Annotated in this window: 52 protein-coding genes and 1 riboswitch; of the genes, 35 read left to right on the top strand and 17 right to left on the bottom strand. The window is 71.2% G+C overall.

Annotated elements, in window-relative coordinates; all coding sequences use genetic code 11:
* Nucleotides 1-1,433, top strand: a 1,433-nt coding sequence (gene kdpB / locus TR46_RS44170) for a potassium-transporting ATPase subunit KdpB (RefSeq protein ID WP_042398355.1), incomplete at its 5' end; no start/stop codon positions are given.
* 20 nt (nt 1,434-1,453) lie between these two features.
* Nucleotides 1,454-2,083: a potassium-transporting ATPase subunit KdpC gene (kdpC, locus tag TR46_RS12095; protein ID WP_042398357.1), complete on the top strand. Its 630-nt coding sequence runs from the start codon at nt 1,454-1,456 to the stop codon at nt 2,081-2,083.
* Here the strand turns inward: kdpC and TR46_RS12100 are convergent, their stop codons facing one another.
* Together TR46_RS12100 and pdxR are read right to left on the bottom strand one after the other, a co-directional pair.
* Complete coding sequence (locus TR46_RS12100; protein WP_042398360.1) at nt 2,084-2,419, bottom strand: nuclear transport factor 2-like protein; 336 nt, start codon at nt 2,417-2,419, stop codon at nt 2,084-2,086.
* A 103-nt stretch (nt 2,420-2,522) separates the two neighbouring features.
* On the bottom strand, nt 2,523-4,007 hold the full coding sequence (gene pdxR / locus TR46_RS12105; RefSeq protein ID WP_084718351.1) for a MocR-like pyridoxine biosynthesis transcription factor PdxR: 1,485 nt from the start codon (nt 4,005-4,007) through the stop codon (nt 2,523-2,525).
* Nucleotides 4,008-4,084: 77 nt separating this feature from the next.
* Between pdxR and TR46_RS12110 the strand changes: the two genes are divergently transcribed.
* The gene (locus tag TR46_RS12110; RefSeq protein WP_052432733.1) at nt 4,085-4,534 is read left to right on the top strand and encodes a carboxymuconolactone decarboxylase family protein; all 450 of its coding nucleotides are present in this window, start codon (nt 4,085-4,087) and stop codon (nt 4,532-4,534) included.
* A gap of 13 nt (nt 4,535-4,547) precedes the next feature.
* Here TR46_RS12110 and TR46_RS12115 read toward each other — a convergent pair whose 3' ends face one another.
* The 3 genes from TR46_RS12115 to TR46_RS12125 form a co-directional block, all read right to left on the bottom strand.
* Nucleotides 4,548-5,579 carry an EamA family transporter gene (locus TR46_RS12115; RefSeq protein ID WP_042398364.1) on the bottom strand — a complete coding sequence of 344 codons (1,032 nt, stop codon included), beginning with the start codon at nt 5,577-5,579 and terminating at the stop codon, nt 4,548-4,550.
* A gap of 103 nt (nt 5,580-5,682) precedes the next feature.
* Nucleotides 5,683-6,960, bottom strand: a complete 1,278-nt coding sequence (kynU, locus tag TR46_RS12120; RefSeq protein ID WP_236655309.1) for a kynureninase — start codon at nt 6,958-6,960, stop codon at nt 5,683-5,685.
* Nucleotides 6,950-7,729, bottom strand: coding sequence for a tryptophan 2,3-dioxygenase (locus TR46_RS12125; protein ID WP_042398369.1), 780 nt, complete (start codon nt 7,727-7,729; stop codon nt 6,950-6,952). The genes kynU and TR46_RS12125 overlap by 11 nt, the downstream gene beginning before the upstream one ends.
* Before the next feature lie 165 nt (nt 7,730-7,894).
* Between TR46_RS12125 and TR46_RS12130 the strand changes: the two genes are divergently transcribed.
* The 8 genes from TR46_RS12130 to TR46_RS12165 all read left to right on the top strand — a co-directional run bounded on the left by TR46_RS12130 (nt 7,895) and on the right by TR46_RS12165 (nt 14,850).
* Entirely contained in the window at nt 7,895-8,329 is a 435-nt protein-coding gene (locus TR46_RS12130; protein WP_042398372.1) for an Lrp/AsnC family transcriptional regulator, read from the top strand.
* Nucleotides 8,330-8,353: 24 nt separating this feature from the next.
* Nucleotides 8,354-9,151 carry an alpha/beta hydrolase gene (locus TR46_RS12135; RefSeq protein ID WP_042398374.1) on the top strand — a complete coding sequence of 266 codons (798 nt, stop codon included), beginning with the start codon at nt 8,354-8,356 and terminating at the stop codon, nt 9,149-9,151.
* A 177-nt stretch (nt 9,152-9,328) separates the two neighbouring features.
* On the top strand, nt 9,329-10,711 hold the full coding sequence (locus tag TR46_RS12140; protein WP_201776396.1) for a family 2B encapsulin nanocompartment shell protein: 1,383 nt from the start codon (nt 9,329-9,331) through the stop codon (nt 10,709-10,711).
* A gap of 66 nt (nt 10,712-10,777) precedes the next feature.
* On the top strand, nt 10,778-11,536 hold the full coding sequence (locus TR46_RS12145; RefSeq protein WP_042398378.1) for a bestrophin-like domain: 759 nt from the start codon (nt 10,778-10,780) through the stop codon (nt 11,534-11,536).
* A gap of 121 nt (nt 11,537-11,657) precedes the next feature.
* Nucleotides 11,658-12,155: a DinB family protein gene (locus TR46_RS12150; RefSeq protein WP_042398381.1), complete on the top strand. Its 498-nt coding sequence runs from the start codon at nt 11,658-11,660 to the stop codon at nt 12,153-12,155.
* Between the two features lie 154 nt (nt 12,156-12,309).
* Complete coding sequence (locus TR46_RS12155) at nt 12,310-12,834, top strand: SigE family RNA polymerase sigma factor (protein ID WP_042398383.1); 525 nt, start codon at nt 12,310-12,312, stop codon at nt 12,832-12,834.
* An 85-nt stretch (nt 12,835-12,919) separates the two neighbouring features.
* The gene (locus TR46_RS12160; protein ID WP_042398385.1) at nt 12,920-14,194 is read left to right on the top strand and encodes a hypothetical protein; all 1,275 of its coding nucleotides are present in this window, start codon (nt 12,920-12,922) and stop codon (nt 14,192-14,194) included.
* A 53-nt stretch (nt 14,195-14,247) separates the two neighbouring features.
* Nucleotides 14,248-14,850, top strand: coding sequence for a GNAT family N-acetyltransferase (locus TR46_RS12165; RefSeq protein WP_042398387.1), 603 nt, complete (start codon nt 14,248-14,250; stop codon nt 14,848-14,850).
* A gap of 161 nt (nt 14,851-15,011) precedes the next feature.
* Here TR46_RS12165 and TR46_RS12170 read toward each other — a convergent pair whose 3' ends face one another.
* Nucleotides 15,012-15,587 (bottom strand): TerD family protein, encoded by a 576-nt coding sequence (locus TR46_RS12170; protein ID WP_042398389.1) that lies wholly within the window; start codon nt 15,585-15,587, stop codon nt 15,012-15,014.
* A gap of 140 nt (nt 15,588-15,727) precedes the next feature.
* Nucleotides 15,728-16,219, bottom strand: a complete 492-nt coding sequence (locus TR46_RS12175) for a hypothetical protein (protein ID WP_042398391.1) — start codon at nt 16,217-16,219, stop codon at nt 15,728-15,730.
* 119 nt (nt 16,220-16,338) lie between these two features.
* Between TR46_RS12175 and arfB the strand changes: the two genes are divergently transcribed.
* A complete protein-coding gene (arfB, locus tag TR46_RS12180) occupies nt 16,339-16,767 on the top strand; it encodes an alternative ribosome rescue aminoacyl-tRNA hydrolase ArfB (protein ID WP_042398393.1) in 429 nt (142 codons plus the stop codon).
* A 37-nt stretch (nt 16,768-16,804) separates the two neighbouring features.
* Here the strand turns inward: arfB and TR46_RS12185 are convergent, their stop codons facing one another.
* Nucleotides 16,805-17,326: a flavin reductase family protein gene (locus TR46_RS12185; RefSeq protein ID WP_084718373.1), complete on the bottom strand. Its 522-nt coding sequence runs from the start codon at nt 17,324-17,326 to the stop codon at nt 16,805-16,807.
* Between the two features lie 521 nt (nt 17,327-17,847).
* On the opposite strand from TR46_RS12185, the gene TR46_RS12190 reads away from it, so the two are divergent.
* Together TR46_RS12190 and TR46_RS12195 are read left to right on the top strand one after the other, a co-directional pair.
* Nucleotides 17,848-19,545 carry a diguanylate cyclase domain-containing protein gene (locus TR46_RS12190; protein ID WP_042398399.1) on the top strand — a complete coding sequence of 566 codons (1,698 nt, stop codon included), beginning with the start codon at nt 17,848-17,850 and terminating at the stop codon, nt 19,543-19,545.
* Nucleotides 19,546-19,749: 204 nt separating this feature from the next.
* A complete protein-coding gene (locus TR46_RS12195; protein WP_042398403.1) occupies nt 19,750-20,778 on the top strand; it encodes a CBM35 domain-containing protein in 1,029 nt (342 codons plus the stop codon).
* Between the two features lie 88 nt (nt 20,779-20,866).
* Here the strand turns inward: TR46_RS12195 and nagA are convergent, their stop codons facing one another.
* Together nagA and TR46_RS12205 are read right to left on the bottom strand one after the other, a co-directional pair.
* Nucleotides 20,867-22,156 carry an N-acetylglucosamine-6-phosphate deacetylase gene (nagA, locus tag TR46_RS12200; protein WP_042398406.1) on the bottom strand — a complete coding sequence of 430 codons (1,290 nt, stop codon included), beginning with the start codon at nt 22,154-22,156 and terminating at the stop codon, nt 20,867-20,869.
* Entirely contained in the window at nt 22,099-23,091 is a 993-nt protein-coding gene (locus TR46_RS12205) for an ROK family protein (protein ID WP_042398409.1), read from the bottom strand. Before TR46_RS12205 ends, nagA begins: the two co-directional genes overlap by 58 nt.
* A 525-nt stretch (nt 23,092-23,616) precedes the next feature.
* Here TR46_RS12205 and TR46_RS12210 point away from each other — a divergent pair.
* The 3 genes from TR46_RS12210 (at nt 23,617) to TR46_RS12220 (ending at nt 26,808) form a co-directional block, all read left to right on the top strand.
* Nucleotides 23,617-24,870 (top strand): extracellular solute-binding protein, encoded by a 1,254-nt coding sequence (locus TR46_RS12210; RefSeq protein ID WP_201776397.1) that lies wholly within the window; start codon nt 23,617-23,619, stop codon nt 24,868-24,870.
* 98 nt (nt 24,871-24,968) lie between these two features.
* The gene (locus TR46_RS12215; RefSeq protein ID WP_152626426.1) at nt 24,969-25,931 is read left to right on the top strand and encodes a carbohydrate ABC transporter permease; all 963 of its coding nucleotides are present in this window, start codon (nt 24,969-24,971) and stop codon (nt 25,929-25,931) included.
* Between the two features lies 1 nt (nt 25,932).
* On the top strand, nt 25,933-26,808 hold the full coding sequence (locus tag TR46_RS12220) for a carbohydrate ABC transporter permease (RefSeq protein WP_042398416.1): 876 nt from the start codon (nt 25,933-25,935) through the stop codon (nt 26,806-26,808).
* 69 nt (nt 26,809-26,877) lie between these two features.
* Here TR46_RS12220 and TR46_RS12225 read toward each other — a convergent pair whose 3' ends face one another.
* The gene (locus tag TR46_RS12225; RefSeq protein WP_042398419.1) at nt 26,878-27,231 is read right to left on the bottom strand and encodes a cupin domain-containing protein; all 354 of its coding nucleotides are present in this window, start codon (nt 27,229-27,231) and stop codon (nt 26,878-26,880) included.
* A gap of 112 nt (nt 27,232-27,343) precedes the next feature.
* Here TR46_RS12225 and TR46_RS12230 point away from each other — a divergent pair, with 112 nt between their 5' ends.
* The 4 genes from TR46_RS12230 to TR46_RS37835 all read left to right on the top strand — a co-directional run bounded on the left by TR46_RS12230 (nt 27,344) and on the right by TR46_RS37835 (nt 31,205).
* Nucleotides 27,344-27,571: a DUF3263 domain-containing protein gene (locus TR46_RS12230; protein WP_042398421.1), complete on the top strand. Its 228-nt coding sequence runs from the start codon at nt 27,344-27,346 to the stop codon at nt 27,569-27,571.
* 134 nt (nt 27,572-27,705) lie between these two features.
* Nucleotides 27,706-28,542: a trehalose-phosphatase gene (gene otsB / locus TR46_RS12235; protein WP_042398423.1), complete on the top strand. Its 837-nt coding sequence runs from the start codon at nt 27,706-27,708 to the stop codon at nt 28,540-28,542.
* Nucleotides 28,543-28,673: 131 nt separating this feature from the next.
* On the top strand, nt 28,674-30,440 hold the full coding sequence (locus TR46_RS12240; protein WP_084718359.1) for a serine/threonine-protein kinase: 1,767 nt from the start codon (nt 28,674-28,676) through the stop codon (nt 30,438-30,440).
* 60 nt (nt 30,441-30,500) lie between these two features.
* Nucleotides 30,501-31,205, top strand: a complete 705-nt coding sequence (locus TR46_RS37835) for a hypothetical protein (RefSeq protein ID WP_052432735.1) — start codon at nt 30,501-30,503, stop codon at nt 31,203-31,205.
* A 25-nt stretch (nt 31,206-31,230) separates the two neighbouring features.
* Here TR46_RS37835 and TR46_RS12250 read toward each other — a convergent pair whose 3' ends face one another.
* Together TR46_RS12250 and TR46_RS12255 are read right to left on the bottom strand one after the other, a co-directional pair.
* Nucleotides 31,231-32,694, bottom strand: coding sequence for an alpha,alpha-trehalose-phosphate synthase (UDP-forming) (locus TR46_RS12250; RefSeq protein ID WP_042398424.1), 1,464 nt, complete (start codon nt 32,692-32,694; stop codon nt 31,231-31,233).
* Nucleotides 32,695-32,724: 30 nt separating this feature from the next.
* A complete protein-coding gene (locus tag TR46_RS12255) occupies nt 32,725-33,744 on the bottom strand; it encodes a glucosyl-3-phosphoglycerate synthase (protein ID WP_042398426.1) in 1,020 nt (339 codons plus the stop codon).
* A gap of 175 nt (nt 33,745-33,919) precedes the next feature.
* Nucleotides 33,920-34,070, top strand: a riboswitch (SAM riboswitch).
* A 17-nt stretch (nt 34,071-34,087) separates the two neighbouring features.
* Between TR46_RS12255 and thrC the strand changes: the two genes are divergently transcribed.
* The 6 genes from thrC to TR46_RS12285 all read left to right on the top strand — a co-directional run bounded on the left by thrC (nt 34,088) and on the right by TR46_RS12285 (nt 39,012).
* Nucleotides 34,088-35,389 carry a threonine synthase gene (gene thrC, locus TR46_RS12260; protein WP_042398428.1) on the top strand — a complete coding sequence of 434 codons (1,302 nt, stop codon included), beginning with the start codon at nt 34,088-34,090 and terminating at the stop codon, nt 35,387-35,389.
* On the top strand, nt 35,386-35,661 hold the full coding sequence (locus TR46_RS12265; RefSeq protein ID WP_042398430.1) for a MoaD/ThiS family protein: 276 nt from the start codon (nt 35,386-35,388) through the stop codon (nt 35,659-35,661). Before thrC ends, TR46_RS12265 begins: the two co-directional genes overlap by 4 nt.
* 418 nt (nt 35,662-36,079) lie before the next feature.
* Nucleotides 36,080-36,280, top strand: a complete 201-nt coding sequence (locus TR46_RS12270) for a cold-shock protein (RefSeq protein WP_030255564.1) — start codon at nt 36,080-36,082, stop codon at nt 36,278-36,280.
* A gap of 393 nt (nt 36,281-36,673) precedes the next feature.
* A complete protein-coding gene (gene groL, locus TR46_RS12275) occupies nt 36,674-38,296 on the top strand; it encodes a chaperonin GroEL (RefSeq protein WP_042398440.1) in 1,623 nt (540 codons plus the stop codon).
* 99 nt (nt 38,297-38,395) lie between these two features.
* Nucleotides 38,396-38,758 carry a DUF8819 family protein gene (locus TR46_RS12280; protein WP_042398607.1) on the top strand — a complete coding sequence of 121 codons (363 nt, stop codon included), beginning with the start codon at nt 38,396-38,398 and terminating at the stop codon, nt 38,756-38,758.
* Nucleotides 38,755-39,012, top strand: coding sequence for a DUF4031 domain-containing protein (locus tag TR46_RS12285; protein ID WP_042398444.1), 258 nt, complete (start codon nt 38,755-38,757; stop codon nt 39,010-39,012). Before TR46_RS12280 ends, TR46_RS12285 begins: the two co-directional genes overlap by 4 nt.
* 77 nt (nt 39,013-39,089) lie before the next feature.
* Here the strand turns inward: TR46_RS12285 and TR46_RS12290 are convergent, their stop codons facing one another.
* A complete protein-coding gene (locus TR46_RS12290; RefSeq protein ID WP_042398447.1) occupies nt 39,090-39,755 on the bottom strand; it encodes an HD domain-containing protein in 666 nt (221 codons plus the stop codon).
* Between the two features lie 95 nt (nt 39,756-39,850).
* Here TR46_RS12290 and TR46_RS12295 point away from each other — a divergent pair, with 95 nt between their 5' ends.
* On the top strand, nt 39,851-40,555 hold the full coding sequence (locus tag TR46_RS12295) for a copper homeostasis protein CutC (RefSeq protein ID WP_042398450.1): 705 nt from the start codon (nt 39,851-39,853) through the stop codon (nt 40,553-40,555).
* A gap of 139 nt (nt 40,556-40,694) precedes the next feature.
* On the opposite strand, the gene TR46_RS12300 is transcribed toward TR46_RS12295, so the two are convergent.
* Nucleotides 40,695-42,932, bottom strand: coding sequence for a HelD family protein (locus TR46_RS12300; protein ID WP_042398609.1), 2,238 nt, complete (start codon nt 42,930-42,932; stop codon nt 40,695-40,697).
* A 317-nt stretch (nt 42,933-43,249) separates the two neighbouring features.
* Between TR46_RS12300 and TR46_RS12305 the strand changes: the two genes are divergently transcribed.
* Together TR46_RS12305 and TR46_RS12310 are read left to right on the top strand one after the other, a co-directional pair.
* Nucleotides 43,250-43,438: a hypothetical protein gene (locus TR46_RS12305; protein WP_042398453.1), complete on the top strand. Its 189-nt coding sequence runs from the start codon at nt 43,250-43,252 to the stop codon at nt 43,436-43,438.
* A 131-nt stretch (nt 43,439-43,569) separates the two neighbouring features.
* A complete protein-coding gene (locus TR46_RS12310) occupies nt 43,570-44,322 on the top strand; it encodes a DUF4232 domain-containing protein (protein ID WP_084718361.1) in 753 nt (250 codons plus the stop codon).
* A 35-nt stretch (nt 44,323-44,357) separates the two neighbouring features.
* On the opposite strand, the gene TR46_RS12315 is transcribed toward TR46_RS12310, so the two are convergent.
* Entirely contained in the window at nt 44,358-46,010 is a 1,653-nt protein-coding gene (locus tag TR46_RS12315; RefSeq protein ID WP_042398456.1) for a DNA repair helicase XPB, read from the bottom strand.
* Nucleotides 46,011-46,205: 195 nt separating this feature from the next.
* Between TR46_RS12315 and TR46_RS12320 the strand changes: the two genes are divergently transcribed.
* Together TR46_RS12320 and TR46_RS44175 are read left to right on the top strand one after the other, a co-directional pair.
* A complete protein-coding gene (locus tag TR46_RS12320; protein WP_236655310.1) occupies nt 46,206-46,541 on the top strand; it encodes a MarR family winged helix-turn-helix transcriptional regulator in 336 nt (111 codons plus the stop codon).
* On the top strand, nt 46,532-46,690 hold the full coding sequence (locus TR46_RS44175) for a winged helix DNA-binding protein (protein ID WP_236655311.1): 159 nt from the start codon (nt 46,532-46,534) through the stop codon (nt 46,688-46,690). Before TR46_RS12320 ends, TR46_RS44175 begins: the two co-directional genes overlap by 10 nt.
* Before the next feature lie 103 nt (nt 46,691-46,793).
* Here TR46_RS44175 and TR46_RS12325 read toward each other — a convergent pair whose 3' ends face one another.
* Complete coding sequence (locus tag TR46_RS12325; protein ID WP_042398458.1) at nt 46,794-47,240, bottom strand: anthrone oxygenase family protein; 447 nt, start codon at nt 47,238-47,240, stop codon at nt 46,794-46,796.
* A gap of 91 nt (nt 47,241-47,331) precedes the next feature.
* Here TR46_RS12325 and TR46_RS12330 point away from each other — a divergent pair, with 91 nt between their 5' ends.
* The 3 genes from TR46_RS12330 to TR46_RS12340 form a co-directional block, all read left to right on the top strand.
* Nucleotides 47,332-47,910 (top strand): TetR/AcrR family transcriptional regulator, encoded by a 579-nt coding sequence (locus tag TR46_RS12330; protein ID WP_042398461.1) that lies wholly within the window; start codon nt 47,332-47,334, stop codon nt 47,908-47,910.
* 164 nt (nt 47,911-48,074) lie between these two features.
* Nucleotides 48,075-48,743, top strand: coding sequence for a nitroreductase (locus TR46_RS12335; protein WP_042398465.1), 669 nt, complete (start codon nt 48,075-48,077; stop codon nt 48,741-48,743).
* A 73-nt stretch (nt 48,744-48,816) separates the two neighbouring features.
* The coding region (locus TR46_RS12340; RefSeq protein WP_063770576.1) for an SDR family oxidoreductase at nt 48,817-49,432 on the top strand (616 nt) is incomplete at its 3' end.

Below are 49,432 nucleotides of genomic sequence, written 5' to 3' on the forward strand. Positions count from 1 at the left end.
ACGAGATCGCGCTGAACATCCTGCTGGCGTCGCTGACGATCGTGTTCCTGCTGGCGGTGGTGACGCTGCAGCCGATGGCGAAGTACGCGGGGGCCGAGCAGACCATCATCGTGCTGGTGGCGCTGCTGGTGGCGCTGATCCCGACGACGATCGGGGCGCTGCTGTCGGCGATCGGCATCGCCGGGATGGACCGACTGGTGCAGCGCAATGTGCTGGCCATGTCCGGACGCGCGGTCGAGGCCGCCGGGGACGTGTCCACGCTGTTGCTGGACAAGACCGGCACCATCACCTTCGGCAACCGCCAGGCCGCCGAATTCCTGCCGATCGACGATGTGACCGACCGCCGGATCGCGGACGCCGCCCAGCTCTCCTCCCTCGCGGACGAGACGCCCGAAGGCCGCTCCATCGTGATCCTGGCCAAGGAGAAGTACGGCCTGCGCGAACGAACCCAGGGCGAGCTGACGCACGCCACCTGGATCGAGTTCACGGCGCAGACCCGGATATCGGGTGTGGACCTGGACGACCCGTCAGGGGTGCACGCGGTACGCAAGGGCGCTGCCGGATCGGTCGCCGCCTGGGTGCGGGAGAACGGCGGCAGCACCGGCCAGGAGCTGGAGATCGCCGTCGAGCGCATCTCCAACCGGGGCGGAACCCCGCTGGTGGTGGCCGAGAAGCGCGGCAGCGGGCCTGCCCGCGCCCTGGGCGTGATCTACCTCAAGGACGTGGTCAAGCCCGGCATCAAGCAGCGGTTCGAGGACCTGCGGGCGATGGGCATCCGCACAGTCATGATCACCGGTGACAACCCGTTGACGGCCGCGGCGATCGCGGAGGAGGCGGGCGTGGACGACTTCCTCGCCGAGGCCACTCCCGAGGACAAGATGGCCCTGATCAAGAAGGAGCAGGCCGGCGGCAAGCTGGTCGCCATGACCGGCGACGGCACCAACGACGCCCCGGCCCTGGCCCAGGCCGATGTGGGCGTGGCCATGAACACCGGCACCTCGGCCGCCAAGGAGGCCGGGAACATGGTGGACCTGGACTCCAACCCCACCAAGCTGATCGAGATCGTCGAGATCGGCAAGCAGCTCCTGATCACCCGCGGCGCCCTGACCACGTTCTCCATCGCCAACGACGTGGCCAAGTACTTCGCGATCATCCCCGCGATGTTCGCCTCGGTGTACCCGGGGCTGCGCCACCTGAACATCATGGCCCTGGACAGCCCCAAGTCGGCGATCACCTCGGCGATCATCTTCAACGCCCTGATCATCATCGGACTGATCCCGCTGGCCCTGCGCGGAGTGCGCTACAAGCCCTCCTCCGCACAGTCGCTGCTGCGACGCAACCTGGGCGTCTACGGCATCGGCGGCCTGATCCTCCCCTTCGTCGGGATCAAGGCGATCGACCTGATCGTCCAGTTCATCCCCGGTCTGCACTGAGAGAAGTGGTGTGACACATCATGGCTAAACCCCTTCCCACCCCGGTGCGCAACCACCTGACCGGCTTGCGGATCCTGCTGCTGTTCACCGTGCTCTGCGGCCTGCTCTACCCGCTGGCGATCACCGGGATCTCCCAGGTCGCCTTCTCCAGCCAGGCAAACGGCTCACTGGTCAAGGACGGCAGCGGAAAGGTCGTCGGCTCTTCGCTGCTCGGACAGAACTTCACCGTGGTCTCCGCGGACGGCAGGACCGTCAGCCCGGACCCCGAGCTGTTCCAGTCCCGGCCCTCCGCGGCAGGCGCGAAAGGCTACGACCCCACGGCCTCCGGCGGCACCAACAAGGGCACCGACGACCCCGACCTGGCCGGCACCTACACCCAGCTCAAGGCGGCCGTCGCCGAGTTCAACGGCGTCGCGCAGAGCCAGGTGCCGCCGGACGCGATCACCAAGTCCGGCTCCGGCCTGGACCCGGACATCAGCCCGGCCTACGCCGCCATCCAGGTCGGCCGGGTCGCCCGGGCCCGCGGCCTGACCGACGCCCGGGTCCAGGCCCTGGTCACGAAGTACACCCGGAGCCGCACCCTCGGCTTCCTCGGCGAGCCCCGGGTCGACGTGCTCGACCTCAACATCGCCCTCACCGAGCTGGGGTGATCAGTCGGCCATCACCATCCGGTCGATGTGCTCGCCATCCGGCGAGAGCGTGAAGGCGAGGGTGGACGGGCCGTTGTAGCCGCCGTCGGTGCTGATCGTCACGGTCAGCACCGGCGGCTGCCGCTTGCCCTGATGCACTGTCAGTCTGCCGTTCAGGCCGAGGAATTCTCGGTCGCTCCAACCGCGGACCTGGTCCCGACCGGTGAACACCCGGCCCCAGTCGTCCACCGCTCCCTCGGCGCCGAAGAGTTCGGCGAAGGCAGCGGAGTCTCCGCGGCGGACGGCGTCCAGCAGGCGGTGGACCGGGACCGGCATGGTGCAGTCAGCTGTCTTCATACCCCAGAGCCTGGCCGATCGTCCGGCTGCCGGCACCGGCCCCAGGACCGGTGCCGGCACCGGACTTTCGTCCTCGGTCGCCGGTCGTAGTTGCCGGCTCCTCTCAGGCCACCGACGTCAGCACCTGGCACAGGGTGTCCAGCGCCCCGGCGAAGGCGTGCTCGGCCGGGGTGCCGTAGCCGACGACCAGGCCGTCCGCCGCTTCGGAGCGGGGAACCGCGGGGTGGCGGAAGGAGTCCAGCCCCTGGACGGCCAGCCCCAGCCAGTCGGCGCTGCGCAGCACCTCCTGCTCCGTCCCCGGCGGCAGCCGCAGCACCGCGTGCAGTCCGGCGGCGATCCCGCCGACCCGGACCGCCGGCACCCGCTCGGCGAGCGCGGCGACCAGCCGGTCGCGGCGGCGGCGGTAGCGCAGCCGCATCGCCCGCAGATGCCGGTCGTAGCCGCCGGAGGCGATGAACTCGGCGAGCGTCAGCTGGTCCAGCACGCTCGGGTGGCGTTCCCCGGCGTGCTTGGCGGTCACCACCCGGTCCACCAGGTGCTCGGGCAGCGCCATCCAGCCCAGCCGGAGCGCGGGGGCCAGACTCTTGCTCGCCGTCCCGAGGTACACCACCCGCTCGGGGTCCAGGCCCTGCAGCGCGCCCACGGGCTGGCGGTCGTAGCGGAACTCGCCGTCGTAGTCGTCCTCCAGCACCAGTCCGCCGGTGGCGGCGGCCCAGTCGACCGCGGCCGCGCGCCGGTCCGGGTGCAGCGGGACGCCGGTGGGGAACTGGTGGGCGGGAGTGAGCAGTACCGCACCACTGTGTCGATGTGTCGTCAATTGTGCTGTGGCGGCGCCATGCTGATCAACCGTCAGAGGAGTGGTGGCCAGCCCGCTCGCGGTGACCAGTTCGCGGTGGACGTGCAGCCCGTAGGACTCCATGGCCAGGGTGCGCACCCCGTCGGCGCGCAGGACGCGGCTGAGCAGGGACAGGCCCTGGGTGAACCCCGAGCAGACGACCAGCCGCTCCGGGTCGGTGCGCACGCCCCGGGCCCGGGCCAGGTACTCTGCCAGCGCCTCGCGCAGCGGCAGGCAGCCGCGCGGATCGCCGTAGCCGAACGCCGCGTTGGGCGCCGTGGCCAGGGCCCGGCGGGCGGCGGCGAGCCAGGCCGCGCGGGGGAAGGCGGAGAGGTCGGGGCAGCCGGCGTAGAAGCCGTTGGAGGTGTGGAAGGGGGCGAACGGCTCCGGGCGGGCGGGGCGCCGGACCGGCTTGGCGGCGCGCTTCGTCCGCCGTCCGCCGTCGTTCCGGGCCACCCGCTGGGCGACCCGGGTCCCGGACCCCTGGCGGGCCGACAGCCAGCCCTCGGCGACCAGCTCCCCGTAGGCGTCGGCGACGGTGTTGCGGGCCACCCCGAGGTCGGCGGCCAGGGAGCGCGACGGGGGCAGCCGGGTGCCCGGGGTCAGCCGTCCACTGCGGACGGCCTCGCGCAGGGCGTCGGTGAGGGAGGCGCGGACGCCGCCGGGCCCGTCGAGGTCCAGGTCGAGGTGGAGGTCGACGGTGCCCGGTGCGCTACCGGCCGCGCTGCTGGAATTGGCCCGCTGTTCTGCCATGGAAATGGACCATACTCCTGTGCTACTTGCGCCATAGGTTTGTGCTCGTGACCACGAACCGCACGCAAGGAGTCGACATGACCGGCCAGCGCATGAACCTCGCCAAGCTCGCCCCCGAGGTCTACCAGGCGATGGTCGCCCTCGACCGCGCCGCCACCAAGGGCGTCGACCCGGTCCTGGCCGAGCTGGTCAAGATCCGGTCCTCGCAGCTCAACCACTGCGCCTTCTGCCTCGACATGCACAGCCGCGACGCCCGGAAGGGCGGCGAGACCGAGGAGCGGATCTACCTGCTCAGCGCCTGGGAGGAGGCCGGCCCGGTCTTCACCGAGAAGGAGCAGGCCGCGCTCGCGCTGACCGAGGCCGTCACCGTCATCACCGACGGCTTCGTCCCGGACGAGGTCTACGAGCGCGCCGCCAAGCACTTCGAGGAGGCGGAGCTGGCCCAGATCATCGCGCTGATCTTCACCATCAACTCCTGGAACCGCATCGCGGTGACCACCCGGATGCAGCCCACGCTGGGGCGTTGACGGTCAGTGGGGTTCAGTGGAGTGCGGGGGTCTCGACGGCGGGGAGCGGTTCCACGCCGATCTCCGTGAGCACCGGGCCCTCGGACGGGGTCGAGGGTCCGGCCGACGTCTGGGCGATGCCCGCGCCGAGCAGGACCAGCAGGCCGCCGACCACCTGCGGCAGTGCCAGGTGCTCCCCGAGCAGGACCCAGGCCAGCACGGTGCCCACCACCGCCTCCAGGCAGGCGACGACCCCGGCGACCTGCGCGGACAGATGGCTGACCGCGGCGACCCCGGTCACATAGGCCACCACGGTCGCGACCACGATCACCCAGCCGAGCAGCAGCAGCGCCGGCACCTGCCGCCCGCCCATGGCGACGTCATGGCCGAAGACCGACCAGTCGATGTCCCACGGGCGGGAGGCGGCGGTGAAGACGATCGAGCCGACCAGCAGTCCGTAGGCGCTCAGCGCGATGGCGTCCACCGGCTTCTCGTCGGTGCGACTCGCTCCGCGCTTCTTCCGGGAGCCGGAGCCGACGTCCTCCGCCAGCACGAAGTAGGCGACCTGGCAGAACGCCGCGCCCAGCCCCAGGGCCACGCCCCAGGGGTTGAGGCCGCCGAGTCCGCTCCAGATCTGCACCACGCAGCACAGCCCGATCACGGCCAGCAGCGCCCCGAGCGCGGCCCTGCGCCCGACCTTGCGGCGCTGGACCAGCCGGATGTAGCCGAGCAGCAGCGGCGGCCCCAGGTACTCGATCAGCAGCGCCACGCCGACCGGGATCAGCGCCAGCGAGGCGAAGGAGAGGCCCTGGCAGCCGGCCACGGCGAACAGTCCGAAGCCGAGGACCAGCCCGGGGCGGCGCCGCGGCAGGTCGCGGTGCTTGATCAGCACAGGCAGCAGGATCAGCACCGCTCCGGTCGCCCGCAGCCAGACCACGTCCAGGGGCGTGAGCCCGGCCTCGATCAGCGGTTTGGCCGCAGTCCCCGATCCGCCGAAGGCGCAGGCGGAGACGACGATGAGGACCAGGCCGGTGAGCCGGTTCGGGGTGCGGGCGGTGCGGGGCATTGCGCCATTCTGGCAGGGCCCGACCGGCCTCCGACAGGGGTTTGGAGGCAGGACGGTGCTGTACATGTTGTACGGGCTGTACAGCGGGTTCGGGTCGTACCGGTCAGGTCACTGCTCCGGCCGAGGCCGCGAACCGCTCCTCGCCCCAGACGCCCGACTCCAGCACCTCACGCAGCGCGGTCGCCGCGTCCTGGACGTCCCGGTGGCTGAGGTAGAGCGGGGTGAAGCCGAAGCGCAGCACGTCCGGGGCCCGGAAGTCGCCGATGACGCCGCGTTCGATCAGCGCCTGCATCACGGCGTAGGCGTGCGGGTGCCGCAGTGAGACCTGGCTGCCGCGGCGGGACGGCTCGGCGGGGGTGAGCGAGGGCAGGCCCAGGGGCGCGGTGAGCTGCAGGAAGAACGAGCTCAGGCTGAGGCTCTTGGCGCGCAGCGCGGAGAGGTCGACCTCGTCCCAGAGGTCGAGTGCAGCTTGCAGGCCGGCCATGCTGAGCAGCGGCGGGGTGCCGGTGAGGAAGCGTCCGATCCCGGGGGCCGGGCGGTAGCCGGGCTCGAAGGCGAAGGGGTCGGCATGGCCGAACCAGCCGGTGAGCGGCTGCTCGGCGGCGTCGTGGTGGCGGGCGGCGGCGTAGAGGAAGGCGGGGGAGCCGGGGCCGCCGTTGAGGTACTTGTACGTGCAGCCGACCGCGAAGTCCACGTCGGCGGCGTCCAGTTCGACCGGCAGGGCCCCGACCGAGTGGCACAGGTCCCAGACCACCAGCGCGCCGTGCCGGTGGGCGAGCGCGGTGATGTCCGCCATGTCGCGCAACTCGCCGGTGCGGTAGTCCACATGGGACAGCAGCAGGACGGCGGTGTCGTCGCCGAGCAGCTCGGCCAGGGAGTCGGCGGTCCAGCCGTCGCGCGGCAGCAGCCGGCGGTCGCGCGGGTGCACGCCGACGCCCTCGGTGAGGTAGAGGTCGGTGGGGAAGCTGCCCAGCTCGGCGACCAGGGCCCGCCGTTGCGGGCGCAGCCGCCGGGCCGCGGTGAGCACCTTGAACAGGTTCACCGAGGTCGAGTCGCAGACCACGGTCTGCCCGGGCGCGGCGCCGACCAGCGGGGCGATCCGGTCGCCCAGTCCGCGCGGCAGGTCGTACCAGCCGGCCTCGTTCCAGCTGCGGATCAGGCCCTCGCCCCACTCCTGCCGCACCAGCCGGGCGATCCGCTCGGGGGTGTGCACCGGGAGCGCGCCGAGGGAGTTGCCGTCCAGGTAGAGCACACCCTCGGGGAGGGTGAACCGGGAGCGGAAGCCGCGCAGCGGGTCGGCGGCGTCGAGGGCGGCGGCGTCGGGCGGCGTGGCGTCGAGGGCGGCTGCGTCCATGGGGGCGGACAAGGCGTCAGAGGGCATTGCGGGCACTCCACAGGTCGGGGAAGACGTCCTGGTCGGCAGCCTTCTGCAGCCAGCTGAGGCCGCTGGAGCCGCCGGTACCGGGCTTGGCCCCCATGGTCCGCTTCACCGAGGTGTAGTGCCGCCTGCGCCACTCGCTGACCCGTTCGGCGACGTCCAGCAGCAGTTCGCCGAAGAGGGCGAACTCCCGCTGCGGCGGGTCGCTGCTGCGGTAGATCCCGGTCCAGCCCTCGGCGTCGGCGCTCAGCCCGTGCCGCGCCAGCAGGGCGGCCACGTCGTCGTAGAGGGAGGGGCCGTTCAGGGTCTCGGTGAGTTCGGCGTGCACCCGGGGATGTCCCGCGTAGAGGTCGAGCAGCGGCGCGTGCTTGTTGCCGAGCAGGAACTCCAGGTGCAGGTAGGCGTACGACTGGAAGCCGCTGGCCTCGCCCAGGTACGGGCGGAACGCGCTGAACTCCACCGGGGTCATCGTCGCCAGCAGGTCCCAGGAGCCGACCAGGACGTCCTGGACGCCGAGCCCGCGGCGCAGCGCTGCGGTGGCCCCGGCCAGGTCGTCGGCGCGCAGCGCGTGCTGGGCGGAGGTCCACTCCTGGCGCAGCTGGGCGAAGAGCAGCTCCATCACCTGGGTGGCGACGATGAAGGTGCGCTCGGCGGGCTCCTTGCTGCGCGGGTGCTGGAGCGAGTGGAGTTCGTCGATCCCGGCGTAGGCGGTGTACGGGGTGGTGGGCTCGCCGAAGTCGAGCCGGGGTGAGGTGGGAGTTCGGGATGCCATCGGTCTCTCCGTCGTCGCTTGCTGCCTGGCGCGCTCGCCTCCGTTATTCTGCGCGGCGGAAGGCCCTGGCTGAATGGCCGGTGGATCCCGGTTGGGCCGTTCTGCCTACTATGGGAAAGGTAGATGCCCCCATCGGGTTGCCGATCGACAGGCGGGTGGATCTGAGTGGACACCGTGGACCGCCGGCTGCTCGCCGAGCTGCAGCAGGACGCCAGACTGTCGTTCAACGAGCTCTCGCGCCGGGTCAACCTGTCCTCGCCGGCCGTCGCCGAACGGGTGCGCAGGCTGGAGGCGTCCGGGGTGCTGACGGGGTACCACGCGCAGGTCGACCTGGTCCGGGCCGGACGGCCGGTCAGCGCGCTGGTCCAGGTCCAGTGCTACGGGCCGCGGTGTGTACTGCGCGACCCGGCCGTCGCCGACTGGTCGGAAGTACTGCAATTGCACCGGGTCACCGGAGGCGCCTGCTGCGTGCTCATGGTGGCGGTAGCGTCGATGGCGGACTTCGAATCCCTCATCGACCGCTTGGCCGAGTACGGGCAGCCGTCCAGCACCATGATCCTCTCCAGTCCGGTGCAGTGGCGGCCCGTCGAACCGGCCTGACCGCAGGCTTGAAGGAGTTACGGCATGAGTGAGGTGCTGAACCGCCCCGCCCCGCCGCCCGACCACACCGCGCGCTACGGCTCGCATCCGGAGCAGGTCGTCGACCTGAGGATGCCCAAGGACGGCCCGGCCAACGGCACCCTGGTGGTGCTCATCCACGGCGGCTTCTGGCGGGCCGCGTACGACCGCGCCCACACCGGGCCGCTGGCCGACGCGCTGGCCGCGGCCGGGTACACCGTCGCCGTCCCCGAGTACCGGCGGGTGGGCTCCTTCGGCGGGGGGTGGCCGGGGACCTTCGACGACCTGTCGGTGTTCCTGGAGACCCTGCCCGTCATCACCACCGCCCACGGCATCAGGACCAAGCGCACGGTGCTGGTCGGCCACTCGGCCGGCGGCCATCTCGCGCTCTGGGCCGCGGCCCGGCACCGGCTGCCGGCCGGCTCCAACTGGCGCAGCCAGTGGCGACCGGACGCCGTGGTCGCGTTGGCCGGCTGCGCCTCGCTGGCGCTGGCCGACCTCTGGGAACTGAGCTCGGGCGCGGCCGCCGAGCTGCTCGGCGGCGGCGTGGACGAGGTGCCTGAGCGCTATGCGCTGGCCGATCCGGGCGCGCTGCTGCCGCTGGGCGTCCCGGTGACGCTGCTGCACGGGACCATGGACGACGACGTACCCGTCGACATGAGCCGCGAGTTCGCGGGGCTGTCGGAGCGGTCGGGCGAGCCGGTGCGGCTGGTGGAGCTCCCGGGGATGGACCACTTCGCGCTGATCGACCCGCTGTCGCCGGCCTGGCCGCACCTGCTGGAGGCCGTCGCCGACGGCGGGTGAACGGCTGCCGGCGGCAGGCTGACGGTCCGGCATATCGCTTGCTGCATATGCGAACAGCGGCCGGGGCTACCCCGAATGGGTGTCGAACATGTGCACTCGATCAGGGAATGGAACCTTGTGGTCCCAGCCCCCACCCTGGAAACGCGGTTCACACGTTCTCCGGGGAGGCAGCAGCAGATGACGGACGAGCAGACGGCTCTCGGCACAGCAGCAGCGAAGAACCTTGCGACCACCACCAAGACGGCCCCGCAGATGCAGGGCATCACCTCGCGGTGGCTGTTGAAGATGCTGCCGTGGGTGGAGGTGTCCGGCGGTACCTACCGGGTCAACCGGCGGCTCACCTACACCACCGGACGGGGGCGGATCAGCTTCTCGCAGACCGGCGCGGAGGTGCGGGTCGTGCCGCCGACGCTGGCGGAACTGCCGGTCCTGCGCGGCTTCGAGGACCAGGCGCTGCTCACCGAGCTGGCCGGGCGCTTCGAGCAGCGCGAGTTCGAGCCCGGCGAGGTGGTCGCCGGGCTCGGCGCCCCCGTCGACCATGTCCTGGTCGTCGCCCACGGCAAGATCCGCAAGCTGGGGGACGGCAAGTTCGGCGACCACGACGCGGTCCTGGGCACCCTGGCCGACGGCGACCACTTCGGCGACGAGGCGCTGACCGAGGACGCGGCCACCTGGCCCTGGACCGCCAAGGCCGCCACCGCGGGCACGCTGCTGGTGCTGCCCCGGGAGGCCTTCGCCGACCTGCTGGCCCGTTCCGGCGCGCTGCAGGCCCAGGTCGACGGGTACATCGCCGAGGCCTCCTGGGCGCAGGACAGGCACGGCCAGGCGGCCATCGACCTCGCCTCCGGCCACGAGGGCGAGGAGGAGCTCCCGGGCACCTTCGTGGACTACGAACTCGCGCCGCGCGAGTACGAGTTGAGCGTCGCGCAGACGGTGCTGCAGGTGCACAGCAGGGTGGCCGACCTCTACAACCAGCCGATGAACCAGATCGAGCACCAGCTCAAGCTCACCGTGGAGGCGCTGCGCGAGCGGCAGGAGCACGAGATGGTCAACAACCCGGACTTCGGGCTGCTGCACAACGCCGACCACGAGCAGCGCATCCACACCCACAGCGGCCCGCCCACCCCGGACGACATGGACGAGCTGCTGTCCCGCCGGCGCGGTTCGAAGTTCTTCCTGGCCCACCCGCGTGCCATCGCCGCGTTCGGACGCGAGTGCAGCAAGCGCGGGCTCTACCCGGACGCGGTGGACGTCGGCGGCCACCGGATCCCGTCCTGGCGCGGGGTGCCGATCTACCCGTGCAACAAGATCCCGGTGAACGGCGGGCACACCACCTCGATCATGGTGATGCGTACCGGGGAGGACAACCAGGGCGTGGTCGGCCTGCACCAGACCGGCATCCCGGACGAGTACGAACCCGGGCTGTCGGTGCGGTTCATGGGGATCAACGAGAAGGCGATCATCCAGTACCTGGTCAGCACCTACTACTCGGCGGCGGTGCTGGTCCCGGACGCGCTCGGGGTGCTGGAGAACGTCGAGGTGGCCCATCCGCGCGACTGACGGCACGGCCGTGACCGCGACCGTGACCGGACATCCCTCGGGCCCCGACCATCTGGAGCGTGGCGATTGAGCTGGACGGACGTGGCGATCCTGGTCGGATCGCTGGCGCTGGCCGCACTGGTGCTGTGGCTGCTGGAGCGCCATGTCCCGCACCCCCGCCGGGAGTTGCACAACGATGTGGCCGGCTTCATCTTCGCCGGCATCGGGGTGATCTACGCGGTCCTGCTGGCCTTCGTGGTGATCTCGGTCTGGGAGAACGTCGACTCGGCCCGGCAGACCACCTTCAAGGAGGCGGACGCGCTGGCGGGCGTGTACTGGATCTCCCGTGAACTGCCGCTGCCCGTCGGCGCCACGATCGAGCACGACACCCTGGACTACGCCCACACGGTCCAGGACACCGAGTGGCCCCTGATGGGGTCGCACAAGAGCAGCCCCCAGGCCACCCAGGAGGTCTATGCCATCCGCAACGCGGTGAACTCCTTCCAGCCGGCCGACCCGCAGCAGGAGGTGCTGTACGAGCACGCGGTGTCCCATGTCGAGGACCTGGCCACGGAGCGGAGGGCGAGGCTGACGGAAGTGGAGGACTCGGTCCCGCCCATCCTCTGGGGCGCGCTGATCCTGGGCGCGGTGGTGACCATCGGTTTCACCTACCTCTTCGGCCTGTCCAACACGCTGGTCCACTCGCTGATGGTGCTGTCGCTGACAGCGCTGGTGGTGGGCTCGCTGATCCTGGTGAAGGAGATGAACTACCCCTTCCTCGGCGTCACCAAGGTCGAGCCGACGGCCTTCCAGGTCTTCCTGGACCGGCTGCCGACGCCCCGATGAACGACCTGACGACGCGGGTGAACTAGGACAGAAACTGACCTGGTTGCTCCGTAGCGTGGGGGCTACCGACTTCGCAGCAGGGAAGCAGCGGCGAAGATGCAGAGAGAAAGTGGTGGCCCCCATGCCCGTACTCGTTTCCGCCGAGACCGATGAGCGTGCCGAGCTGCTCCAGTTCGTGGAGGCCCAGCGCGGTGCGCTCCGCCGCGCCGTCGGCGGCCTGACCGAGGAGCAGGCCTCCTCGCGCTCCACGGCGAGCGAACTGTCGGTGGTGGGGCTGGTGAAGCACTGCGCCGAGATGGAGAGCAACTGGATCCGGGTGATCCTGGCCGGCCGGCCTGGACTGGTCCAGCGGGACCAGTCCAACTGGGGCGACAGCTTCCGACTGGTCGACGGTGAGACCGTCGACTCGGTTCTCGCCTTCTACGACACCGTCGCCGCCGAGACCGCCGAGATCGTCGGCGCCCTGCCGGAGGCGCCGTGGTTCCCCCCGAACTCGGTCCGCTCGGCCCGCTGGATCCTGCTCCACCTCATCGAGGAGGTCGCCCGCCACGCCGGCCACGCCGACATCCTCCGCGAGTCGGTCGACGGCGCGACGGCGTTCGCGCTGCTGGGCTGGTAGCGCCGGAGGAACGAACGGAGAGCCGCCCCACCGGGACCGGGTGGGGCGGCTCTCCGTTGTAACGTCCGCACGGTCCCTCCGCGTCATAGGTGCAGAAGCAGAGAACGGAACAGCGACCACACCATTCGCAGTCGACTGCACACCCGGGGGCCCAGTGAAGCAGGCACAGGTCGATGAGTACCTGGAATTCGCGACCGCGCGCAGCGGGCACCTCTACCGGACGGCCTGCCTGCTGGCCGGCGGCGACAGCCATCTGGCCGAGGACCTGGTGCAGGAGACCCTGGGGCGGCTGTATGTGCACTGGCGCCGGGTCTCCGTCGCCGACAACCCGGCGGCGTACGCGCACACCGTGCTGGTGCGGGTGTTCATCAGCCACCGGCGCCGGCGCAGCAGCGGTGAGCGTCCCACCGGGTTCGTGCCCGACGGGGCCGACGGTTCGTCAGCAGGCCTGGGGCAGGGGGATGCCGCGCTCCGGCTGACCCTGTTGACGGCGCTCAGCCAGCTGTCGGTCCGGGACCGCGCCGTCGTGGTGCTCCGCTACTGGGAGGACCGCAGCGTCGAGGAGACCGCGACGGCGCTGCGGCTCAGCGCCGGCGTCGTCCGCGTGCAGAGCTCCCGCGCGCTCAAGCGGCTCCGCCAGATCCTCGGCAGCAGCCTCGGCGACCTCGCGCACAACTAGCGACAGACCCTGGCCGTTCCGGCTCCACAGCAACGTCTGCGCACCAACTCCTGCTCCCCCATTCGACCGTGAGGACGGCACTGCCATGCCATTCGAAGACGAACTCACCGACGCACTCAACGACACCGGCAACAGCTTCCGGCCCGATCTCACCCGCCTGGTCAACTCCGGCGTCGAGGACGGCCGCCGCCGCAACCGCCGCCGCCGGGCGGTCGGGGTGCTCGGCACCGTCACCGCACTCGCGGTGGTCGGCGTCGGCGGGACCTACGCCGCAGGTGCGCTGTCCAGCGACCAGAGCACCGGCAGGTCCGCCGCCCCCAAGCCCTCCACGAGGGTGAGCGGGACGCCGACCACACCCGCCACCGTGCAGGTGTCCGGGACCGGGGTGGCCCGGCCCGGACTCAGCCAGGCCCAGTTGGACGCCGTCACCAAGAAGGTGATGTCCGCCTTCGGCACCGTGACGATCTCCAGGAGCAACACCCCGAGCGGCGGCGCCAACGGCTCCAGCGGGGTGCTGGACGACCACCAGGGCAAGGCCGCGTTCGACGTCTCGCTGCAGTGGGCGGACGGCGGCGACGCCTCGGCCGGGAAGGCCTGTCCCGACCCCACCCTGGTGCCCACCGAGGGCTGCTCGGTCACCCGGCTCCCGGACGGCAGCCATGTGCTGGTGAGCCGGGGCTGGGAGTACTCCAGCAAGAAGGGCGGGATGAAGGACTGGTACGCCATCCTCACCCGGTCCGACGGGCGCCAGCTGATGATCAACGAGTACAACTCGGCCGAGGAGAAGGGCGGCGTCACCCGGACCGACCCGCCGCTGACGGCCGCTCAGCTCAAGACCGCGGTGACCGCCGCGGCCTGGGGCCCCGCCATCGCCTCGCTGTCCAAGCCGGTCGCCGCCCGGGGCGCCGGGCCGGCCGCATCCGCCGACCTGGCGGGCGGCGCGCTCGCCAAGGTGCTCGGCGGCCTGCTGCCGCAGGGGCTCACCCGCTCCCAGGAGCACACCGAGTCCGGCTTCGTCGACCTGCGGCTGAACGACGGGAAGGGCGCGGGCCTGTTCCAGATCAATGTGCAGGACTGGAGCGCGGCCCTGGCGAAGAACGACCCGTCGTTGGCCGCCCTCTACGGCGGCGCGACCGTGCTCCCGGACGGCTCCAAGCTGGTGACCCGGCAGACCGGGGCCGAGAAGGGCGGCAGCGGCGCGGTGCAGTGGACCGCGGACCTGCTGCGGCCGGACGGTCTGCGGATCGTGGCCATGGAGTTCAACTCGCCGGCCCAGGGCAGCGCGGCGGACCGGGCCACCCCGGTGCTGACCATGGCGCAGCTGCAGGCGATCGTCAGCAGCCCGGCCTGGAAGAAGTAGCCGCGACGTGGCCGCGTCGGCATCCCGTCACCTGCGTGTGGAAAGGTGGCGGGATGCCGACGATCCGCGCCTACCGACCCGCCGACCGCGAGGCCCTCTACGACGTCTGCGTCCGTACCGGGCACAACGGCGGTGACGCCACCGACCTCTACCGGGACCCGCGGATCCTGCCGGACATCTTCACCGGCCCCTATCTCGCGCTCCGGCCGGACCTGGCGTTCGTGCTCGCGGACGAGCAGGACCGGGCGGTGGGCTACATCCTCGGCGCCGCCGACACCGCGGCGTTCGTCGCCGAGTTCCGCCGGGACTGGCTGCCCACGGTCGCCGCGCGCTACCCGGAGGGCAGCGGCACCGGGCGGGACGCGGAGCGGATCAGGGACCTGCACCATCCGGAGTGGATGTGGCACGAGGAACTCGCCGAGTACCCGGCGCACCTGCACATAGACCTCCTTCCGGAGGCCCAGGGAAAGGGCGCGGGGCGGGCCCTGATGGGAACCTACCTGGCGGCGCTGCGGGCCCTCGGGGTACCGAGGGTGCACCTCGGGATGAGCGCGGCGAACACCGGCGCCAAGGCCTTCTACGACCGCCTGGGGTTCCACGAATTGCACCGGACGCCGGACGGGAGAGGGTTGTTCCTCGGGCGCGGGACGGACTGAGGGACCGTCGGGTGCGGACCGTAGTGGGCTGGCAGCGCAGTTCCCCGCGCCCCTACGTAGGTGCAACGTGCCCACGGGCGGGTCAGTTGCAGCTACGTAGGGGCGCGGGGAACTGCGCGACAAACCAGCTACGGTCCGCAGCTCAAGGTCCCTCGGGAACCCTAGAGGTTGACGCCGAAGTCGCGGGCGATGCCCGACAACCCGGAGGCGTAGCCCTGGCCGATGGCGCGGAACTTCCACTCGGCGCCGTTGCGGTAGATCTCGCCGAAGACCATGGCGGTCTCGGTCGCGGCGTCCTCGGAGAGGTCGTAGCGGGCGATCTCGGCGTCGCCGTTCTGGTTGACGACGCGGATGAAGGCGTTGCGGACCTGGCCGAAGTTCTGGCTGCGGTTCTCGGCGTCGTAGATGGAGACCGGGAACACCAGCTTGTCGGCCTCGGCCGGGAGGCCCGCCAGGTTCACCTTGATCTGCTCGTCGTCGCCCTCGCCCTGGCCGGTGAGGTTGTCGCCGGCGTGGACCACGGTCTGGTCCGGGGTGGAGGTGTTGTTGAAGAACACGAAGTGCTTGTCCGAGAGGACCTTCCCGGAGGCGTCCAGGACGATGGCGCTGGCGTCCAGGTCGAAGTCGGTCCCGGTGGTGGTGCGCACATCCCAGCCGAGGCCCACGGTGATGGCCGTGAGGCCCGGTGCCTCCTTGGTGAGGGAGACATTTCCGCCCTTGGACAGGCTTACCGGCATGGTGGGGCCCCTTCCTGATCCTGCTTGTGTCGGTGTGGTGGTGCGCTCTCCGGTAAGAACGTGGGGGGAGCCTCTTACGGTTCCCACTCTTAGCGGGCTTATCGGACGCCTACGGCTCTCTTCCCTACAGCCCTACCGCGTTACGGCACCCGGGGGAAGCGGGACTGCAGTTCCCACACGGTCGCGTTGTCGGCCAGGCCGTCGTGCAGGTCGCACAGGTCGGCGATCAGGTCCTGCAGGAAGTCGCGGGCCTCGCGCCGGAGTTCGGGGTGGCGGACGGTGAGCGGCGGCCCGTCCACCCAGTCGGCGCGGATCTCCACCCAGTTGAAGCGACGGCTGAAACGCAGCAGGTCGGCCGACTCGGTGAAGTCCAACTCGCTGGTCTGCAGGGCCGAGCCGCGGCTGCCGGAGGGGTCACGGTCGATCTCCTCGACGATGTCGCACAGCGCCCAGGCGAAGTCCAGCACCGGGACCCATCCCCAGGCTGTGGACAGGTCGGCGCGGTCCGCGCCCTGCAGGTGGATGTCGCCGCAGAACAGGTCGTGCCGCAGGGCGCGGGCGCCGACGCTGCGGTAGTCGGTCTGCGGGGGGTCGGGGAAGCGGGTGGAGAGCGAGTAGCCGAGGTCGATCACCGGACGATGGTCGCACGCGGTGCGCGGCCGGCCGCGTCGCGGCCGGCGCCGCACGGGCCGCACAGGTGTCGGGGCAAAACCCCTGGCGGCCTCGGGCGGGATGCGGGGATCATGGGGGCATGTCCCTTCCCGTGCGCGTACGCGGCTCGGTCGTCGTTCCCGACGCCGAGCTCCTGTGGCGTTTCTCGCGCTCCGGTGGGCCTGGCGGCCAGCATGTGAACACCTCGGACACCCAGGTGGAGCTGCGCTTCGACATCGCCGCGTCGGCGGTGCTGCCGCAGGTGTGGAAGGAGCGGGCGCTGGAGCGGCTGGCCGGCCGGCTCGTGGACGACGGGGTGCTGGTGGTGCGGGCTTCCGAGCACCGCTCGCAGTGGCGCAACCGGGAGGCCGCCGCGGTGCGCCTGGGCGCGCTGCTGAGCGAGGCGGTGGCCCCGCCGCCGCGGGCGCGCCGGGCGACCCGGCCGAGCCGCGGGGTGGTGGAGCGCAGGCTCACCGACAAGAAGCGGCGCGCCGATGTGAAACGGGGGCGTTCGGGCCGGTTCGACTGACGTCGGGTCAGCCCAGCCGCACGGCCGGCCCAGGCGTTCAGCCCAGGCCGTGGTACTGGCCGCGGAAGTAGAGCAGGGGGGCGCCGCCGTGGGCGGCGATCCGGGCGTCCAGGACGCGGCCGATCAGCAGGATGTGGTCACCGGCGGATATCCGCTGCTCGGTCCGGCACTCCACGGTCGCCAGCGCCCCGTCCACCAGCGGCGCGCCGCTCTCGGGGCCGCGGTGGTGCGGCAGGTCGGCGAAGAGCAGCCGGTCGCTGATCCGCCCCTTCATGGCGAAGCGGGCCGCGGTCTGCCGCTGGTCGGCGCCGAGGATCGAGACCGCCCAGCGGTCGACCCGGCTGAGCGTCTCCTCCATCCGTGAGTCCTCCCGCACCGAGACCAGGACCAGCGGCGGCTCCAGCGAGACCGAGAGGAACGCGGTGGCGGTCATCCCGACGTCCTCGCCGCGGGGCCCGTCCTCGGGGTCGTGCGCGGTCAGCAGGACCACCCCGGAGGCCAGCTGGCCCAGGGCGGCCCGGAAGGCCTCAGGGGTGGCTTCCGAGGCCGCCGCGGCCATGGCGGCGGCGGAGGCGGGGGAACCGTTGGGAGAAGGGAGCGCGGCTTCGTACACGCTACGCACGGTATCTTCGCCCGCACCCGGTCCGCATCGGCCCATGGACCGAGTCCGGCGCCGTGCGCAGGTCCTAGGCGGGCCGTGAGCCGCTGTCTGCCGTCGTGAAGTGACGGAACAGACAGGGGAGTGTGGGGGAAACGCGTGTTTTCACCCCTAGGAGTGAACACTTAGGCCTCGGCGGCGGGATGATGCCTTCAGTTCTTGGGACGGCCGACCGAGGCAGGGGGAGGGGCCCGGGTGCGTATTGGCAGGGTTTGCCCAGGATGAACTGGTTATCGGGACTGGCGAGTTGTGTGAGTTGAGTCACAAGTGGCGTTCATTTGCTGACCCAGCGTGCCGATTGATGTGCTCCCTGTGATTCAGTTTGTTTGGCAATCGGACGATAGGCATGACAGGCACCATCAGGGCCAGCACTGTGCGTTCGCGGTCTCGGAGCGCAGTCACAGTCACGGAGGGAGTGCGTGATGGACACCGAGTCCGAGCCGTACGTCCGACTCGCGACCCTGCGCACCCTGCACCGCGTCATCGCCGACCTCAATGCCGCGCGCAGCCTGGCCGGCACCCTCCAGGCCGTCGTCGAGGGCGCGGTGAACGGCCTCGGCTTCGAGGCGGCCGTGGTCAACCTGGTCCGTCCGGACGGCGACCTGGTGATCGCCGCGGTCTGGGACGGCGCCGCGGAGGAGAACACCGAGGGCGGCATCGACAGCCTGCTCGGCCAGGTCGGCTCCCGGGAGTCCTGGAACCGGCTGCTCAACGTCGGCGAGGTCTGGGGCTCGCTGGTCTTCGTCCCGCACGAGCGCAGTTGGGCCTGCAACCCCGACATCCCCACCTGGGGCGGCACCTCGGCCGGTGAGCTCACCCCGGCCGCGTCGCCCTCCTTCGACCCCTGGCATCCCGACGACGTGCTGCTGGCGCCGATGTACAGCCTGGGCGGCGAGCTGCTCGGCGTGCTGTCCGTGGACCGGCCGCGCAACGGCCGCAGACCCGGGCAGTGGACCCGGGAGTCGTTGGAGATGTTCAGCCAGCAGGCCGGGATCGCCATCGGCAACGCCCGGCTGCGGGCCGAGATGCAGCGCGCCCTGATCCGGCTCGAACGCGAGCAGCACACCCTGCGCGCCAGCGAGGAGAGCTTCCGCCAGGCGTTCGAGTACGCGCCCAGCGGGATGGCCATCACCGAGCTGCACGGCGCCCAGCGCGGCAAGCTCACCCGGGTCAACGACGCGCTGTGCCGGCTGCTCGGCCGTCCCAGGGCCTCGCTTCAGCGGCAGGGCTTCGAGGACCTGGTGCACCCCGAGGACGAGGGCCTGCTGCGCCGGGTCTCGGCCGAGAACGGCCGCGCCGAGGTGCGGCTGGCCCGGCGGGACGGCGGTTACCAGTGGGTCTTCCTGCGCAACTCGGTGGTCGCCGACACCGAGGAGGGGGCCCGCTTCCTGCTCACCCATGTCGAGGACATCGAGGACCGCAAGCGCCACGAGCTGCAGCTGGTCCACCGGGCCAGCCATGACGCGCTGACCGGTCTGCCGAACGCGGCCGAGCTCAAGGCCCGGCTGCGGCTGCGGCTGTGCGGGCACCCGCAGGAGCCGGACGTCCGCTCGGTGGCGGGGGCGGCGAGCGGTGCGGCCGTCGGCGGGGCGGACGACCACGGCTACAACCTGGCCGGCTACGGCGGCGGACCCTACGACGGCGGCTTCGACCACGTCCACGCGGTGCTGCCGGACGACCCCGCCGCCGAGGCGCGCGGCGGTCGCGGGCTCGCGGTGCTCTTCTGCGACCTGGACGGGTTCAAGTCCATCAACGACCGCTTCGGCCACGGCGCGGGCGACGCGGTGCTGATCGAGGTGGCCCGGCGGCTGCAGCACGAGGTCCGCCAGGGCGACACGGTGGCCAGGCTCGGCGGCGACGAGTTCGTGGTGCTGGCGGACGGCCTCGGCCGGGACGAGGCCAAGGACCTGGCCGGGCGGCTGCGCACCGCGATCATCCCGCCGATGCGGGTGGACGGGCGCGCGGTCCGGGTCGGTGTGAGCCTCGGCATCGGCTGGGCCGGTTGTGGCATGTCCATTGATGAAGTGCTGCACACGGCAGATGAGCGGATGTACCTGGAGAAGCGCGCCAGGGCGGGCGCCGCGGGCGGCGGAAGCCGTTCACACCGGCGCGCGGGCTGACCCGGGGGGCGTATCGGGCGCACAGTGCTCCGGGACGTCCGGTGCTTACCTGCGTGTCGCCCGGGGCGGGTAGTGTGCTCGGGATAAGGCGTGCCCGCCGACCCCGGCGGGCGGTCCGACGCCTGTAGTCGATCATGTAGCGTGACCCTTCCGCCGCTCGAGCGGGGGCGGTCGGTCTTCCACTGCTGGGGAGTTGATATCTCGATGTCGCCCGAGAACCAAGGCGTGCCCGAGGACGACGACCCGTTCGCCTACCTGTACCGGGGCGAGGGGGCGGACGGCGGCGCCACGCTGGAGACCGCGCCGATGCCCGGGGTGCCGCGTACCTCGTACCAGCACGCCACCCAGGTCGGCCGGACCCAGTACGGCCAGCAGCGGCCCCAGCAGGGCCCCGGCCCGGGCCAGGTGCCCGGCCAGACCGGCTACCAGGGCCAGGGCCCCTCGGTGTACGAGGACCAGCCGACCGCGCAGTACCGGGCTCCGGGCCAGGCCGCCCCCGGCGGATACCAGGGCCAGCAGACCGGCTACCAGCCCGGCCAGCCCGCCCAGACCGGCTACCAGGGCCCGCCGCCCGGGGGCAGGGCCGGGAGCCGGAACGGCGGCCGCAGCGGGGGTCGCGGCGTGATGTTCGGCGCCGTCGCGGTGGTCGCCGCCGTGGCGATCGGCATCGCCGTCGCCGCGTTCAGCAACAACGGCAAGCCGGTCGGCGCCAGCGCCGGCGCCGGTACCAGCGCGGGCGCCTCCGCCGGCGCGTCCAGCCAGGACTCGGCCAGCGCCTCGGCCTCCGCCTCCGCCTCGGCGACAGCGCTCCCGGGCCCGACCGACGCCGACAAGCTGACGCTGGGCGGCGGCGCCGCGGTGATGAACGACCACAAGGGCGCCAACTCGGCGGACGGCGGCTTCGTCCCGCTCACCGCGGTCGGCCAGAGCATCACCTGGACCACCACGCTGCCCGCCGACGGCACCTACTACCTGTGGGTGCACTACGCCAACGCCGGCGCCGACAGCGCGGCGGCGGTCACGGTCAACGGGACGGCCAAGACGTCACCGATGAATCTGAAGAACTTCACCAAGGCCACCGACTGGGACAAGGCCTGGCAGTCCTCGTGGACCCAGGTGACCCTGAAGTCCGGCAGCAACACCATCATGATCAGCGACGGCGGCGCAGGTCAGGGCGGTGTGAACATCGACCAGATCGCGGTGACCCAGACCCAGAACCGTCCCTGGTCCTGACCTCCCGACGACCTGAACCCGAAGCCCCCGCGGTCGCTACCACGGGGGCTTCGGCGTGCCGGGGACCTGGGGACCCGCTGTCGGGGGCTCAGACCCGGGCCGGGGCCCGGAGCCGCTCGGAGCCGACCACCCACTCGCCCCGGCGCATCACCGCGACCAGTTCGTGGGCGTCGTCCAGCACCACCAGATCGGCGTCCTTGCCCACCTCGATCGAGCCGACCCGGTCGGCCACCCCGAGCAGCCGGGCCGGGTTCAGCGACAGCACCTGGGCCGCGCGGACCAGCGAGAGCCCGTTCAGGGCCACCGCCCGGCGGAAGGCCACGTCCAGGGTGAGCGTGCTGCCCGCGATGGAGCCGCCCTCGACCAGCCGGGCCACCCCGTCCTCGACCCGGACCTGGAGCGGGCCGAGCGGGTAGAGCCCGTCGCCGAAGCCGGCCGCCGACATGGCGTCGGTGATCAGCGCGACCCGGTCCAGGCCCGCGCCGGTCATGGCCAGGTCGATCACGGCCGGGTGCAGGTGCACGCCGTCGCCGATCAGTTCGACGGTGATGCGCTCGTCCTCCAGCAGCGCGACGATCGGGCCCGGGGCCCGGTGGCCGATCGCCGGCATCGCGTTGAACAGGTGGGTGGCCACCGTCGCGCCCGCCTCGATGCCCTCCAGCACCTTGTCGTAGTTGGCGTCGGTGTGGCCGATGGCCGCGATCACGCCCAGCTCCTTGAGCAGCCGGATCGACTCGATGCCGCCGTCCAGTTCCGGGGCCAGGGTGACCATCTTCGCGGTGCCGCGGGCGGCGTCCACCAGCTTGCGGACCAGCGCCGGGTCCGGGTCCCGCAGCAGGTCGGGCTGGTGCGCCCCGCAGCGGTTGATGCTGATGAAAGGGCCCTCGAAGTGCACCCCCGCCAGCAGCCCGTCCTCGACCAGCTCGCTGAGCACCGAAGCCTGCCGGCAGACCTCGTCGATCTCGCCGGTGACCGTGCTGGCCACGGTGGTTGTGGTGCCGTGCTCCAGGTGGGTCCGGGCCGCGACCAGCGCCTCCTCGGCGATGCCGGAGGCGTAGGAGGCGCCGCCGCCTCCGTGGACGTGCATGTCCACGAAGCCGGGGACCACGGTGCAGCCCGACAGGTCGAAGGCGTCGGCGCCGGGGTCCAGCGGGGCTGCTGCTCCGGCTGCTGCTCCGGCCTGGGGAGTCGGGCTGCTGTCGGCCCCGGTGCTGCCGATCTCGGCGATCCGACCGTTCTCGACGGTCAGCCGTCCGCTGTCGACGACACCGGTGGGCAGGACGAGCCTGGCCCCGGTCAGCACAGTGCGGTCCGCGTTGCTCACGCGGTCACCTCCAGTGAGAGCAGATCCCAGGCGAGCAGCCCTGCGCCCAGGCATCCGGCGGTGTCTTTGAGCATCGCCGGTACGAGCGTGGGCGGCACCTGGAACGTGATCCGTTCCTGGAGCGCGGCACGCAGCGGTGTGAACAACGTCTCTCCGGCCTCGGCGAGCCCGCCGCCGAGGATCACGGTTCGGGGGTCGAGCAGGCTCTGCACCACGACCAGGCCGTCGGCCAGGGCGGCTACGGCGTCGTCCCACACCCGTTGGGCCCGCTCGTCCCCGGCCTCGACGGCGCGGGCGCAGTCGGCGGCGTCGGCGTCCGGGTCGCCGCAGGCCGCGGCCCAGGCGCGGGTGATCGCCGCCGCGGAGGCCAGGGTCTCCAGGCAGCCGCGGGCCCCGCAGCCGCACTGGGGTCCGCCGGGGCGGACCACGATGTGGCCGATCTCCCCGCCGTTGCCGTGGGCGCCCGGGTCGATCCGTCCGTCGATGCCGTAGCCGCCGGCTATGCCGGTGCCCAGGGCCACGAAGAAGAACCGGTCCGCCCCCCGCCCGGCGCCGATCCGCCCCTCGGCGTAGGCACCGGTACGGACGTCGTGCCCCAGTACCACGGGCAGCGGCTCGCCGTGGCCCGCCCGTCGCCCACCACCACCCTTGTGCGGAAGCCCTTCGGGCCATTTGCTCAGCCGTTCCCCCAGCAGCTGCCGCATGGGCAGGTCGCGCCAGCCGAGGTTGGCCGAGAACACGGCGATGCCGCGCTCCTGGTCGACGGTCCCGGGGACCACGACTCCGGCGGCCGCCGCGGCGGTGCCGTAGCGGCGCAGGCCCTCGTCGCGCAGGTGCGCGGCGAAGTCCAGGATGCCGGCGACGACCGCGTCGGTGCCCTGCTCCCTGCCGGTGGGACGGCGCTCCTCATGGAGCAGGGTGCCGTCCTGGGCGACGAGTGCGGCTTTCATGCCGGTCCCGCCGACATCGAGTGCGATGACGTGCTTCACGGGGGACAGTCTCCCTTTCAAGGGGAGTAGAGGTCTAGTCCAGTTTGCGGATTGGTCTGGTCCAACCTGCAAGTGGGCCGGAATCGGGGGATTTGTTGCCGTGCCGCTACCGAGCGTCATCCGCCGGTGTCACCGCCTTGAGCTGCGCGGATGCCGACCAGGCCTCCCGCTGTGGTCTAGACCAAGTGGAACCGCAGGTCACCGGCCCATCGATTCCGCAAGGCTGTTCCACAAAATTCATCGGGGGAACCTTCGCGATCGTCACTGTAGGACATCTGGGCGCCTTGAAGGGCGGGGTGACTGACGGATATTCAGACCTTTTGTCCGAATAGTCGTTGCGCAGGCTGCAACGAAGTCCAGCGATTCGGTAAATGGTGTAGACCTCTTGTGCGCCCCGTGGCCAGACTGGCCGTCACAACGGGGACGGCAGATCTCGAGGCACCACTGCCGACCTTGGACTCACATTCGGACCCGGCCAGGACCGGGTCCGCATCTGCGAAGGCGGTAGTTCCAGTGAAGCGTCGTTTGCTTGCACTCTCTGCGCTCGGTGTCGCGGGCGTCATGGCCCTCACGGCCTGTTCCAGCAGCGGTTCCAAGTCCGGGTCGAGCGCCAGTGGCAACACCACCCTCAAGCTGCTGGCCCCCGACTACGGCACCGCGGGCGGTCCGGACAGCTCCCAGAAGTACTGGCAGGGCATCGCCGACGACTTCCACAAGGCGAACCCGACCATCACCGTCCAGGTGCAGACGATCGCCTGGACCAACTGGGACCAGGTCGCCACCCAGCTGCAGAACAAGCAGTACCCGGACATCCTGCTCGGCGACGCGCCCCAGGAGCTGGCCGCCAGCGGGCTGCTCTACCCGCTGACCGACGTGATGTCGGCGAGCACCATCAGCAACCTGATCCCGGTCTTCGCCAAGCAGGAGGAGAGCAACGGCGTCGCCTACGGCGCCCCGTTCACCACCAGCTCCCGCGCGCTCTTCTACAACAAGAAGCTCTTCGCCGCGGCCAAGATCACCGATGCGCCGAAGACCTGGACCGACATCCAGAACGACGCCGCCAAGATCAAGGCGCTGGGCAACGGCACCATCGGCTACGGCCTCCCGCTCGGCCCCGAGGAGGCCCAGGGCGAGTCCTACCTGTGGATGCTCGGCAACGGCGGCGGCTACGTCGACTCGTCCGGCAAGTACGCCATCAACTCGGCGGCCAACATCGAGACGTTCAACTTCCTCACCTCGATGGTCAAGGCCGGCGACACCGAGCCCAGCCCGGCAACCGTGGACCGCAAGGACATGTGGTCGGCGTTCGGCAACGGCACGGTCGGCATGGTCGGCGGCTCCGGCGCGCTGATCCCGATCATCAAGACCGCGGGCAAGCTGCAGACCTCGGACTGGGCGGTCACCACGATGCCCGGCAAGTCCGGCCCGCTGACCCAGGCCCTCGCCGTCCACGACGACATCACCGCCTTCAAGTCCGGCGGCCACGCGGCCCAGATCAAGCAGTTCCTGGACTTCGCCTACGCCGACAAGTACCAGATCCAGTTCGACAACGAGTACTCGCTGCTGCCCGCCACCACCAGCGCCTCCAAGTCGCTCTCGGCCTCGGACCCGGTCGCGGCCGGCTTCCTGGCGACCGTGCCCAACGCGGTGGTCTACCCGACCAACTCCAACTGGAACACCGTCAAGACCAAGATCCAGCAGAGCATCGGCACCGCCGCCCAGGGCACCGACCCCAGCAAGGTCCTCGGCACCCTGCAGACCTTCGCCAGCAGCAACTAGTCATCACGTAGCCACCAGTCAATCCGCACTGCCGGCGGCCGGTGCAGCGAGCCCCCGTCGCTGCACCGGCCTCCGGCGCGCACCGCATGGAGAACACCATGACCCAAACGACTCATGCCGACGTGCTGGGGCCGGCATCCGACCCGGGCGGAGACCGGCGGCCGCCGCGCCGGGCCGGGCGGTTGGCACGTGCGCTGGCACCGCTGCCCTGGATCGGCCCGGCCACCGGTCTGATCCTCTTCGTGGTGATCTGGCCGGTCATCGCGATGTTCCAGACCTCCCGCGAGCACTACTCCTCGCTGGGCGTGCTGATGGGCTCGGCGGGCTGGAACAACTTCACCCGACTGTTCGACGAGGCCGACCTCGGCGGAGTCGTGATGCGCACGGTCATCTGGGTCGTCGCGGTCGTCGCGCTGACCATGCTGATCTCCCTGGGCGTCGCCCAGATGTTCAACAAGGAGTTCCCCGGCCGCCGTTTCGCGCGCTGGGCGCTGATCGCCCCCTGGGCCGCCTCCGTGGTGATGACCTCGATCGTCTTCAGGTGGATGCTCGACCCCAACAACGGTGTCGTCTACGTCCTCCTGAAGCAGCTCGGCCTGGTCAAGAACTTCAACACCACGGACACCGGCTGGCTCGGCAACCCGACCGACGCGTTCTGGTGCGCGGTCTTCGTCGCCGTGTTCGTCTCCATCCCGTTCACCACCTACGCCCTGCTGGCCGGGCTGCAGGCGGTCCCCGCCGACGTCTATGAGGCGGCGAAGCTGGACGGCGCCTCCCCGCTGCGGACGTACTGGGCGGTCACCCTGCCGCTGCTGCGCCCCGCACTGCTGGTGGCGGCCCTGATCAATGTGATGAACGTCTTCAACTCCTTCCCCATCATCTGGGAGTTGAGCGGCGGCGGCCCCGGCAGCCAGTCGGCGACCACGACCATCTTCATGTACCAGCTGAAGCAGTCGAGCATCGGCGAGGCCGCGGCGATGTCGGTGGTCAACTTCGGCTTCATCATCGTGATCGTCCTGCTGTTCCTGCGGGCGTCCAAGTGGAACTCCGCGGAGGACTGACATGACCACCTACACCGCCACCGCGCCCGCGCGGTCCGCCGCGAAGGCCACGCCCCGCCGCCGGCCGCCGCGGCTGCGCACCGTCGTCCTGGCCGGCGGCTCCTACCTGATCGCGCTCTTCTTCCTGCTGCCGTACCTGGAAATGGTCATCACGGCGCTGCGGCCGCAGAACGAGCTCAAGGACCGCAACTACCTGCCGCACCACTTCGCGTTCTCCAACTTCACCAACATCTGGTCCACCGGCCTGGGCACCAACCTCTCGGTGAGCCTGGAGATCGCCGTCGGCTCCACCGCGCTGGTGCTGCTGGTCGCGATCCCCGCCGCCTACTACACCGCGCGGCGCGACTTCCGCGGCAAGAAGCTGTTCCTGCTGCTGGTGCTGATCACCCAGATGTTCCAGCCCACCGCGATGATCGTGGGCATCTACCGCGAGTTCCTCACCTTCAACATGATCGACTCGGTGTGGGCGCTGATCCTGGTGAACGCCGGGTTCAACATGGCCTTCGCGGTGTGGATCCTGAACGCCTACTTCGGCGCGATCCCCAAGGAGATCGAGGAGGCGGCGGTCGTCGACGGCTGCAGCCGGGTCGGCGCGATGTTCCGGGTGATCATCCCGCTGGCGATGCCCGGCATCGTCACCGCGCTCATCTTCACCTTCATCGCGGCCTGGAACGAGTTCATCGTCGCCCTGACGCTGATCTCCTCCACCGACAAGCAGCCGCTGACCGTCAAGACGTCCGACTACATCGGCCAGTACACCACCGACTGGCAGCACCTGTTCGCCGGCTCGGTGATCGCCACCATCCCGGTGATCATCCTGTTCGCCCTGATCGAGGGCAAGGTCGTCTCCGGACTGACCTCCGGCTCGGTGAAGTAGCCCTCCGGGCAAGGCGAAGCGCGGGCCTCCGAAGACCGGCGGCCCGCGCTTCCGTCTTTCCGTCCCCGGTCAGCCGAGGGTGATCTGGTACGCCTTGCGGAGCGTCTCGTGGACCGTCCACACCGTCCTGTCGCCCTCGCGCAGGACGCAGGCGTCGCCGGGTCCGACGTCGAAGGTGTCGCCGCCCTCGACGGCGATGGTCGCCCGGCCGCTGACGACGACGAAGAGCTCGTCGGCCTCGGTGTCGCCGACCGTGCCCGGGGTGATCTGCCAGATCCCGCGGACCTGCCGCCCGTCCGCGGACTCCCACAGCACCTTGCCGGAGACCTCGGGGCTGCCCGCGAGAATCTGCGACGGGTCGAGCGGGTCGGGCTCCAGATCGGCGTCCGGGACGTGTACGGCGAAGCTGCTCATGCTGGTCATGCCCCCGACGCTAGCTGGCGCGGGCACGGGCGGGGCAGCAGCACTGTGTGTCGTACCCGCACGGCAGAATGACAGGTCGTATCGTCGTACCGAGGGCGAAAGGGCGGGGCGGGTGGACGGACTCAACGACCGGGATCGTGCGGTCCTGGCGCTGGAGGCGCGTGCTTGGCGGACCCCGGGGGCGAAGGAAGCCGCGATACGGGAGCAGTTGGGGCTGGCGCCGGTGCGGTACTACCAGGTGCTGAACGGGCTGCTGGACCGTGAGGACGCGTTGGCGCACGACCCGTTGCTGGTCAACCGGCTGCGGAGGTTGCGGGAGCAACGGCGGGGTAGGCGGTAGTACGTCCGTGCACCCTTGTGCATGGCTTGTCGCGCAGTTCCCCGCGCCCCTGAGCAAGTGCAACTGGGCCAGTTGCAGCCCCCAGGGGCGCGGGGAACTGCGCGAGGAACCCACCACTACGTAGGGTCGGACACATGGCTCTCCCCGAACCCACCTCGCCCGCCGGCGAAGCCGGTCTTTCCGCGATCCGGAAGGATCCTGCCCGCGCTGTGCTGGCCTTCGACTTCGACGGCACGCTGGCGCCGATCGTCGCCGACCCCGAGCAGGCCAGAGCCCACCCCGGTGTGGTCCCCGCGCTCGCGCGGCTCGCGCCGCGGCTCGCGGCCGTCGTGGTGGTGACCGGGCGCCCCGCGGCCACCGCGGTCGAGTACGGCGGGTTCGCCGGGGTCCCCGGCCTGGAGCATCTGACCGTACTGGGGCAGTACGGGCTGCAGCGCTGGGACGCCGCGACCGGCCGGCTCACGACACCCGACCCGCTGCCCGGGATCGCCCTGCTGAGGGAGGAACTGCCCGCGCTGCTGGGCGAGGACGGGGTCTGGCTGGAGGACAAGGGCCACGCCCTCGCCGTGCACACCCGTCGTACCGCCGACCCCGACGCCGCCCTCGCCGCCCTGGACGCGCCGCTGCGCGCGGCCGCCGCCAGGCACGGGCTCGCGGTGGAGCCCGGGCGGATGGTGCTGGAGCTGCGGCCGCCCGGGATGGACAAGGGCGTCGCCCTCACCGCCTTCCTGCGCGAGCAGGACGCCGCCTCGGTGCTCTTCGCCGGGGACGACCTGGGGGACCTCGCCGCCTACGACGCGGTCGACACTCTGCGCGCCGCGGGTACGGTCGACGGCCTACTCGTCTGCAGCGCGCCCACGACCGGGGAGCCCCCGGTCCGGGCCGTCGCGGACCGGGCCGATGTCGTGGTGTCCGGCCCGGAAGGCGTGGTGGGCCTCCTGGAGGCGCTGGCCGACGCCCTCGGCTGCTGATCGAACCGCTTCCGTTCGTGATCCGACCATCCGTCAACGAAGGGCCAACCGCAGCATAACGGTGATATTTCAAGCCCACCCTGCCCTCTCCCGAGGCGCTACCTTCCGTGTGACGCATGGGGGGAACGGCAATGGAATGGACAGTGCCCGGGTATCGGCATACCCGGGAGTTGGGCTCAGGAGCGAGCGGGCGCGTCGTACTGGCGCTGCACGAGGAGAACGGCACGCCGGTCGCCATCAAGTACCTGGGGGAGGAGCTGCGGCTCGACCCGGACTTCCTTGAGGAGTTCCGCGGCGAGGCACGGCTGCTGGGGGACCTGGACACGCCGTACGTGGTGCGGCTGTGGGAGTACGTGGAAAGCGCGCAGGGCGCCGCCATCGTGATGGAGCTGGTCGACGGGATCGCGCTGCGGGCGCTGCTGCGGCAGGCCGGGGCGACCGGTCCGGAGGCGGCCCTGGTGGTGCTGAAGGGCTCGCTGCTGGGGCTCGCGGCAGCACATGCGATGGGGGTGGTGCACCGGGACTACAAGCCGGAGAACGTCCTGGTCGCGGCTGACGGGTCGTCGAAACTGGTCGACTTCGGGATCGCGGTGCGCAACGGCGCCGACGGCCGCATCGCCGGCACCCCGCCCTACATGGCGCCCGAGCAGTGGACCGGCGACCCGGCCTCCGCGGCCGCCGACGTCTACGCCGCGACGGCCACCTTCTTCGAGTGCCTCACCGGCCACCGGCCCTATCCGGGCACGGAGTTCGCCGAGCTGGTGGTGCAGCACACCACCGCGCCCATCCCGGACGAGGAGGCGCCCGAACCCGTCCGCCCGCTGATCCGGCGCGGCCTGGCGAAGACCGCGGAGGAGCGGCCCGACAGCGCGGCGGAGTTCGTCGCCGAGCTGGAGGCGGTCGCGGGCGCCGCCTACGGCGAGGACTGGGAGGAGCGGGGCCAGCGGAAGCTGGCGGCCCTGGCGGCGCTGCTGCCGCTGCTGTTCCCCTCGGCGGGGGGCGTGCCTGACGGCACGACGGCACTGGCACGGACCACGCTGGGCGACGGGGCCGGGGCAGGCGCAGGGGCAGGCGCAGGTGCCGGTGCGGGCATCGGCGCCGGGCTCGGCGGGCGCATCATCCGCAAGCGGGTGCTGGTCGGGGGGCTCGTCGGCGGCATCGTGCTGGGCCTGCTCGGCGGGGGCTACGCCTCCGGCGTGATCGGCACCGGCACCACCACGGTGGCCGATCCGATCCCGATCGCCGTCACCACCGTCACCCCGTCGTCCCCCGGTCCCACCACCCCCGCCCCTGCTCCCACCCTTTCGGCTTCGGCCTCTGCTTCACCATCGATCACGGCCTCGGCCTCTGCGACCGCCCCGCTGGGCGGCACCCTCCCGACCACCGCCCCACCGACCACAGCCAAACCCATCACCGCAGCCCCCACCACCACCAAACCCACCACCGCCCCGCCCACGACAGCGCCTCCCACGACCGCCCCGACGACCATTACCGTGCCCTCCGTGCTGGGAGACCCTGTGGGTACCGCTCAGAGCACCCTCATCGCAGCCGGCTTCGCGAAGGGGAACATCGGTGTGACCCAGACCTGCGATGCCAACGGACCGGTCGTGTACGCGCAGAGCGTGGCCGGAGGGCAGAAGGCCGCCGTCGGCAGCACGATCCAGCTCACGGCCCGCTACGCCGACTGCGTCGCCTACTCGAATGAGATCGACCAGTACGCAATCACAGCGCTCAAGGCTCTGCAGAGCGAGGGCTTCACCGTCTCCGCCCCGAGTTGCGCGACGTCGGTCACAGGAGCGGAACCTGTCGTCGTCGCACAGGCACCCGGTGTGGGCAATGGGTATCTGCGGACATCCACCACGGTCACTCTGACATGTCGTCCCATCACCATCGGCTGACCCGGCTCCACGAACGAGCACCAGGGAACTCTTCAAGACCGAGCTGAAAGGGCGACACCGATGACCCCCTACGACGAACCCCGGGACGCGCCCCCGCCCGACAACCGCACGGTGAACCTCGGTGGGTTCGGCGGGCCTCCGCCCGACACCGGGACGGTGCACCTGGGCGGGTACAACCCGGTGCCCGGGTTCGAGGCCGCGCCCAGCGTGTTCGCCCCGGTGCCGCCTCCGGAGGAGGAGGCTTCGCCGGAGAGCCTGATCCGGTTCGGGCCCGGGGTGCCCGACCCCAGGACCGCTCGGACCATCGACGTGTGGCAGGGCAACGCCCCCGGCCCGGACGCCGCATCGCACCGCGGTGCGGCCGAGCAGAAGCGCCGCCACCCGGGGCGCTACGTCCTGGCCGGTGCGGTCCTGCTCGCCGTCGTCGGCTTTCTGCTCTGGCAGCGCCTCGCGACCCCGCTGTCCGTCGGCTCGGTGACGGTCTCGGCGAGCAGGGCCGAGCTGACCTGCGGTCAGACCGAGCTGGTCACCGCCACCCTGCACACCAACGGCGGCTCGGGAACGGTGCACTACCAGTGGGTCCGCAGCGACGGCACCGTCAGCAGCCCGCTGACCCAGTCCGTCCCGTCCGGTGTGCACCAGGTGCCGCTGCCGCTGCGCTGGACGGTGACCGGGCAGGGCAACTTCCAGGGGGCGGCGACACTGAAGATCACCTCGCCCGGGTCCGCCACCGGCACCGCCGTCTTCAACTACTCCTGCAGCTGACCTACTCCTACTCCTACGCCTACGACTACGCCTGATCGTCGGTCAGCGCCCGGTACTGCGACAGGAACCAGGCCGAGGGCGGCAGCGCCGTGCTCGCTGACGCCAGCCGCTTGCAGCGGTCGGAACGTTCCGCCTCCGGCATGGTGAGCGCGGTGTGCAGGGCCTCGGCGGTGGCGATGACGTCGTAGGGGTTGACGGTCACCGCGTCGTCGCCGAGCTCCTCGTAGGCGCCGGCCTCCCGGGACAGCACCAGCGCGCAGCCCTCGTCGGAGACCACCGGGACCTCCTTGGCGACCAGGTTCATCCCGTCCCTGATCGGATTGACCAGGGCCACGTCGGCGAGGCGGTAGGCGGCCAGGGAGCGGGCGAAGTCGTCGTCGACCTGGAGCAGGACCGGCTGCCAGCTCGGGGTGCCGAACTCGTCGTTGATCTCCTGTGCGGTGCGCAGCACCGAGGCGGTGTACTCGCGGTACTCCGGCAGGTCGTGCCGCGAGGGGTAGGCGAAGGCCACGTGGACCACCCGGTCCAGCCATTCGGGGCGGCTCCGCAGCAGGTGCCGGTAGGCGTGCAGACCGCGGACGATGTTCTTGGAGAGCTCGGTGCGGTCGACCCGGACCACGGTGCGGCGGCCGCCGACGGCCTCGCGCAGCGCGGCCAGCCGGGAGTCCACGTCGGGCCGGTGGGACCGCTCGCGCAGGAAGTCGCCGTCGGCACCGAGCGAGTGCACGCCCAGCGCCGTCGTCCGGCCTTCGTGCGTGACGGTCATCACGTCACGGTCCCCACCGCTGCCACGGTCGACCTCGGCGCCGAGGACCGCCTCGCAGCAGTCGGCGAAGGCCGAGGCCCAGCGCCGGGTGAGGAAGCCGGCCCGGTCCGCTCCGAGGATGCCGACCAGCACGTCCCTGGCGATGTCGTCGGGCAGCAGCCGGTAGTAGTCCGGCGGGGCCCAGGGGGTGTGCGAGAAGTGTCCGATCCGCAGGTCCGGACGCAGCTCCCGGAGCAGCCGCGGTGTCAGTGACAGGTGGTAGTCCTGGACCAGCACCGTCGCCCCGGGCGCCGCGGACTCGGCCAGGGCCTCGGCGAAGGCGGTGTTGTAGGCCTCGTAGGAGGTCCACTCGCGACGGAAGGAGGCGCCGAAGACCGGGGTGGTCGGGGTGTTGTAGATCAGGTGGTGGACGAACCACAGGGTGGAGTTGGCGATGCCGTTGTAGGCGCGGGCGAAGGTGCCCGGGTCGATGTCCAGCATGCGTACCGAGGGGTCGCCCAGCTTGCCCTGCCGGGTCGCGGCGCGGTCGCCCTCGGAGAGCGCGGCGCAGACCCACACCGACTCGACCTCGTCGCCGATGGCGCTCAGCCCGGAGACCAGGCCGCCGCCGCCCCGGCGGGGCGTCAGCGTGCCGTCGTCCTCCACGGTGAAGGAGATCGGCCCCCGGTTGGAGGCGAGCAGGATCCGTGCCTGGTGCTGTTCGGACGGGCGTGCGTTGACCATGGTGCAAAGCCTTGCCTGTGCGGAGTGGGGTCAAACGTCCGTGCTGGTCGGAGTGCTGGTCGTCATGCCGGTCGTCGTGCCCGTCAGCGTGGCGATCGGCGGGCGCTCGGTGGTCGGCAGGTCGACCGTGGTCGGGGTGAAGCCGGCCTCGGTGCGGGTGAACTGGGTGAGGGTGGGGCGGGCCAGGCCCTCGACGGCCTTGCTGTGATCGCCGCAGGCGCTGTGGCCGCCGCGGGTGAGCCGGTCCAGGGCGGTGAGGTGGATGGTGGCCGCCATCCGGCCCAGGGCCAGCGAGTCCTGGTGCCGGTGGTGCCGCACGCCCACGTCCACCTGGGCCAGCGCGTCCAGGCCGGCCAGTTCCAGGGCGTCCACCAGCAGACCCAGCTCCACGCCGTAGCCGGTGGCGAAGGGCAGCTGCTCCAGCAGCGTGCGCCGGGCCGCGTACTCGCCGCCGAGCGGCTGGACGAAGCCGGCCAGCAGCGGCCAGTAGAGGTTCAGCAGCGGGCGGGCGACCAGCTCGGTGACCCGGCCGCCGCCGGCCGGGATGGTGCCGGTGTCGGTCTCCAGCGGCCGGTCGTACATCGCCTTGACGAAGGCCACGTCCGGCTCGGTGAGCAGTGGTCCGATGATCCCGGAGACGAAGGCGGGGTCGAACTCGCGCAGGTCGGCGTCGATGAAGCAGACGATGTCGCCCCGGGTCACCAGCAGCGACCGCCAGAGCACCTCGCCCTTGCCCGGCAGGGCGGGCAGGTCGGGGAGGATCTCGTCCCGGTGCACCACCCTGGCCCCGGCCGCCGCCGCGGCCTGCCCGGTGCGGTCGGTGGAGCCGGAGTCGACCACCACCAGCTCGTCGACCAGCGGCACCGCCTGCATCAGCTCGCGGCGGATCGCGCCGACGATCGCGCCGACGGTGGCCTCCTCGTCCAGCGCGGGCAGCACCACGCTGACGGTGGCGCCGCTCGCCCGCTTGGCGGACAGCAGGTCCGGCAGCGGCCGGTCGGCGGCCGTCCAGGAACGGCGGCGCAGCCAGTCGGCGACCTCGTCAAGCACGTGACTCCTCGGCTGGTGGTGCTGTCTCGCCTCGCGGACAGCCCGTGATCGGTGGGCGGGGCTTCGGTTACAGTCTTGGGGACGACGCCTCCCCGCCGCACGGCGGGGTTGTTGAACGTTCAGGTCAACAGTCGTCACCACAAATGCGTTCCGGCAGTGGTCCGGTCCGCCATAGAGCTCATCCAGAGGGACTGAGGGAACGGCCCGTCGAAGTCCCGGCAACCCTCCTGCCAGAGACAAAGCCGCAGCTCACACGCTGTTGAGGCCCTGGTGGGGAAGGTGCCAATTCCGTCCTGCGGCGAAACGCGTCGCGGGGAAGATGAGGAGAGAGGGCCTCGCCATCATGGCTGCTGCAGTAACCGCCGAGTCGTTCGACGCCGACGCCGTCACCGACCGCTCCGCCTTCGGGCCCGCCGTCGCCCTGTCCTGCAGGGAGTGCGGCGCGCGCACCGCACTCGCCCCGGACTTCGCCTGTACCGCGTGCTTCGGACCCCTTGAGGTGGCCTACGAGCTGCCCACCGGCGACCCCGAGGCACTGCGCGCCCGCATCGAGGCGGGCCCCACCAACATCTGGCGCTACGCGCCGCTGCTGCCGGTCTCCGCCGACGTGGCCTCCCGGCCCAACCTCAACCCCGGCTGGACCAAGCTGGTCAAGGCCGACAACCTGGCCCGCGAGCTGGGCGTGACCGGCGGCCTGTACGTCAAGGACGACTCCGGCAACCCCACCCACTCCTTCAAGGACCGGGTGGTCGCGATCGCCGTCGAGGCGGCCCGCACCTTCGGCTTCACCACCCTCTCCTGCTCCTCCACCGGCAACCTGGCCGGCGCGGTCGGCGCGGCCGCCGCCCGCACCGGGCTGCGGTCCTGCGTGTTCATCCCGCACGACCTGGAGCAGGGCAAGGTGGTGATGGCCGCCGTGTACGGCGGCGAGCTGGTCGGCATCCAGGGCAACTACGACGACGTGAACCGCTTCTGCTCGGAGCTGATCGGCGACCCGGTCGGCGAGGGCTGGGGCTTCGTCAACGTCAACCTGCGTCCCTACTACGGCGAGGGCTCCAAGACCCTGGCGTACGAGATCTGCGAGCAGCTGGGCTGGCGGCTGCCGGACCAGATCGTGATCCCGATCGCGTCGGGCTCGCAGCTGACGAAGATCGACAAGGGTCTCAAGGAGCTGATCGCCCTCGGCCTGGTCGAGGACAAGCCCTACAAGATCTTCGGCGCCCAGGCCGAGGGCTGCTCCCCGGTCTCGGTGGCCTTCAAGGCCGGCCATGACGTGATCCGGCCGCAGAAGCCCGACACCATCGCCAAGTCGCTGGCCATCGGCAACCCGGCGGACGGCCCCTACGTCCTGGACATCTGCCGCCGCACCGGCGGTGCGGTCGAGGATGTGAACGACGAGCAGGTGGTGGACGCGATCAAGCTGCTGGCCCGCACCGAGGGCATCTTCGCCGAGACCGCCGGCGGGGTGACGGTCGGCGTGCTGCAGAAGCTGATCAAGAACGGCCTGCTCGACCCGGCCGCCGAGACCGTGGTCCTCAACACCGGCGACGGTCTGAAGACCCTGGACGCGGTGGAGCCCACCACCGGCCTGTCCGCCACCATCCGCCCCACCCTTGACTCGTTCCGAGAGGCTGGCCTCGCATGAGTGTCTCCGTCCGCATCCCGACCATCCTGCGCACCTACACCGGCGGCGCCGCCGAGGTCGCGGCCGAGGGCGCGACCCTCGCCGCGGTCATCGACGACCTGGAGGCCAACCACAACGGCATCCGCGGCCGCATCCTCGACGACAGCGGCAAGCTCCGGCGCTTTGTGAACGTGTATGTGAACGAGGACGACGTGCGCTTTGCCGACGGCCTGGAAACGGCCACTCCGGACGGCGCCGGGATCTCGATCATTCCCGCCGTCGCGGGTGGCTGAAATTCGCCGTTGTGACTCCCGGCAGGCCGGGGCGCCCCTTCCGGAGGGTGCCCCGGCTTTTTCCGTGGTCCGGGAGAGGTAGAGTGGCTTCCGGTTACCCCTGTTACTGCGCGGCCAATCCCCACCTGTCCCGTTGACTGAGACGGCAGTGGGCGCGGAGCCGTTGCCCGGGCTACAGAATTTCTCCGGAGAAATGCCGGACAGGTCCGCTTTGTCCTGGTCATTTTGCCGAGCTTTGTTGCGATAACAATCGCTCCGCCCCTTAACGCCCCCCAAGAATTCCCTCACTTATGCCCTGTTGCGGAGGGCATCCGAGTGGATACATTCAGCGTCGGCCGAAGCGTTGCGCGCTGCGCGGCGGTTCGGTCCGGTCCGCGGAGTGCGGTCCGTGAAAGGGCCAGTAATAGGGGAGTTTGGAATGGCTCAGGGCACCGTCAAGTGGTTCAACGCGGAGAAGGGGTACGGCTTCATCGCGGTCGACGGTGGTGCGGACGTGTTCGTCCACTACAGCGCGATCCAGATGGACGGGTACCGGTCGCTCGAAGAGGGCCAGCGGGTCGAGTTCGAGATCTCGCAGGGTCAGAAGGGTCCGCAGGCGGACATGGTCCGTGTGGTGTGACCCCCGGTCGAGCGATCGCTGACTGATGACAGGACCGGCCGAGCCTCGTTCCGAACGAAGCACAACGCAGGTCTTCCGGTAGGCCCGTACCCCCCGGGGTGCGGGCCTACCGGCGTCCCGGGTCGGTTGAGTCCTGGACCTGACCACCCATCTGCTTGCCCCCACCCGTCGCCCGACCACCACCCCTCATCGAGCCGCCCTTCGGGCAGCGCCTTGCACTCTCGGGGGCAGAGTGCTAATCATTGGCGTTAGCACTCTGAGGTAGAGAGTGACAACGGGCCGGGTAGGTGAGGCCCCGGACGCGGCGGGAAGTGACCGCCGTACGCCGGGTCCGTCCGTCGCGGGCGCCAGCGCGGTCCACACGCAGCCACCCTGTCCGGGAGGACCACTTCCATGGCCAAGATCATTGCGTTCGACGAGGAAGCTCGTCGCGGCCTTGAGCGCGGGATGAACCAGCTCGCCGACGCTGTCAAGGTCACGCTCGGCCCCAAGGGCCGCAACGTCGTCCTGGAGAAGAAGTGGGGCGCCCCCACGATCACCAACGACGGTGTCTCCATCGCCAAGGAGATCGAGCTCGAGGACCCGTACGAGAAGATCGGTGCCGAGCTCGTCAAGGAGGTCGCCAAGAAGACGGACGACGTCGCCGGCGACGGCACCACCACCGCCACCGTGCTGGCCCAGGCCCTCGTCCGCGAGGGGCTGCGCAACGTCGCGGCCGGCGCCAACCCGATGGCCCTGAAGCGCGGCATCGAGAAGGCCGTCGAGGCCGTCTCCGCCCAGCTGCTGGAGCTGGCGAAGGACGTGGAGACCAAGGAGCAGATCGCCTCCACCGCGTCCATCTCCGCCGCCGACCCGCAGATCGGCGAGCTCATCGCCGAGGCGATGGACAAGGTCGGCAAGGAAGGCGTCATCACCGTCGAGGAGTCGCAGACCTTCGGGCTGGAGCTTGAGCTCACCGAGGGCATGCGCTTCGACAAGGGCTTCATCTCCGCCTACTTCGCCACCGACCTGGAGCGTATGGAGACGTCCTTCGACGACCCGTACATCCTGATCGCCAACTCCAAGATCGGCGGGGTCAAGGACCTGCTCCCGATCCTGGAGAAGGTCATGCAGTCCGGCAAGCCGCTGCTGATCATCGCCGAGGACGTCGAGGGCGAGGCCCTGTCGACCCTGGTGGTCAACAAGATCCGCGGCACCTTCAAGTCCGTCGCCGTCAAGGCCCCGGGCTTCGGCGACCGCCGCAAGGCCATGCTCGGCGACATCGCCATCCTCACCGGTGGCACGGTCATCTCCGAGGAGGTCGGCCTCAAGCTGGAGAACGCCGGTCTGGAGCTGCTCGGCCGCGCCCGCAAGGTCGTCATCACCAAGGACGAGACCACCATCGTGGACGGCGCCGGCGAGAGCGACCAGGTCGCCGGCCGGGTCAACCAGATCCGCGCCGAGATCGAGAACAGCGACTCGGACTACGACCGCGAGAAGCTCCAGGAGCGCCTGGCGAAGCTCGCGGGCGGCGTGGCCGTCATCAAGGCCGGCGCCGCGACCGAGGTCGAGCTCAAGGAGCGCAAGCACCGCATCGAGGACGCCGTCCGCAACGCGAAGGCCGCCGTCGAGGAGGGCATCGTCGCCGGTGGTGGCGTCGCGCTGCTGCAGGCCGGGGTCGCCTTCGAGAAGCTGGAGCTGGAGGGCGACGAGGCCACCGGCGCCAACATCGTCAAGGTCGCCCTTGAGGCCCCGATCAAGCAGATCGCCTTCAACGCCGGCCTCGAGGGCGGCGTCGTGGTGGAGAAGGTGCGCAACCTTCCGGCCGGCCACGGTCTGAACGCTGCCACCGGCGAGTACGTCGACCTGGTCGCCGCTGGCATCATCGACCCGGCCAAGGTCACCCGCTCCGCCCTGCAGAACGCGGCCTCCATCGCCGCGCTCTTCCTCACCACCGAGGCCGTCATCGCCGACAAGCCGGAGAAGGCCTCGGCCCCTGCGGGCGGCGGCATGCCCGGTGGCGACATGGACTTCTGATCCTCCGGATCAGTCGTTCGAGCATTGCCTGTTGTTCTGCGAGGCGGTCCTCCCCGGCCAGGGGAGGGCCGCCTCGCGGCATGAGGGAAGATGGAAGCCATGGATGCCGAGACCGTTGAAGCCGCACTGCACAGTGCCCGGGCCGGGGTGCTGCGCGACCTCACGACCCGCGACATAGCCGATGCCGGGGTCGTCTCGCTGCTGGAGGACGCGGTGGCGCAGCGGCGCTGGTGGGTGGAGCAGTGGCCGGACGGTGCCGAGTTCCTGCTGGGGCTGGTCGCCCAGGACATCCAGGACGCCCTGCTCGACTCCTACGGCCGCTGGCCGCTGTGCGGGTCCTGCGCGGTCGAGGGGGAGCTGCAGGCGCTGAGCGTCGAGCCCGAGCTGGGGCCGGATCCGCACTGGGTGTGCGAGAAGGAGGGCGTCGTGGTCGCCGCGGTCGGAAGTCTCGGGCCGGCATGATCCTGATCGATCCGCCGGCGGTGCCGGGGCACGGGCGACTGTGGTCGCACCTGGTGAGTGACAGCTCCCTGGCGGAGCTGCATGCGTTCGCACGGGCGCTGGGGGTGCCCGAGCGGGGGTTCGAGCGGGACCACTACGACGTGCCCGAGCGGTTGTACGAGGCGGCGGTGGCGGCGGGGGCGGAGGCCGTTTCGAGCCGTGAGCTGGTCCGCAGGTTGACGGAGGCGGGGTTGCGGCGGAGGAAGCGGTCGTAGTGCGGGCTGTGCATGGTTTCTGTTCGCGCAGTTCCCCGCGCCCCCATGGGGGCGCGGGGAACTGCGCGACAAGCCCGCTACGGGCGTAGGGCGTTCAGCTCCATCATGAGGTTGGTGCGGGCTGCGGCGCCGTAGCGGGCCCGGGCTGCGGCGGTGCTGTAGAGGCGCGGCAGGTCCAGGAGTTGCCGCAGGATCGCCGCGCGACCGTCGCGGAAGGCCGCGTCCGGGACGAAGGAGTACTCCTCGCGGACGGCCGCCGCGTAGGCGGCGTATGCCGTGGGGGAGCCGCCCAGCACCGCGAGGTCCGCGTCGGAGAGGACGGCGCCGTTGCGGTCGCCCTCGGCCGCCTCGTGAGTGGTGGTGAGCCGGACCAGGCGGGCCGCCTCCGCGGTGACCGCAGCCGGAACCCCTGCCTCCGGCAGCACCCGCTCGGCGAGCCTCGCGCTGCGCTCCTCGTTCTCGGAGCGGTCCGGCGCGTACACGGCGTCGTGGAACCAGGCGGCCAGCCGGACCGCGTCGGCGTCCTCCGCCTCGTCCGCGAGCTCGTCCGCGACGTCCAGGACCGCGGCCAGATGGCTCAGCGTGTGGTACCTCCGTTGCGGCTCCGACCAGCGGCGGAGCAGTTCGTCGCCGAAGGGTGCGGGGGCCGGTGACCCCTCGGCGGCGACCCGTCCGAGGAGGGTGTTCCAGCGGTCCAGGAGCGCCGCGGCGAGCGCGGTGTCGGGGTGCGGGTGCGTCGGCATGACGCCATTGTGAACGAGAGCGGTCGCGGAATTTGTGCGATCAAGGGACGATCAGGACTCGCCGTGCGGCGGCCGGATATGGCAGGCTTAGCGATATGTCTAGACCAATCTTCGAGGTTATCGCCACGTCCGCGCAGGATGCGGTGGCAGCGGCTGCCGGTGGTGCCGACCGTTTGGAGTTGGCCGGCGACATGGCCGCCGACGGACTCACCCCCTCGGTCGAGGAGTTCGCCCGGATCCGCTCCGCCGTGCACATCCCGCTGCGGGTGATGCTGCGCGACGGGGACGGCTTCCTGCCGAGGGATCTCGGCGCCCTCGCCGAGACGGCACAGGCGCTGCGCGCCGAGGGCGCGGAGGAGTTCGTCCTGGGCTTCCTGACCCCTCAGGGGGCGGTCGATCTGGACGCCGTGCGCACGGTGCTGACGGCGATCGACGGCTGCAGCTGGACGTTCCACCGGGCGCTGGACAACGCGGCGGACCGGGAGGCGGTGCGGGCCGCGATCGACGGGTTGCCGGGATTGGACACCGTGCTGACCGCGGGGTCCCCGGCCGGGGTGGCGGACGGGCTGGACGTTCTGGCGGCGGAGGCGAAGCGGGCCGGGCAGCCCGGGTACGGGCCGAAGATCCTGGTGGGCGGGGGGCTCAAGTCCCAGCATGTGCGCGGGCTGCTGGCCCAGGGGATCGACGGGTTCCACGTGGGCGGGATGGTCCGCAGCGGGGGGTGGGACACGCCGGTGGACACCGGGTTGGTGCAGGAGTGGCGGCGGCTCGTCGACTCCGAGGCCCACGCGGCGGCGTAGCGGTGCCACGGGGGGTGGGGGAACCGCGCGGTTCGGCGTGCACCTCGGTGCATGGCTGGTCGCGCAGTTCCCCGCGCCCCTGTGTGGTGCGACTTGCTCACGGCGGTTCAGTTGCGGCCCCAGGGGCGCGAGCCGCGCGCTAGCCGGCGAGCGCCGCGGGCAGTGGGCGGGTGTGGAGGACGGTGAGGCCTGAGACCGGGCGGGTGAGGCAGACGTAGAGGCGGCGGAGGCCGGTGCGGGGGTCGGGTTCGGCGTCGACGATGGCGGCGGGTTCGTCGAGGACGACGTAGTCGTACTCCAGGCCCTTGGCCAGGGAGGCGGGGACCAGGGTGAGCCGGGAGGCGGCGGAGGTCTCGGTGCCCGGGGCCAGGTGGGGCATCCCGGCCGCGTCCAGCGCGGCGGCGAGCAGCGGGACGCGGTGGTCCGCGGCGATCAGGCCGATGGAGCCCTCCTGGCGGAGCGTCTCGCGGCAGGCGGCGACCACGGCGTCGGTGAGCGCGGCCGGGGTGGCCGAGACGGTGGCGTCCAGCGCGGCGGCGTCGTTCAATGCCGCGGTGTCCTCCGGTGCGGGCGCCGGGATGTGGCGGATCGTCAGCGCGCCGTGGGACTCGCGTACCGAGTCGGCCGGCTCCAGGTCGGGGGCGATGCCGGGCAGCAGCCGGGAGGCGTAGCGGATCACCTCGCTGGGGACGCGGAAGGTCTTGTTCAGCGCCTCGATCCTGGAGCCCGGCTTCCCCAGGTGCCGCAGCGCCTCGGCCCAGGTCCCGGTGGCCCACGGGGTGGTGCCCTGGGCGATGTCGCCGAGGACGGTGGCCGATCCGGTCGTGCAGCGGCGGCCGACGGCCCGGTACTGCATCGGGGAGAGGTCCTGGGCCTCGTCCAGGACGACATGGCCGAGCGAGTGGGTCCGCTCGACCAGGTCGCGGGCCTCGTCCACCAGCACGGCGTCGGCCAGCGACCAGGGCGCGGACTTCACGCTGCGCGGGGGCTTGGCCCAAAGGACGGTCCGCTGCTCCTCGGGGATGAGGATGCCGTCGGCGCACTCGGCCAGGAAGGCGGCGTCGGACAGCAGCCGGAAGACCAGCTTGGCCGGGTCCACCGCCGGCCAGATGGCCTTCACCGCGGCCTTCACGGCGGGGTTGCGGGCCACCGCGTCCTGGACCCGGTCGTCGGGCGCCTCGCCGCCGTTCTCCATCTTCACCAGGACGGCGTGCGCGATCCGCTGCGGGAGGGCGGCCAGGGCGGCGCCGTAGCGGATGTCACGGTCCATCAGCTCCTGGGCCAGCTCCTCCAGTTCGTAGGCCGGGATGCGCCAGCGGCGGGAGCCGCGGACCACCACGCAGGGCTCGGTGGGCATCCGGATGCCGGAGCGGACCGCGCGCTGGAGCACCTGCGCCATCCGGGCGTCGCCCTTGACGACGGCGGCGTCGGCGGGGTCGGCGCCGCTCACCCGCACCTGGGAGACCAGCTCCTCCACGGTGGCCTGGGCCACGTCCAGCTCGCCCAGCGCGGGCAGCACCTGCTCGATGTAGTGCAGGAAGGACCGGTTCGGGCCGATGACCAGGGTGCCGGTGCGGGCCAGCCGCTCCCGGTGGGCGTAGAGCAGGTAGGCGACACGGTGTAGGCCGACGGCGGTCTTCCCGGTGCCGGGCGCTCCCTGGACGCAGACGGTGCCGTGCACGTCGGCGCGGACGATCTCGTCCTGCTCGGGCTGGATGGTCGCGACGATGTCGCGCATCGGGCCGACACGGGGGCGTTCGATCTCGGCCGTCAGCAGGGCGCTGGCCTGCCCCACCTCCTCGGCGTCGGTGAGGTGCTCGTCCTCGTAGGCGGTGAGCTCGCCGCCGGTGTAGCCGAAGCGCCGGCGCAGGTCCACGTCCATCGGATCCTTGCGGCTGGCGCGGTAGAACGGCTGGGAGACCGGGGCGCGCCAGTCGATGACCATGGGGTCGCCGTCGGCGTCGTGCACGTGCCGGCGGCCGATGTAGAACTGCTCGCCCTCCCTCCCCCAAACTTCGTCCGGGGGTGCCCCCTGCCCGACCACCACCCCCTTCCGCGGCGCTTCGCGCCCAGCCTCTTCGGCGCCCTCGGCCAGGTCCATCCCCGGCGCGTGGAGGTAGTCCAGGCGGCCGAAGAACAGCGGGGTGTGGGCGAGGTCGGCGAGGGCCTTGATCCGGTCGGACATCTCGCGCTGGAGGATGGCCGCGTTCACCCAGTTCCCGGTGACGTCGGCGAGGTCCAGCGACTCCACGTCGGCACGCATGGCGGCCAGCGCCGCGCGGGAGTGGGCGAGGTGGTCGCGTTCGCGTTGCAGGGGGTCGGCAGAGCCGGGGGAGGTGGACGGTACGGGCGTGTGATCGCTGTCAAGCGAGGGCACGGTGAAGCCTTCCCGGCTGCGGAACACCGGGGGGTGCCCGGCGCGCAGCGGTCTCAAGGATCGGTGATATTGAGTTCGGAAGCCGTCCGGTACCGACCGGGCGGCGCGCTCCCAAGCACTCGGGGACGAGGGGGAGGCGGCAGAGCGGACATGGTAGACCCATGGTCGGGACGTTGGCCAACGAATTGATTCGTCGGATCAGGGAGAACCCTGACTCAAGGGGGATGCCGGGTACCCCGTTCGGACGACATGTCGCACCCCCGGGGATCGCCCTGCGGTCCGACGACCGCGCGGGTCGAAAAACCTACGGTTGAACCATGGCTACCGCACAGTTCTCCCCGAAGGCCGTGGCCGGCCCCAGCGCCCGCCACGGCAGTACCGTCGTCGATCACGACCACACCGCCGATGACCACCGGCACCGCCCCGTGCGCACCGCGCTGCGCGGCGCCGGGATCTTCCTCGACACCGCCTGGCGGGTCGTCCTGCTCGGACGCGAGGGTTTGTGACCGTTCGGTCACCGCTGTCACAGGCGTGTCACCGGAGCAACCAGAGCTTTCCCGGGCTGCGTATAAAGATCACGTGAGGCCGGACCGCAGCGGTGCGAGTTCCGCATTCGGCCTTGGGGTGGGGAGTTCTGATGGGTGTTCAGCTGCGTACTCGGCGGATTGCGGCGACGGTCGGCATGGCGCTGGCGGCGGGGGCCGCGCTCACCGCCTGCCAGGGCAGCGCGACGGGGAGTGTGACGGCCGGGGGCGCCGCCGGGAGCGGCGGGGCGTCGGCCTCCGCGGTGGCGAGCGCCGACGGGGGGTCGACCGGGAGCACCGGAACCACCGGCGGCGCGGGCACCTCCGCTCCGTCGGCGGCACCCACCGGCGGGGGTTCGGGCAGCGGTTCTGGCGGCAGCGGTTCGAGCGGCGGTTCGGGCGGCACCACGACCACCTCGGCGACCGGCGCCGGCTGCAGGACCTCGAACCTGGGCTTCTCCTTCGGCCCCGACAGCGGGGCCCAGTCGGTGGGCAGCCAGGGCGGGATCGGCGTGGTGCTCACCAACCGGGGCAGCGGCAGCTGCACCCTGCACGGCTTCCCGGGGGTCGACATCGTCAGCAAGAGCGGTGCGCACTGGTCGCTCACCCGGCAGTCCAAGGGCGTCGGCACGGTGACGCTCAGGTCGGGCGCCACCGCCTCCTTCGAGATCACCTACCTGCCGTTCGACTCCGCCAACCCCGGCGAATCGCTGGCGTTCAACGCCGTGAGCCTGCTGGTCACCCCGCCCGGTGAGACCCACTCCGCCACGCTGAAGTGGGACGGCTTCGCCGACGTGATGGACCAGAGCGGCGCCACTCACCCCGGCACCTACGTCGGCCCCGTGGTGGCCGGCAACGGCAGCTGACAGGCGGTCGGCTGACGGACGGTCAGTGGGAGCGGTCAGACGTCGTCGCCCGCCAGGACGTCGTCCGCGTCGATGATCCGGTAGGCGTAGCCCTGCTCGGCCAGAAAGCGCTGGCGGTGCGCCGCGAAGTCCTGGTCGATGGTGTCCCGGGCGACGACCGAGTAGAAGTGCGCGGTGTGCCCGTCCGCCTTGGGACGGAGCACCCGGCCCAGCCGCTGGGCCTCCTCCTGGCGGGAGCCGAAGGTGCCGGAGACCTGGATGGCGACGGTGGCCTCGGGCAGGTCGATGGAGAAGTTGGCGACCTTGGACACCACCAGCACGGTGATCTCGCCGTTGCGGAACGCGTCGAAGAGCTTCTCGCGCTGCAGGTTGGTGGTCTCCCCCTTGATCACCGGGGCGTCCAGCACCTCGCCGAGCTCGTCCAGCTGGTCGATGTACTGCCCGATGACCAGGGTGGGGGTGCCGCGGTGCTTCTCCACCAGTGCCTGGGTGACCCGGCGCTTGGTCGCCGTGGTCGCGCAGAAGCGGTAGCGCTCCTCGGGCTCGGCGGTGGCGTAGGCGAGCCGCTCGCCGTCGGTCAGGGTGACCCGGACCTCGACGCAGTCGGCGGGGGCGATGTAGCCCTGGGCCTCGATCTCCTTCCACGGGGCGTCGAAGCGCTTGGGGCCGATCAGCGAGAACACGTCGCCCTCGCGGCCGTCCTCGCGGACCAGCGTCGCGGTCAGGCCGAGCCGGCGGCGGGCCTGGAGGTCGGCGGTGAACTTGAAGACCGGGGCCGGCAGCAGGTGCACCTCGTCGTAGACGATCAGGCCCCAGTCGCGGGAGTCGAACAGCTCCAGGTGCGCGTAGACGCCCTTCCGCTTGGTCGTCATCACCTGGTAGGTGGCGATGGTGACCGGGCGGATCTCCTTCCTGGTGCCGCTGTACTCGCCGATCTCGTCCTCGGTCAGCGAGGTGCGCTTGACCAGCTCGTGCTTCCACTGGCGGGCCGAGACGGTGTTGGTGACCAGGATCAGGGTGGTCGCCTTGGCGGTGGCCATCGCGGCCGCGCCGACCAGGGTCTTGCCGGCCCCGCAGGGGAGCACCACCACGCCGGAGCCGCCGTGCCAGAAGCCCTCGACCGCCTGCTCCTGGTAGGGGCGCAGCGACCAGCCGTCCTGGTCCAGCTCGATCGGGTGCGCCTCGCCGTCCACGTAGCCGGCCAGGTCCTCGGCCGGCCAGCCCAGCTTCAGCAGCACCTGCTTGATCTGCCCGCGCTCGGAGGGGTGCACCGCCACGGTGTCCGGGTCCAGCCGGGCGCCGACCAGCGGGACGATCTTCTTGGAGCGCAGCACCTCCTCCAGCACCGGACGGTCGGTGCTGGTCAGCACCAGCCCGTGGACCGGGTGCTTGGACAGGGTGAGCCGCCCGTAGCGGGCCATGGTGTCGGCCACGTCCACCAGCAGCGCGTGCGGCACCGGGTAGCGCGAGTAGCGCACCAGCGCGTCCACCACCTGCTCGGCGTCGTGCCCCGCCGCCCGGGCGTTCCACAGCCCCAGCGGGGTCACGCGGTAGGTGTGGACGTGCTCGGGCGCCCGCTCCAGCTCGGCGAAGGGCGCGATGACCCGTCGGCACTCGTCGGCCAGCGGGTGGCCGGTCTCCAGGAGCAAGGTCTTGTCGGATTGAACGATGAGGGGACCATCGGACACGGGGGAGCCTCCGGAGCGCCGAGAGAAAGGGCAGACCCTCCAGTGTGCCAGGCCGGTGAGGTTACCCGGGCGGGGTCGCACTCCCCGCCCCCGCAGCCCAGCCCCGCCCCCGCCCGCCCGATCGGCCCCGGGCGCTGTCCCGCAGCCCGGATTCGGTTTCACTCGATACCGTATCGAGTGACGTAGCCTGGCCCGATGGCCGCCGACGTTCCTGACAGAGCTGTGGCCCCGCGTGCGACCGACCGCCCCGGGGACCCCTCGCCGTTCGCTCTCGGGCTGCTGCTGCGCCGGGCGCACTGGCGCGCGGCGGCGGTGATGGGGGAGGCGCTGCGCCCCTTCGGCATCGAGCTGCGGCACTTCGCCGTGCTGATCGTGCTCGCCAACGACGGGCCCACGGTGCAGCGGGACCTGGCGGCGGCCACGGGTTCGGACAAGGCGGGGATCATGCGGGTCGTGGACGACCTGGAGCGCAAGGGCCTGGCCGTGCGCAAGGCGGTCCCGGGGGACCGGCGGGGCGGGCGGTGGAGCTGACCCCGCAGGGGCTGCAGGTCTTCGACGCGGTCCATGTGGCGGCGGAGCCGCTCGCCGGGCGTCTGGTCGCCGAACTGGCACCCGGCGAACCCGAGCGGCTGACGGATCTGCTGACCCGGCTCGCCCATCCCGCGGACGACGAGGCGTAGGCGCGCCCTCGTACGGCGTAAGGCGTAAGGCGTGCGGATGCGCGAACGGTCGGGGGAGGGCGGCGTTCCCGCCTGCCCTCCCCCGGCCGCAGCTGCCCCCGGGTCAGGTGAGGGAGGTGACCAGCAGGGTGAAGGCGGCGATGATGACGGCGACGCGGGCGTAGTGGAAGCGGTTCCAGCGGTTCAGCTGCTCCTGCCAGTCCGCGGGCCGGTTCTCGGGGGTCCAGGTCTTGTTGCGGTTGTTGATCGGGACGAGCAGCAGAATCGACATGATCACGCTGACGATCAGCAGCGCGGCGGCGGTGACGACCAGTGAGGTGCCGTGGTGGTGCCATCCGGTGACGGCCCAGAGTGCGGCGAGGATCAGCGAGCCGATGTACCAGAACGGCATGACGGCGCCGAGCATCCGGCCTCCGTGGGCATGGCCGGCTTGCTTGCTGTCCTCGGGCAGGGCGTTGAGGATCGGGTCGATGACGAAGAGGACGGAGAACTCCACTCCCACCATCAGGCCGACGACCACGGTGGTGATGACCTCGAGTGCGTTGAGCATGATGACCCCTCCTGGGATCTAGCGCTGCTAGCTGATGAGGCAACACTAGTGCTACTGCCGCTTGGTTGTCTAGCGGTGCTAGGATCCAATTATGTCGCTACAGGAACGCAAGGAACGCGAACGGGCGGGCCGCGAGCGCCTCATCGTGGCAACGGCCCGCGAAATCGCCGAGGGGCAGGGCTGGGACGCGGTCACCACCCGCCGGCTCGCCGAGCGCATCGAGTACAGCCAGCCCGTCCTCTACAGCCACTTCCGGGGCAAGCGCGAGATCATCGGCGCCGTCGCCCTGGAGGGCGCCACCGAGATGGCCGCGGCGGTGCGGGGCGCGGCCTCCGGCGCGAACGGCCCGCGCGAGCGGGTCGCCGCGCTGGCCCGCGCCTATCTGGACTTCGCCGAGCGCAACCCGGCGGTCTACGACGCCATGTTCCAGCTCGACGGCGGTCTGACGTTCGCCCGGGAGGACACCCCGGAGCCGCTGAAGGATGCCTTCGCGGCCCTGCTGGAAAGCCTCGGCGAGGTCGCCGGGGACGGTGTCCACCCGGGGTTGTTCACCGAGACGTTCTGGGCGGCGCTGCACGGACTCGCCACCCTGACCCGGGCCGGACGGCTCCCGCCGGAGCACACCGAAATCAGGGTGGAACTGCTGGTGGACCGCCTCGCCATCGCCTGAGGCACCATCCGGGCGGGCATGCAGCCCGAGCCCTCGGGCTCGGGCTGCATGCCCGCCTCTTCCGTATCGCTCCCGTCCTCGATCGAGATCGTTTCATCTAATACGGTATTGAATGATACTATCGTGAGTGCAACGAAGGTGGATACGGATGGAGGCGGGCGGTCTTGGACGTCTACGAAGCGGTCGCGAGCAGACGGGCGGTGCGGGGGTTCGCCGACCGCCCGGTCCCGCGGGAGACGCTGGAGCGCGCTCTGGCCGCTGCGGCCTGGGCGCCGTCGGGATCGAACCTGCAGCCGTGGCACGCGTACGTGGTGACCGGCGGGCCGCTGGCCGGGATCAAGAAGCGCGTCGGTGAGCGTCTGGCCTCGGGCGAGCCCTGGGACGAGGCGGAGTACGAGATGTACCCGGCGGCGCTGAAGTCGCCCTACCGCGAACGCCGGTCGGCCTTCGGCGAGCAGCGCTACGGCGCGCTCGGCATCGGGCGCGAGGACTGGGAGGCGCGGCAGCGGGCCGCCGCCGCGAACTGGGACTGCTTCGGTGCGCCCGCCGCCCTGTTCTGCTACCTCGACCGCGACATGGGCCGGCCGCAGTGGTCCGACGTCGGCATGTATCTGCAGACCGTCATGCTGCTGCTCCGCGCCGAGGGGCTGCACAGCTGCCCGCAGATGTCCTGGGCGAAGTTTCACGGCACCGTCGCGGAGGTGCTGTCGCCCCCGGGTGAACTCGTCCTCTTCTGCGGCATGTCGATCGGCTTCGAAGACGTCGCCGCAGGTGAAGCCCGTACTGGCCGGGCACCGTTGGACGAGACGGTCACGTTCGTCGACGGCCTGTGACGCTGCTCCTCGCCCCGGCCGGAAAACCTCCCATATGCCATATTCGGCACATAACCTCAATGAAAGGCATGTCATGAAGATCGCAGTCATCGGCGGCACCGGGCTGATCGGCTCACAGGTCGTCAAGAACCTGAACGCCGCCGGACACCAGGCGGTGCCGCACTCGCAGTCCACCGGGGTCGACGTCATCAGCGGCCAGGGAGTGGAGGCGGCGGTGGCGGGAGCCGACGTCGTCGTCAACCTGACGAACTCGCCGACCTTCGACGAAGCCTCCCCGGCCTTCTTCCGGACCTCGATGGACAACCTGCTGGCCGCGAGCCGGAAGGGCGGCGTCGGCCACTTCGTCATCCTCTCGATCGTCGGCGTGGAGCTGGTGCCGGAGCTGGACTACTACCGGGCCAAGGTGCTCCAGGAGAAGCTCCTGGTGGACTCGTCGGTGCCCTACTCGATCGTCCGGGCGACGCAGTTCATGGAGTTCATGGAGGGCGCCCTGTTCTGGACGGCCGACGCCGACACCGTCCGGCTGCCCGCCACGCCGGTCCAGCCCATCGCCGCCAAGGACGTGGCCGCCGCGGTGGCGGAGGTCGCCGCGGGCGCCCCGCTGAACGGCATCCACGCCATCGGCGGCCCCGAGATCTTCACCCTGGACGAACTGGGCCGGATCACCCTGTCGCACAAGGCGACCGCCG

The sequence above is a fragment of the Streptacidiphilus carbonis genome (assembly GCF_000787775.1).
Taxonomy (GTDB): Bacteria; Actinomycetota; Actinomycetes; order Streptomycetales; family Streptomycetaceae; genus Streptacidiphilus; species Streptacidiphilus carbonis.

Bases quoted from the DNA above. Each gene is read 5' to 3' on its own strand.
- kdpC (WP_042398357.1), top strand. From the start codon at position 1,454: ATGGCTAAACCCCTTCCCACCCCGGTGCGCAACCACCTGACCGGCTTG.
- TR46_RS12100 (WP_042398360.1), bottom strand. From the start codon at position 2,419: ATGAAGACAGCTGACTGCACCATGCCGGTCCCGGTCCACCGCCTGCTG.
- pdxR (WP_084718351.1), bottom strand. From the start codon at position 4,007: ATGGCAGAACAGCGGGCCAATTCCAGCAGCGCGGCCGGTAGCGCACCG.
- TR46_RS12110 (WP_052432733.1), top strand. From the start codon at position 4,085: ATGACCGGCCAGCGCATGAACCTCGCCAAGCTCGCCCCCGAGGTCTAC.
- TR46_RS12115 (WP_042398364.1), bottom strand. From the start codon at position 5,579: ATGCCCCGCACCGCCCGCACCCCGAACCGGCTCACCGGCCTGGTCCTC.
- kynU (WP_236655309.1), bottom strand. From the start codon at position 6,960: ATGCCCTCTGACGCCTTGTCCGCCCCCATGGACGCAGCCGCCCTCGAC.
- TR46_RS12125 (WP_042398369.1), bottom strand. From the start codon at position 7,729: ATGGCATCCCGAACTCCCACCTCACCCCGGCTCGACTTCGGCGAGCCC.
- TR46_RS12135 (WP_042398374.1), top strand. From the start codon at position 8,354: ATGAGTGAGGTGCTGAACCGCCCCGCCCCGCCGCCCGACCACACCGCG.
- TR46_RS12140 (WP_201776396.1), top strand. From the start codon at position 9,329: ATGACGGACGAGCAGACGGCTCTCGGCACAGCAGCAGCGAAGAACCTT.
- TR46_RS12150 (WP_042398381.1), top strand. From the start codon at position 11,658: ATGCCCGTACTCGTTTCCGCCGAGACCGATGAGCGTGCCGAGCTGCTC.
- TR46_RS12160 (WP_042398385.1), top strand. From the start codon at position 12,920: ATGCCATTCGAAGACGAACTCACCGACGCACTCAACGACACCGGCAAC.
- TR46_RS12165 (WP_042398387.1), top strand. From the start codon at position 14,248: ATGCCGACGATCCGCGCCTACCGACCCGCCGACCGCGAGGCCCTCTAC.
- TR46_RS12170 (WP_042398389.1), bottom strand. From the start codon at position 15,587: ATGCCGGTAAGCCTGTCCAAGGGCGGAAATGTCTCCCTCACCAAGGAG.
- arfB (WP_042398393.1), top strand. From the start codon at position 16,339: ATGTCCCTTCCCGTGCGCGTACGCGGCTCGGTCGTCGTTCCCGACGCC.
- TR46_RS12185 (WP_084718373.1), bottom strand. From the start codon at position 17,326: ATGGCCGCGGCGGCCTCGGAAGCCACCCCTGAGGCCTTCCGGGCCGCC.
- TR46_RS12190 (WP_042398399.1), top strand. From the start codon at position 17,848: ATGGACACCGAGTCCGAGCCGTACGTCCGACTCGCGACCCTGCGCACC.
- TR46_RS12195 (WP_042398403.1), top strand. From the start codon at position 19,750: ATGTCGCCCGAGAACCAAGGCGTGCCCGAGGACGACGACCCGTTCGCC.
- nagA (WP_042398406.1), bottom strand. From the start codon at position 22,156: ATGCCTGGGCGCAGGGCTGCTCGCCTGGGATCTGCTCTCACTGGAGGT.
- TR46_RS12215 (WP_152626426.1), top strand. From the start codon at position 24,969: ATGACCCAAACGACTCATGCCGACGTGCTGGGGCCGGCATCCGACCCG.
- TR46_RS12220 (WP_042398416.1), top strand. From the start codon at position 25,933: ATGACCACCTACACCGCCACCGCGCCCGCGCGGTCCGCCGCGAAGGCC.
- TR46_RS12225 (WP_042398419.1), bottom strand. From the start codon at position 27,231: ATGACCAGCATGAGCAGCTTCGCCGTACACGTCCCGGACGCCGATCTG.
- otsB (WP_042398423.1), top strand. From the start codon at position 27,706: ATGGCTCTCCCCGAACCCACCTCGCCCGCCGGCGAAGCCGGTCTTTCC.
- TR46_RS12240 (WP_084718359.1), top strand. From the start codon at position 28,674: ATGGAATGGACAGTGCCCGGGTATCGGCATACCCGGGAGTTGGGCTCA.
- TR46_RS37835 (WP_052432735.1), top strand. From the start codon at position 30,501: ATGACCCCCTACGACGAACCCCGGGACGCGCCCCCGCCCGACAACCGC.
- TR46_RS12250 (WP_042398424.1), bottom strand. From the start codon at position 32,694: ATGGTCAACGCACGCCCGTCCGAACAGCACCAGGCACGGATCCTGCTC.
- thrC (WP_042398428.1), top strand. From the start codon at position 34,088: ATGGCTGCTGCAGTAACCGCCGAGTCGTTCGACGCCGACGCCGTCACC.
- TR46_RS12265 (WP_042398430.1), top strand. From the start codon at position 35,386: ATGAGTGTCTCCGTCCGCATCCCGACCATCCTGCGCACCTACACCGGC.
- TR46_RS12270 (WP_030255564.1), top strand. From the start codon at position 36,080: ATGGCTCAGGGCACCGTCAAGTGGTTCAACGCGGAGAAGGGGTACGGC.
- groL (WP_042398440.1), top strand. From the start codon at position 36,674: ATGGCCAAGATCATTGCGTTCGACGAGGAAGCTCGTCGCGGCCTTGAG.
- TR46_RS12280 (WP_042398607.1), top strand. From the start codon at position 38,396: ATGGATGCCGAGACCGTTGAAGCCGCACTGCACAGTGCCCGGGCCGGG.
- TR46_RS12285 (WP_042398444.1), top strand. From the start codon at position 38,755: ATGATCCTGATCGATCCGCCGGCGGTGCCGGGGCACGGGCGACTGTGG.
- TR46_RS12290 (WP_042398447.1), bottom strand. From the start codon at position 39,755: ATGCCGACGCACCCGCACCCCGACACCGCGCTCGCCGCGGCGCTCCTG.
- TR46_RS12295 (WP_042398450.1), top strand. From the start codon at position 39,851: ATGTCTAGACCAATCTTCGAGGTTATCGCCACGTCCGCGCAGGATGCG.
- TR46_RS12305 (WP_042398453.1), top strand. From the start codon at position 43,250: ATGGCTACCGCACAGTTCTCCCCGAAGGCCGTGGCCGGCCCCAGCGCC.
- TR46_RS12310 (WP_084718361.1), top strand. From the start codon at position 43,570: ATGGGTGTTCAGCTGCGTACTCGGCGGATTGCGGCGACGGTCGGCATG.
- TR46_RS12320 (WP_236655310.1), top strand. From the start codon at position 46,206: ATGGCCGCCGACGTTCCTGACAGAGCTGTGGCCCCGCGTGCGACCGAC.
- TR46_RS12325 (WP_042398458.1), bottom strand. From the start codon at position 47,240: ATGCTCAACGCACTCGAGGTCATCACCACCGTGGTCGTCGGCCTGATG.
- TR46_RS12330 (WP_042398461.1), top strand. From the start codon at position 47,332: ATGTCGCTACAGGAACGCAAGGAACGCGAACGGGCGGGCCGCGAGCGC.